Origin of the sequence: Ralstonia sp. A12, assembly GCF_000801955.1 — a bacterium.
Classification (GTDB): Bacteria; Pseudomonadota; Gammaproteobacteria; order Burkholderiales; family Burkholderiaceae; genus Ralstonia.
This window is the reverse complement of record NZ_JSZO01000039.1, coordinates 1-50,105: the sequence shown is the minus strand read 5'-3', so window position 1 is coordinate 50,105 and position 50,105 is coordinate 1. Positions and strand designations below refer to the sequence as shown.

Genomic DNA, 50,105 nt, shown 5'->3' with positions numbered 1-50,105 from the left:
GAAAACGAGGCAGGGTCAAAAGACAAGGGCAAGCTCTAGGCGCTGCATGCGCCAGAAGTCGAGTGCATCAGCAAGGGCAAGGCGCGCACGCCTTATGAGTTCGGCGTGAAGGTATCGATCACCACGACGCACAAGGAGGGGTTCGTGCTGGGTGTGCGCTCGATGCCGGGCAATCCATACGATGGGCACACGCTGGCCGAGGCGCTGGAGCAGGCGGAGATTCTCAGTGACGCGCGGCCTGCGGGCGATGATCCGGCGACGCAGCGCGATCGAACCCGTCATCGGTCATATGAAGGCCGACGGCAAGCTCGATCGGAACTCGCTCAAAGGGGCTGTGGGCGATGCAATCCACGCGGTGCTCTGCGAGGCTGGCCACAACCTGCGCATGATCCTCAGGAAGCTGCGGCTTCTTTATGCCTGGATTCTGGGCACTCTGTTTGCTCACACATGCCCACTCATGTCGGCTGCATGAAACTGGGCGGCAGGGAAAGCGGATTGTTCTGGGCCGACTAACTCGCGCTCCCACAGATTGCAAGGATGCCCTCAAAAGACCGCTTACGGAGTGCCGCATCAACATGCTTGATTCCTGCAATTGCAGCAATGTCCTTCGGGCTGCAAAGCCTTGCCCCGCAAGGCCCGGGAGAATTGTTCAGGACCGACTAAGCAGCGCTTGGTCAATCAAGCGGCAAATGACGCTACTTCATCGAACACAGCATGGGCACGAGCTGCTGCGCTGCGCGGTGCGTGGCAATCCGCAGCCTGCCAACATGTTCTTCGGGGGATGACCAGATCAGTAACAGATGGCCATACGGCAAGCGTGTGAGGTGCCAGATGCCGGAGTCAGTCCAGATCAAACTATCGTTGAACCGCGAGGGCGTGACGAACGACAGGTGGCTGTCTATGTTTGCCGCGAGGCCGGCAGCGCAGGCAGCCGGCACATCGCCGTCAAAGGCGCCGGTCGCGGCCAACATCAGGCCTTCCGGAGTAGCCACGGCAGCGCCCTTCAATTCGGTGCAGTGCTCTGTCAGTTCACTAAAGACGTCGTGGATAGTGAGGGGCGGGATCACGATTGCATATCTCCGTATGCCAGACTGCCATAGAAAACCAATAGACGGCGTCCTAGCTGGAGCAGCGCGGGGTTGCGCCCGTCAATCGGGCGGGATGCCATCAAATGGATACGGTGATTTGCAAAGTGCAACGCATGGTCGTGCATTGCGCCGCCTGCATTGCCCGCTGAAGCGGCTAGCACGGCTTCCTCATAGCGTGTGCAGCCGACGCTGGCAAGGCAGAAGCCTTCACGGCTGGCCAGCAGCAGTTTCTGCCCTGGTTGGGCGAGATCGAGCAAGTCTGCTTGCAAATATGTCAACCCGCCTTTTCGGTAGACGAACGGTGCGGGCGGCTCCACGTGGACCGAGAGACTCTCTGTGCGCACCAATGCGAACAGCGCGCGCACCACGGTGCTGGGATTTTGTCCGGTGGATTGGGCTAATGACTGCGCATCCGTGCGCGTCGCATTGTCCCGCAAGAGCAAGTATTCAAAGAGAGCGCGCTCCTGGCTGAACCCGGCCTGGAGCAACCAGGTTAGTACCCCGACCGGGTGCGCGCTCAGCCAGGATGGCGCGGGGCTCATGACGTATCACCCTTCCAGTTCGGCAAGCTCGCGCGCCGTCGATCGGGCATCGAGAATTAATTTGCCGAGCTGGGCCGTTGGGCGCCCGGCCACGGCGAGAACCCCGCAGCCGCCGGCATGGGTCAGGAGCATCTGACCCTCGCTTCCGTCCAGGATGATCTGACGTAGATCGCCCCGTGCAATTTCTTGGGCGGCACGTGAAGCGAGTGTCAGCAGCGAGGCGCACATGGCGGCAAAGCGGTCGGCATTCACCTCGTCCGACATGACGGAGGCGATCAGCAGACCGTCCAGCGTCACCACCGCGCATGCCTCGATATGTGCGGAACTTGCCTGCAGATTCCTGAGAATGCTACGCACTCGGCCCGCCATTGCAGGCTGTTTCAACGGATTCGTCATGCGATGTTCAGGGCCGAGGATGTCGCGGGATCAAAGCGAAGCTTCGATTTCCGGCATAGCCATGCGCGCCTTGGTCAGTACCATGCCGAGGTTGGCTCCTTTGCGACATACGAATGCCGCAACCTGCTGCTGGCGCTTGCTGCGCAGGAACACGTGGATCAGATTCTCACTGTTCACGATGATTTCCTGGAAGTAGTGGGCATCCTGGTTCTCCGGCAGACCGCGCGCCTTGCGGAACATGCGCTCGATGGCAGAAACATTGGGGCCTTGGAACATGTCGGCAGTGGCGGCAGCCAGCAGTTCGATTACCGCCGACGGGTGCGAATCGACCGTCTTGATGCTCAGCACCATGCCGGAAGACAAGTCGACGTAGCCGGCGGCTACGCAATCAGGGATGCCCGTTACGGCTTTTTGCAGGGAACTATCGAGTGTGCTCATGGCCTTCTTCTCAGTCAGAGGGGTTGGAAAGTGGTTTGTGAGGTAGCGAGTCGCTGGGCGAACTGAAAAAGGAAGCGTTCTTGCGTGTGCGTTTGGACCATGCCCCACCGCAAGCGCCTCACCCGCTGGAGCGCCATTGAGGCGTCGGGCGTGAGTGCTTGTCCACGTTCGCGCCACAAAAGATAGGCAGCGAGTACGGTGCCGGTTCGGCCAAGGCCCGCATGACAGTGCACCGCCACGGCATCTTGGGCTTGCAGCCACGCATCGATGTGCCGGCACAGCCGTTCGGCCTGCGTAATGGTCGGTGGGGTTCTATCAGGGATAGGCTCGAAAGCCACTTTCAGACCGTACGCTGACGCCACTTGCTCGCTGAACGGCGCTTCCGTCAAAGACAGCAATCGTGTTACGCCTGTGTCGCGCAGAGCCTGCAGGTCATGCTCTTGTGGATGGAACGCACCTGGCCAGGGTGTGCCTGCAAGCTGGCCGGGCAGCAACCAGACGAACCCTTCCGGGCCGCGCCCAACCGAGTGGGCAAGCTGCCGGCGCGGTGGTGTGTCTTGACTCTCCGTGGGCCGGAGTCCGCACCCAAAGGCATTTTCAAGTTCGGCGGTATCGCGTGCCAGTTCTGGACAAGAGCCTGTGCGGATGAATTGGCGTGTAGCTTCGCTGCGCGGGTGCTCGAAAAAACTGCTGCACGTGCTGGCTTCTTGTAGGCAACCGCTGGCCAAGAGCAGAACGTGGTCAGCCAACTGCCGGGTCTGCTGTAGATGGTGAGAAACCACCAGTATGGGTCGCTCACGCTTGAGTCGATTGATCAGAGCAAGTACTTCTGCAGCAGCGATATCCGAGAGTTCTGCCGTGGGCTCGTCAACCATCAGCAGTCCTGGCTCGGCCAGCCACTTGCGCAGGATGGCGACCATACGCTGCTCGTGGAGCGCCAGTTCGATCACGCAAGTGTCCAGCTTGTCCGCCAGTGCGTACAACTGCCAAGAGCACAAGGCTTGGACCAGTTGCTTGGTCTGCTGCACGTAGTTCAACGAGTCGCGTCGAGGCCATAGACTCACCAGGCTTTCGCGTACCGACTGAACCAGCAGGTGGGGTTTCTGTTCGACTAGCGCGGGCCGATGGCCGTTCTTGAGCGCTTTGCCGAAATAGCGGGCTTCGCCGTCGAGGCGGACATGGGGATGGCCGTCGAGGCGACCTGCCAGGCAGTACAGCAGGCTGGACTTGCCTGTTCCCGATGGTCCGAGTAATACCGTGCAGCCATGGCTCGGTACGCTCAGGTTGAGCCGATCAAGCACGGCTCCCCGTCCGAAAGACAGGCTGAAGCCGAGCAATTGAATCGCAGAGGCGCTCACCATCGTCTCAGTGACGGCCGGCCGCTTCGCGCGGGTAGCGTTCCACCATTTCCAGCAGGGCTGCCACGGTAACTAGCAATGCCCGCATGTGCTCGGGCTGGCGTGCATCCAGTCGCAAGACGGGTGGAGTCCCCCGGGCGAAGTGGCAGGGATACTGTTCCAGCCAGCGCTGGTACGAATGCAAGGACGTATCGTGGGTCAGATCGGTATGCGTAACTCCGACGATCAGCGGCATGGTTCGCCCCGTCAACCGTGCTTCGAGTGCTTCCAGATAGAAACCCAGATCGGCTAGCGGATCAAGATTGCAGTGGTTCAGCAGCAGCACCACCGCATGCGATTGGTCCAGCAGGATGTCCCACATGAAGTCAAAGCGTGACTGTCCAGGGGCACCGTAGAGGCGCAGTTTGTCCCGATCTCCCAGATGGACGGTGCCGACATCCATGGCGACAGTTGTGTGCGACTTGATTGCTTGGGTTTCGTCGGTGGCGCACACATCGGTGTTGACCACATCAATTTCGGACACACTGGCAATCGCCCGCGTTTTTCCCGAGCCTACCGGACCGATAAATAGTACGCCGCGTTCCACGTTATCTCACCTGCGCGAAGCCGTGTTCAGGCGAGTCCACAGACGGGTGATGAATCCCGGAGCGACCAGCGGCATGTCTTCCGGAACCATCGCAGGTGTGTTAGCTGGTTCAGCGTGCGCCGATGAAAGGCGGTCTGCCACCACCGCTTCATAGGCCGGCATGTGGATGCAGGACAGATCGCGCAGCCGTTCCAATGCGATGAAGACCTCGGTCTTGGGAAGATCCAGGATCAGGGGAATCAACGACGCAACCATCGGCTTGCGGTTAACCAAGGCGCAAATGCGTGCCATTGCGGGCAGTTGATCTGCAGGCATGCCGATCAAATCCGGCCAAGCATGCAGGTAGACACGTCGATAGAGAAATTCAGGCTGCATAGGCAGGCGCCCCGTTCAGTGTTTTTGATCGGAGAGCCAATGTTCCACCAAATCGAAATGCAAAAAGCACTCGTTTAGTGCGAGCAACAACCAAACGCTCGCGAGCAGGGTCGATCCGATTCTAGGCTGTCTCTGCAAAATCCAAGATGCCCGGCCGCTATCGGACCACGCTGTGGTAGTTCCCCGACCCTAGTGTGAGTCTGAATTTATTTACGATAACACGGTATTCCTTTCGGCATTATTTCACGATCAAGTTGTTAGGGATTCGTGAGGACTTGGGTTTGAGTATTTTTGAATATTTGTTGTTTTCCCGCGCAGGCGTTTTATTTTGTGTGGAGATGTGGCCCGTATTGTGAACTATCATGCAACCGGCCCTCCAGCCAAAAGCCGGACACGATTACATAACAGTGCTGCTAATTTAAAGGTCATTCGGGGAAGAATCATGCTGCCTAGCAAGTTGGCACTGCGCAGGACAGTGCTGCTGGGTCTCTTGCTGTTTGCTGCCATGCCGGTTGTCAGCCTGGCATCCTCCACGCCGGTTCTCGATCGCATCCGTGACACCGGCATCGTGCGCTTGGCGCACCGCGAGAGCGCCATCCCTTTCGCCTACAACGACGTCGATATGCAACCCATCGGATATGCTCGACCTCTGTCAACGCGTGGTCGACAAGTTGCGTACGGACCTCAAGCGACCGGACCTGAAGGTGCGCTACCTGATGGTGACGCCGTCGACCCGCATGACTGCCATTGAGCAAGGCCAAGCTGATCTTGAATGCGGGTCAACCACCAATGCTCGGGAGCGCCGTGAGAGGGTGGCGTTCACGATCCCGCATTACATCGCCGGCATCCGGATGATCACAAGAACTTCCTCGGGCATTCGGAAGTGGGACGACCTCTGTGGAAAAAATCTGGTGACAACCCAGGGCACCACCAGTGTCAATGAGTTGCGCAAGTTGAAAGACACGCAGGTGCTGAACATGAAGATCATCGAGGCGAAGAACCACGATCTGTTCAATTTAAGATGAGACCTGGTAACTCGAAATCTAAGGCGGGGGCCTTTACGCTGGTGGAATTGATGATCGTCGTTGTTATCGTCGCCATCCTGGCGATGATTGCGATTCCGTCGTATACGCGCTATATCGTGAAGAGCCACGCAAAAGGCGCTGCTGGTGACTTGACTGCATTGTCGCTGAATCTGGAGAACGCCTATCAACTCAAGTTTCAGTACCCCGACCCGCTTGCGTCCAACACGGTCGTCGACGGCACGTCGTTTTCCGGCTGGAATCCGGCAGAGAAATCCAACTTTAACTACACCCGAACCACCACTGCGACCACCTATCTGCTGACCGCAACCGGGGCATCCGGAATGATGTCTGGCTGTGTCTTGACGCTGGATCAGAACAACAACCGCACGGCGACCAGCGCTTGCGGATTTACTTCCTGGTAGTGGCACCATGCGAACCCGGTACGAACGCGGGGTGACCCTCGCGGAAATCGCTGTTGTGCTGATCATCGTGGCCCTGCTTGCCTTGGCGGTTGTGCCGCTTAGTGGAACGTGGATTACACAGGCCAACGTGAGTCTCGGACAGACCTTGCTCGTGCAGGGAGCAGCGCACGCCAAAGCGCGCGCGCTGCGCAATACCAGCAATGCAACGGGAGGCGTTGGCGCGGCGTATCTCCTGCTGATCAATCGCTCGGTATGTGTGCAAGAGCAAGCACCGTCGTCCATGAATTGCACTGGCGCAGTATGGTCGGCGTCGATGCCGGTGGCGGCAACTCTGGATGGTTCTGATACCCAGTGCATTGCCTACAGCAACGTTGGCCTACCTACCACTGCGGCAGTTGGGGGGGTGTCTTGCTCCACGACGGGGAATTTCGTTTTGAACAGCGGAGGAGCCAATGCTTCTGGCATCCTTAACTAAGTCCCATCAATCGGGCAGTACGTTGGTGGAGTCGTTGATCTCGGTCATCTTGACGGCGATCGTTGGCGTGGGCATGGCATTTACCTTGAGTCGGGCCGCCGTGGGGCAGGCCACACTCGGCGCACAAAACCAAGCCGTGACCCAGTTGCGCTCGCAATTGCAGACGCAGGGTATGAACTCGGTTTGCGCCAATGCGGCAGCGTTGAACTCCAAAAACTCTGGGCAAGGGAATGGCGATAACGCAAGCGACGGTAGTTCCAACAAGGCAGCCGTCGTGATTGGTGGAACTGCTGCGCCAACCACCCTGAAATGCGCTTACCAGCAACTGACCGTCAGTGTCGGTGCGACCTCGAAGTCCGTATTGGTTCCTGTCCTCGCCTATGAGGTTTCGGACAAAAGAATGGGAAGTACCTCCCTGCTGTTCCAGAACGCGGGCCAATAGTCATGGCATTCCATTTTCGTACGCGTCAGCAGGGCATATCGCTCATCAGTTTGATGGTAGGGCAGATCATCTCCCTGCTGGCCATCCTGGCCATGCTTGGCCTGTTTCGCGCGGTGTCGCGCAATGTGTTCGACAAGGATTCTGGCATGCAGCCGCGTGCCATCCAGGATCGGCAGGTAGCGAGCGCCTTGTTGACCGCCCAGAACATGTTGCAGGGTGCCGGCTTTGGCATAGCATCGCCCACCGTCAACACGAATTTCGTTCTCGTCAGCGGTCTTGTGTTGAGTGGAGCGGGTGGCACGAGCACGCTTCAAACCACCGGCACCACGCTGCAAACCATCGGCTCGACCAGCACTACCGGCAACGCGATCTTCTGGGAAAGCAATCCCACGCAGTCCTCTTCCACCGCAGCATGGTCTTGCCAGGGCTTGGTCTCTAATCAGACGACGGGGGCGCTGTATTGGCTGCAGGCGGCCGGCGCATGTGATCCACTTCCCACAAGCTGGGCGACACAACAATGGACCATCACCCGCTTGGTCGCTGACATCGCTTTGCCGGCGCCCGTTACTTTCGGGGCGACCGCTGTGCACAACAGTCCATGCTGGCCCTACGGCTCGGAAATGCCCTCGACAACCCTGTCGGCGCAAATTGGGTCCGAGAAAGGCATCTCCAATGCAAGCCAGAACACCGCAGGTCTGCAAATCCAAATGAATTGGGCCACAAAGACTGGCTCCGGCTCATGGTTGTCCTGCCTTCCGAACTTCACCACCTGATTGACCATGTCTGCTCCATATCGCTCCTCCTGCCTCAAGAGCAGGCAACGTGGCATTGCTGCAATTCAGGTGGTGTTGATCGTTGGCATGGCACTGTCCGTCGCCGCGTTAGGCACCATGCACTACATTCGCAGCACCCAGGATGTTTCCCGAACCACACATGCGCTCACGCAGGCTCAGATGAAGGCATGGAACGGCGTTGATGCCTTCCGTCAATATCTGTATCAGGTGAGCGGAACATCGCAGCTACCGACGGCAGGTAGCGCAATAGCGCTTTCCGGTATGAGCGGTATCTCGGGTACGGTCGTGCAAGCGCAGGCCAACACTTCCGCATGCCAGAAAGGTACTCAGATTACGGCCAACATCACGGGCACGAGTGGCGGCGCCAATGCCACGGTGCAAAGCGTCTACTGTGTCGGCAGCGCATCGTCGGCTACCGCCACGCTGTCGAACATGATCAACATCAACGGCAATCTGCAGTTGACCGGTTCGGTACAGGCTAATGCTGGGACTACGGGCAGTACGAGTTTCATGGTCAATGGTGACATCACTTCGTCCGGCAGCATTGGTGGTTTCAATTTGCTTTATGCAACCGGGACGATCAACCTGAATGGCGGCGCCAGCGCCAACGTAGTTGCCGCGCAGGGCGACGTCAACATCAACGCGACCGGTCAATACATGGAGGTCAAGTCGATGAAAAACGTGATGGTCAGCAACCGTATTACCGTAGGGACCATCACTAGCAATGGGTTGACCACATTGGTGAGCAGCGACAATGTGACCAAAATAAACGCCATCGGGGGCGTGAAGGTGGGACCGGGTTCCCAGGTCGATACCATCAGTACCTATGGTGATGCGAATACTTCGAGTAGCACGATCACGAGATTGAACGCGCAGGGCAATGTGCTGGAGGATGGGGGCACGATCACAACCCTGAATGCCCAGGGCAATTTCACCCAATCGAGCAGCGGGGGGAGTGTCAGCAACGGTACCGTGGGGGGCTCCGTGTCCATTCCCTCGTGGAACGGCAGTAAGGTGCATGTCACGCAAAGCCCCTGGTCGCCCGTATCGCTAACCCCGCTCACACTGGCTTCTATTCAGACCGCGACTATTGACGCTTGGCCGCTCAAGAGCGCAGCCAACTATGTATTTGATGTCGATGCGCAAAACAACATGCAGGTCACGGTTTCCAACGTCAACACGATTCCAGACGGTACGTACTATTTGACGGGCAGCGACGGCAACCAGGATTGGCTATGCACTACCAAGACGTACAACGCCAATCAATGCGTGGCGAAGATCTGCAACGGGTTCTCTGCTTACAACAGCTGTTTTTCGTACGTCAACGGCGCATGGAAAACCGACGGCGCGACTATGGCGCCAGGCGTGGTGTGGTTCCACGGTGACCTGAATCTGGGTGTCGGTACGTACGAAAACACCGTGATAGCGACAGGCAACATCACCACAAGTGGTAGTACGGTCGTTCATGCACTCAACTATGGTGGGGCCAGCGAGCAATGTAGCAATGCGGCATTCCCAGCACTGTATCCGACGAATTTCTGCTCGGCCGGTGCCTACACGCCTAGCGCCATCGGCAACGTTGCGCTGCTGGCCGGTGGTTACCAGAACAACACGTTCTCCGGCGGCAACATCTCGCTGGGTGCATCCAACAGCATCTTCGGCGACATTCTGGCGGGTGGCATCCTCTCCACAGGCGGCAGTACATCGATCCAGGGCTACATCACCGTCGCCAACCAGGGCGGAAATTCCTCTGGGTCGGCTTGGGGGGCGAGCACGACGATCGATGTCAGCCAACTGCCCTCCACGTTCAATCCTGGCCAGATCCCGAATCAAACGACTGGTGGTTCGAACGGCACGCCTTCGGTCAGTGTTGTATGGACGCGCTATCTGTGAGGGCCGAAGGGTTTCACCAAGTAAACGCCGCCATTGAAGAGGGGCTGACGGTTGTGCCTATCGGAACTTCACTTGCCCTTGCGCAGCAACTGAAATCGCTAGTTGGTGTGAGTAACCCTCACACTGTCGCCAGCCATCAATACGATTTCTCAAAGAGCGACGCCACTGTCGTCTAGTTCCCACCGGCCCCCTACAACGTGAGCGGCAGTTGAAAAGGGGGGCCTTCGTTTCACGATCGTGAGAAGCCGGTTGTCGATCAGCACGCTGGTCTTGCACCGAGCATGTGGTAGGCGAGTAGGTGCCCGACGACGAGGCTGGCGCAGGCCTTGCGCGGCAAGTTTGCGACGATACTCTGCCATTTGATACGGCCAGCCTTGATCCGAATGCAGCATCGGCGTTTCGCAAGGACGCAGCTTGCGCAACGCCTTGTCGAGCATTTCCCGGATCAACGTGTAATCAGGCCGTTCACTGGTTTGCCAGGCGACAATCTCTCCGTTGTACCGGTCCAAGACGGGCGACAGGTACAGCTTCTTGCCGTCAACGTTGAACTCCGTCACGTCCGTTACCCACTTCTCGTTCGGCTTGCTCGCCTCAAACTCGCGCTGTAGCAGATTGGGAGCGACCCGCCCGACTAGCCCGAGGTAAGAGCGGTATTTCTTCGGCCGCACGAGTGACTTCAACTGTAGCGCCGACATCAATCGCTGTACGGTCTTGTGATTCACCAACGTCCCTGCCCGACGGAGTGTCGCCGTGATCCGGCGGTAGCCATACCGGCCCTTGTGCTGCGCATAGATGTGCTGCGCATAGATGTGCTGAATGCGCTCCTTGAGCGCGCCGTGGCGATCCTCTGCCTGGCTTGTCGCCATCTGGTAGTAGTACGTGCTGCGTGCGAGATTCGCGGCCTTGAGCAAACTCGACAATGAATGCCGCTCACGCAGCGCACTCACGACTTGCGCTTTTTCTTTGGGGCCTGCTGCTGTTTGGCCCGCAGCAGGGCATCCAACTTTTTTAGGTACGCCACCTCCGCGCGCAGACACTCGTTTTCTTTGAGCAAATCCTCGCGCGAGCGCTCGTCTTGAGCCGGCTGCATAGCGGGTTGGGGATCTTGCTTGGACCGGGACATGATGGGTGCTCCGCCTTTGCGGCGCGGCTTTAGGGCGTCGAAACCGCCCTCATGATACTGGCGGTCCCAGCGGCTGACGCCGCCAGCCTCACGCAAATCGAACACCGCGCTGACTTGCTGATAGGACAACTCGTCGCGCCACATGCGCTGCAGCACCGCCAGCTTGAACTCGGCGCTATACGCTTCATGCTTCTTGCGTAGTCCAGATTTCCCGTGGCGCTGCCACACGTTGATCCAGCGCCGGATCACAGTGCGGCCTACCCCGTACTTCTGGCTCAGCCCTGCAGTCCCAAGTGGCCCCCTCAAATACTCCTGAACTACTTGGCGCTTGAACGCCTCTTCATACTTCGCCATGAAAAACACCCCAAAGGTTGAACAGATGTCCAACTTTTGGGGTGCAGTTCACGGAGCGGCCTTCTTGTTTGTTTCTGACTCTCTGCAAAGCAGGGCGGTGCTTAGCTGAACCGCCTTAGCCTCGAAGGCCTGCTTGTAGCAGCGTGTGGCGATCAGCCCGCTGCCAGGCTCCCATTTTCCACATGCACGCGGTCGCCCACCTGGAAGCCCGGTGCTGCCTTATATGTGAAGGTGCGGGTGGCGCCGTTGTCCATGCGCACGCTGACGTTGTAGGACGTGTCGCGGTGATAGTAGTTTTCCGCTTCATGGCCTGCATAGCCGCCGCCGACCGCGCCCGCGACGGTCGCCAGCGTGCGGCCATTGCCCTTACCGACTTGGTTGCCCAGCAAGCCACCCACCACTGCACCTCCGATCATGCCCAGACCGGTTTCGTTGCCTTGCTGCGTGGTGATCGGTGTGACTGCGGTCACCTGACCGGCATACGGGTTGGCTGCCGGACGTGGCTGTGTTTGTGCGTAGTCAGCGTTCGACGAAGGGGTACGTTCCGCATACGACGGTGCCGGGTGATGCACTGCGTGCCGCACCGCGTTCGGCTGTGCCGGATAGGCCGGGGCCGCTTGATTCGGCACCGCCGTCTGGCCGGGCGCAGCCAGCGCCAGCGGTGCGGAGGCCGATTGTGCGGCAACGTTCGGGTTGGTACTGCCCTGCGTGGCCTTGGAGGTGGGCAGCACGCCAGTGATGGCGGCCACGGCCGTCACGCTTGCGATGATCACCGCGACGGCAGCACCGGCCATCAGCGGATGCATGCGGCGCGACTGCGGCACTTGGCCCAGCGACGCGCCGGCATATTGTTGACCCTGAGTGTTCGGTTGCGTGTTGTTCATCTTCGTTCTCCCGTGACCAGTGCATGTGGTCTGTTGATGGAGAAAGTTTGGTCGATCGTCCGGTTGGATACCGTTTTAAATTGTAAGGATCTGTAGTGCCCTATTCCGCTTACAAATCAACGGGTTGAGCGTTTTCTGCGCAAGGCACTGAAGCCAGGCGGTGTTACAAATGGTGGGGATCGGCGTGTGATTTGCGTCCGCGCTGCGCATAAAAACGGTTCATCGCCGATCCCTGGGAAAGCACCTCAAGGGCCGACCCACAGGCTGAGTTCGGCCATGATGCGTCGTCCTAGGAGGCCGCCACTTGGACATGTGAGCGACCGCTTCCACCCGACAAGCGACCGCTCGATCCCACCTAACTACGCCAATAAAAAGGGGCTTCATACCACCGTCTGTTGGTCAGCGGGTCCCGGCGTCGTGACGACTACTGCGTCCTTACGCTCGATTTCGCAACATCAACGCCGCGCGATGCGCGAATCAACTCTTATGGCCCGTTATTTCCAGAGCACTCCCTAATGACTGGACGTCGATGCCGTCGATGCCGTCTTTCCATCGAACGCGAACAGCGCCCAAACTTGGCCTGTACCTTTGCACCTTGATGCCAACACGATTCAGAATCGTCTGGGCGGTCGAATTGGCGGTCTTTTGCTGGACTTTCTGAACAGACGCTTGTAGTAGATTGCTGCTCAGCCTTTTTACCCGTGACACGTCATCAGACGTCGGTAATCTGACGCTCCCATTGATAAAAGGAGTTAGGACAGATATTGGCTTGTTCTCCAGTGCATGTTTCCAGATCGATTGATCATGCGCTGTAACGCTGCCGTGGTGTGCGACCTTGAATAGAAAAGACTTCCAAGTCGAGATTTGGCTCGTGAAATGCGAAATGGCTCCGCCCCAACCGCATCCTGGAATATTGCTAACCTCCAAATCTGATCCCAAAAGCACACACATGCGCCCAAATCGCGCAACGATGGCGATCGCAGCGTGGTTCGGCAAACCTCGTTTTGGCGGAGGCAATTGCTGGGAACCGCTTTGCGGGAGCATCTGCGCGATAGCCTTTTGCATTCGCAGTCCTTCCGCGCCAGACGGGCTGAGAGCATAGAGCTCGAAATCGTCTGCCTGAGTCCGCCAAATACTTGTCCCCGCAGATACAGACAATAGTCGCCCCGGGAAATCATTGGCCGACAATAATTTTCGCCATTCGGCGAGGCGAGATTGCTTTAGCGAGCCTGAATATGCGATGCCTGTTGACTCAGCCAAGGCAAGGAATTCCTGCGTCGTAAGCGCGGCTGCGCAAGCAAACTTGCTATTGCTGTAGCGCTCATAAAGCTGGGAGACACCTGGCGTGTGGTCATCGTGCCAGTGCGTTGCCACGATGATTTTCACCGCGCTTGCAGGGACGCCGAGTTCATCCAAATATCGCGCCGCTATTGGAGTTTTGTCGCTTACTGGTTCGTCGTAGAACGAATCGATAATGAACCACTCGCCCCGGCGATGTAGGACGACTGCCTCTCCGAAGCCTTTCCCGAAAGTGGTTATTTCGTTTGTGTCGGGCTCGGGAGCGCCGCCAAAAGTCGCGATCACTTATGGATGGTCACTCGGACAGATCTTGGTTTTTCAGGAACAGATAGTTCAGGCCTAGGCCGGTCGTTGGTCAAAACCTTCGATTTGTCTTCCCCATGGATTTTGGCAAACAGTTCGGCAGCTCGCTGACGGTAGAGCTCTACCTGCGACCGGTTCCAAACGGGCACCTTACGAAAGACTATAACTACCGAAGTTCCGCCAAGCAGTGCGCCTTGACGTCTCTCCTTTACGACCGTCATATAAAAGGTGGCCCCTGCTCGCGCATAGCGAATATCTTCGGGCTCGATCTGCGACCTAGGAATCGTTGTCCACTCTTCGAACCCTTCGGACGAAGGTGGCGCAGCATGCCCCACGAGTGAGAGCGCACGAAGATGAGCGACAAGGCTACCGTCAGAAAGAACCTCTTCGACTGAACCTACCCATTGTGCAATCGTTGTGTACACCGCTGCGGGAAGATGTAATGCGGCTATCTTCGGCGCTGTTTTTTTAACGGAGGGGACAAGTACCTCAAGTGCGCTGCCCCCGAAACGATCAATGTCAATCGAGGCTAATTCGTTGTAGGAATATCGATCCAGTGGAAATACGTTCGGCAAGGAAGATGTCGCTACGCTATCAGCTTGGGGAATTGTGGCGTTCAGCATATCAATTTTCCTTCGCTCGTCGTTTTTCGATAATCACCGCAGATAGCCGCGCTTGTTTCACCGCAGCAGACAGAATTGCTTCTGTTTGCTCTCTGGAATCGGATATTGCCGTTTCGTATCGCTCGAAGAGCAACTGCATCGAGAGTTCGGCCTGACTGAGCCCCAGAGAATCCGTAACGTCAGTTGCGTTAGCTTCAGTCTCGCCCACCTGTCTGGATATGCAGGCTCGAGTAATGTCAAAGTGGTTATTAACGAGAATAGCGAGGTTGTACACGGTAGCCAAGTCAGGCTCGAATGCAAATACACGCTTCGATCCGATCAGGTCGGGATCTGGAACGGCCAGCTTGATACCTTCCAGTCCCGGGAAGCCGTCTTTGTCAGGGAGAGCCAAGGCTTCTCGCCAAAGCTCCTTCGGGGCAAGCACGTCCCCAAGGGCATTCCATACGCCAGGATTCGCATCGTCGTCTTCGAGAACCGCAACCATGTGCAGGTTAATCCCCAATGCCCGGATGGCGTTGCCTGCGTCAAGGCCGATGATTCCTTCAACAAGATCGCGAGCGACCATCCAAAGCGCCTCGATCTTGCAAGTGAGCGATACGCGATCGGGGAGCGCAAGGAAATCGCCGAAGCGTGGGTGCGTCCACTGAGTAGCTCCAGGGCCGACCATGGCGATTACCACATCGCCGAGGTCGTCACTAGTCATCAAATGATTCCGTAGGAACCATTCAGGATGAAAACGCGCCGGCGCGAACTCACCGAGCACTACGATCGACACCGCGCGGTCCCGGTAGTGGATCATTCGGAATGTCCAAATGAGAGGGGAACAGGGAATATAGCACTGGTTTGTAAGACCTACGTGTATGTCGCACGCAGTTGCAGCGTAACTCCAGTGCAACCCGCAGGAGCCCACATTCCTGGACGTGGCGTATTGACGCGCTGACGTAGAGCGACATGCGGTCAGAGCTTGTGTGTGCCACAAGAGTTGTGCAGAGCGGGCGGCAATGATACTGATCCACTGGTCCGAGTTGTGCTGATCGACTGGCAAAGCAGTCAGCCCATGAAGGGGAGCGGCTTGCGGACGGCCAAGCCCAGCCGCAGCGGATTGCCGGATTGATGCGTAGTGTTCTGGGCTAGCCTTTATCCGCCGGTGATGTAGAGGCGCCAGCCAGGCGCGTACGTTTCCAGCGAAGCTTTGAGCGCTTGGGCAAGGAGCCCTGGATGAGCGGGTCGATCGCCGTACAGCAGTTTTGCTAGCCCTTTGTGGTGCGTGTCCACTGGCTTTCCCCACGCGTTCCACGCTTCATAGTACGCGCGGGCTAGTTCAGCCGCCTCAACTTCATTCAGTGGTTCCATCGAAGGGCTGGCGACGAGCGTATGCGCCGACACGAAGCAGGCCAGTCGCCTGACGGCGCGCGTCTCGGATACTTCCGGGGTCACAGAACCATCTCCGTCCTATCTCTGGATGTATGACTCAATTGGGCGTGCGGGCATGGTGCCCACGGTCGATCACAATGGAGCGTCAGCAAACAAAGCCGCCATGATTGGGGCAGTAACTATGCTCGATGCAGCGCTGGTGGCGAATTCGTCAGCCCTGCTGCGCGCGACTGTCACCCAGAGGCACTCTCACGCGCTGCGATAGCAAGGAAACCAAGCCTGTATCATCTCGGCCGAGTCGTCCACGTAGGAACAGTAATGGCAAACATTGTGCGTATTGCCGTAGGTGAGCACGTAAGTGAGTTCGAGGACGGTGAATCCCTGGAAGTCGCGTGGGAAATCCTCAAGGCGCAGCTCGCAGACCGAGACAGCAAGGTTGCCGTTGTCTTTGAAAATGAATACGGCTATCGAGTCGGGGAAATCTGGGAGACCAGCATTTATCACGCACTTGCCGAAACGCCTGGAAAGTTGCGTGCCTACTTGGGGCTCTGCGGCTTCTTTGAAGATCCTCCGGAGAGATGAGCAAGTCGGTGAGTGTGGGCCGGCAAGTTGTGCCATCCATGACTGTTTGGCGATGCGCTTCCCACGACGTTTCTGGACCTTGAAGTTGCCGCGCCTCAACTGGCGAGGCCACAACGAGGAATTTTCGCGGGCTGATGGTCACCATAGACAGTAAAGCAGCCGGCTATGCAGATACACAGCCGGCCTACTACGGAAAGACAAAAAGCGACCGAATCAGACTGAGGCGATCTCTCGCGGGCTGAAGCAGAATGCGATCTTCCGCTGTTGAGGCGACGGCGGGGTCGTCGAGTCATTCAGCCAGTCATCCCAGCTCTGTACGAATTTGGCGGCAAGCTTTTCCGCAGCGCTACGGTCCCAGATGTCGCCTTGGAATGTCAGTTCCAGAACCCGAACCGAGATTTCGGTCTTGAACTGATCCTGCGGCGCGCCCTTGCCGGTTCGGTGATCAAGCTCCATCATCATGAAGGTCTGGGCGAGTTGAACAACAATGTTGCGACTGTTGCCCGGCGCGTGCATCGTGTTCTGCACAAACAGCGTCTGCGTATTCTTTTGGTTCACGCGGCTGGTGCATGCCTTGGCCAGGTTGACAATGCTCCGCTTGATTTTTTCCTTATCTTGCTGGGTCACGCCATCGTACAGATCGACCACCTTATCAATGAGCGAATTGTAGTTCGACTCTTGGTAATGGACGGTCTTCGTCTCCGCCTGGGTCGTGTTGAAATACGGCACTTTCAAGATTTGCTCGACGAACCGCTGGAAGCCTTGGGCATTCTCTTTTTCGGTCGGGTCAAGAGGGTTCCACCCCGAACGCGTTTGTGACAAGCCCAAGATGCTCGATACCGCATTGGCGGTCGATTGGGTGAGCAGGTCCACTATCGTCTGTTTGTCTCCCTTGCGGACAGCTTCATCCAGCGCATTGCCCTGTTTCGATGCTTCCGGAGCACCGTTTCCCGAAGGGATGGAATTTTGTCCGGACACGCTAGGGCTGCCTGCAGCGGATGGCGTCGCTAGGAGAGACAGCGTGCGCTGACTCTCCGCCGAGGGGCTGATGTTCTCGTGCCGATCAAGCCAGGTAACGAAATCATTGAGTTGCGAGATATTGTTGCTCATGATAAGTCTCCGATATTGAAATAAGGGCACACGTCATCACGCCACTCCACAAGATTTCGTGAGGCGGCGACAAAATGATCTAATCCATTGGATTTATGAAAAAATCTTCATTAAATTCCCACTCCATTTTTCGTTTGTAAATTTAGTTTTCATCAGCAGACTAATAATGCGACATCCTTATCGCTATTGAAATTTCGTTACTTCAGTAGTTACTTCCGGATCAGCCAGCGTGCCCCGCATGCCTGGGCTAACTGACCGGGCGATCGCCATAGCCGCGCGTTGAATCCGCCCGCGCACGGAGCAGAAGATTTCAGGCAGGAAAGGGCAGGCAGAGAACTTGGAGCCGCAGTCGATGGCCTGCGTCAGCAATCACCATCGTTGGTTGTTAGCGGCGGAAGTGCAGTGCCAGACGCGGCCACGCGCCGACGGCCCTGGGCGTTAGCGCTTTGATGGTTGGGGCTGCCCCCCGGCCAGCGATCAAGCGGCATTCGATATCAATCATTACACCAATGGTGGCCAGCGGACAGTAGCCATCCCGCAGTGCACGTATGCTGGATGATCAACTGCGGCGAGGGTGGTATGGTCTGGCGCAAAATGGCGTATGTGCGCAACATTGGGACATCCATTGACGCACGGACCGTATGCACCTCTCCTTCGTACCAAGCGCTCTGCAACATGCCGAATCGTGCCGATCTATCTGTAATGGAGTCCAGCCCCACCGCGATGTTGCGGCGACGGGCCGAGGCTATCGCTTGGGTCCGTACGCAGATTGCGCGCTACGGCTTGATGTATGCTGATCTGGCGGCGGCAGGATGTTTTCCTGCGCGTCGTCGGGCTTCGTCGAAGGCACGATACCGAAGTGCTGATGGGCAAACGTGGGATGGAGAGGGCGAGATGCCGGATTGGCTACGGCGTGCCGTCAATGCTGGCCAGAGCCCGGAGCACTTCCGAGTTGGAGCATGACGGAGAGATGCTCTGGGAGTTGTTAAGAATCGGGAAGGGAAGCAACGGCGCGTGCGAGTACACGAGAGGAAACGTTGCGACTGCTGAAGACGGATGGCATCGCAGGTGTGGTACCGGCTTGCGAAGCGGAGATAACTCTTATTGTGGGTTCGCGCTCTGTGTTTCGAGCGCCGTCAGCAGGATATTGGTTTGCGCCAGTAGAGCGTCGTGATACTCGCCGGGAAGGGCAATATCGTCAGTGAGGGACATTACATCATCGACACCCGCCCGTAGGCGCCGCGCCACCTCGATTCGCTGAGTGGAATCCAACTGTGGCAGGACTGCAGTTGTGAACTTGTATAGAACGGCAAGGCGCCCACCAAAGCGGGATATCGCTTCGGCGTTGGACGCGATGACTTGCTTGTAAGCCTCTACGTTTTCTGTGCCGGAGTTGTGCTTGTTTGTCGTCATGGGACTTTTTCGGGGAGAAGAATCGGGAAGCAAGAAACTGATGGGGGCGGCCCGCAGTGCAAATGAGTGGTCGCAGTGAAGTTTCCCGTTTCGATTCTTATTGTGCTGATTTCGAACAGCGCATGTGTTGGGGCGCATTGATGCCAGTCTGGGCGGCTGCCCTCTGCGAGGCCGCTCTCAGGCAATCGGCTACCGATTGATAATCTGTAGTAAAAAAATTTCACTTGAGAAAAGATGAACATTTGTCACGGTGATTGCGCCTTGCCGGTGGGACGCTTTGCTGATGCCGCACAAGGCTCGACAGTCGCAAGGGAGCGACCGATTCCGGCTGGCTACAATAGGGCGGGTGCAGTACGCGGTTGGTGCGCGCTCACGAATAAGGGTAGGGGAAGGGATGGCAACAGCGCGTGCTGGTACGCGAGAGGAAGCGTTGCGGCTGCTGAAGGTGGATGGAGTCGCAGTTATCGAATTGGACTACGAAACCGGCTGGCAGGATGCCGTGGAGTTGGGCCGCATGGGCTAGAAGGCTGGGATTCGAGTGGAATTTCGCAGCCAGGAAAATATCGCCGTTCAATCACTGGCCGCGCTGGTGGCCGGACTCACGCGGGCAAAAACCACGTTCCGTCAGCACAACCTTTACTGCTATTTCGACCTGAATGCCTTGCCGACCGGCGAGCTGGAGAAGCTGGAGGCCAAAGCTCAGGCCTTGGGTGACTACATCCTCAGCGGACACCTATTGCACGATGTCGATGTCCGGTGGGACAAATAGCGGCGGCGTTGGATCGGTGGGGTGCGAAGCGGACAAGAACCCATGAGCATCCTGCTCACAAAGCAGATTGCCTTGTGCAGATGCCGTGAGTGCCTGCGCCGAGGCAGTTCGACGCGATGATCCAGAATGATCGCTTCGCTGCAGTGTGCGAACAACTGCGCGTAGTTCCTGCGAGATCGCATGTGCTTCGGCTGGCGTCAGCAGTATGGCTGCGGAATCGAAGGCAGTAGCAAGTTCGGTCAGGCTAGGCAGTGCACTGTCCTGTGGCTCGGCGGCGCCATCTTTTTCGTGATTCAGCATAAAAAAATGGGAGCGATGGCCCCCTTCCTTTGTGGTGGGTTACCCGTTCAGAGCGGCGTCCTTGACTTTCTTCAGCGCTCGAACTTTCACGCGCACGGTTGCCGGTTTCGCCTCGAACCACTGCTCCAACCCGGTGAACGGGTTCTTGCCGAAACGTCGCTTGGTGGCCGGAACTTTCACCGACACCACCTTGAAGAGACCTGGCAGCGTGAATTCGCCGGCGCCTTTCTTGTGTAGCGCACTGACGATGGTGTTCTCCAGATGGAGCAGCACCGCTTTGACCGCTTTGGCGTCGACCTGGGCCTGTTCGGCCAGATGGCTCACGAGGCTGGATTTGGTGAAGGTGTCCTTCAGAGGTTTGACGGACACTGCACCGGCGGCGGGCTTCTTTGCCGGTACGGCTTTCTTCGGGGTCGCCTTCTTTACTGCGATCTTAGCTTTGGTCGCCATAGGAGAAATTGGTGCTAGGTGAGTGGACCACCCAGCATCAGCGTACCGTGTGTACGAACGCGCTGTTCGCCGCAAGGATAGTGTAAATCGCGTGCCAGCCCAAGGGGTTGTGCTTGCGATGCTCAGCCTCAGCGGTTATCCGTGGGCTTTGCAAATCCTCGAGACCTGCGTCTCAATGCGTGCACGTGCCCCTTAATCGGCCAATCTGGTTCGCGGCAATCTTTGGCGGCCCTTCCGCCTTAAGAATTGTTTATTTGATAAATAATGAGATTCATTGGCGGGCAGTTCTGCTAGCTTACGGCCCGCAAGCAAAACAAAAGAAAGTACGGGGAGTGAGAGCCGATGGCGCCTACAAGCGGAAATGTATCGGCCCGGACAGACAAGCGACAGGCCGAGTCCAAGCCGTCCGGTGTCAGACGGGCGTGCAAACCGCAAAGGGCGCGGCGCTGGGCCAATCCATTCAGAAGCTGCCCACCCTCGCCATGCTGTGGGTAGGCGTCTATCTGGTGATGGAGAGCAGCCTGAGGGTCGGGCAACTGATCGATCCAACACGGATTCAGAGGCAGTTTGGAAGCCGGCCGTCGCGTGCGCAAGTCCGCAGGATACGGACTCGCCGTTAGTGTTTAGCGCAATGTGTTCCGCCGGGTGAAGGCCTTCGGCTTCTTCAGTCGGCTTCTGTTGTTGAAAAAGAAAAAAATTACCGGGTGAGTTTCATCATGCTGTCCTCTGTTCGCAGGTTGCTGACAGCAGCCATTGCATTTACCGCGCTCAACGCAATCGCCGCCAGCCCGACCCTGGATCGCATACGCGAGACCGGCACGATTCGTCTCGCACATCGTGCGAGTTCGGTGCCGTTTTCGTATCTGGATGCCAACGGCAAGCCCGTCGGCTATTCAATGGATCTCTGCATGCGACTGGTGGATGCCATTCGTGTGCAACTCAAACGGCCCGACCTGCAGGTCCAGTACGTGCAGGTCACCCCGGCGACGCGGATGAACGCCATCATGAGCGGGAAGACGGACCTTGAGTGCGCGTCGACCAACAATGCGCGCGAGCGCCGCGAGAAAGTCGCCTTTACCATTCCGCACTACCTTGCCAAGGGCCGCATGCTGGTGAAGGCGACGTCCGGCATCCAGGAGTTGGAGGATCTGCGGGGCAAGACCGTTGTATCGACGCAAGGAAGCGTGAATGGTGACCTGGTGCGCCAGCTCAGCGACGCGGGGCGCCTGAACATCACCGTTGTGGAAGCGAGCGACCATAGCGAGGCATTTGCGATGGTGGCGTCCGGTAAGGCGCAGGCGTTCGCGATGGATGATGTGCTGCTTGCAGGTCTGAGGGCCAATGCGAAGAATCCGGCGGACTTCATGATCGTCGGCAAGAGCCAGCAGGTGGTCCCCTACGCCATCATGCTTGGCAAGAATGATCCGACATTCAAGAAGCTGGTTGACGAGGCGATGACGAAGACCATCCTCGATGGTGAAGCGGAGCGGCTGTACAAGAAGTGGTTCCAACAGCCGATTCCGCCGAACAACGTCAATCTCGGTATTCCGATGAGCTTGCTGCTGCGAGACTCGTTCCGCTTTCCGACAGACAACGCAGGTAACTGAGGGGCATCACCGTCTGCGAACCGGTTGACGCAAAGCGGGCTTTTCGTGCGATGCGGAGGAACGATATGGATGCAATGAAGCACGGGCTCGCGGACGCGCGATCAAAATGGTTCCCGGCGGGAATGGGGATCTACTACTATTGCCTGGCCTGCGGTGTGAGGCTGCCGTCGATTACAGCAAAACAAGCCTCGTGCCAATGCGGCAATCTGGCGATCGAATCTGGACGGGTTTACCTGGGCGAGGCGCGCTGGTTCAGGACATACACGGTGCGATAGTTCTGCGCGAGATTCTGAGCGCGAGACGGGGCGATCGTTCGGGCAATGCAATATTTGATGCGATTGCTTGGCTGTGGAGCCCGCGTTGCGGGGCACACGCCAGCTTGAACGCAGCGATGGCCGTGTCGATGCTTACCGACAGCACCGCCGACTTGGTTGCTTTTTCTTGAGAGAGAGCACAACGCAAGCCAAGCCCTAACGACAGCCTGCGATCCCCATTATCGCAAGCGATCCGCCACCAATTATCCCGAAGCAGGCAATGTAAGGTTCCGCAAACGGCATATTCCTTCCGGGGTTATCGGCAAGGGCGCAACCACGGTCCTGCCGTGCGAAAATCGCTTCCCACGAACATCGGCCCATGATCGACCATCTGCGGCGAATGGCCGCGTGATGAAGTCTCCGTTCGCAGTGAGAATAGAAAAACAGGAGCCGAGAGACACTTCAATGAGTGACCTTACCTGCAGGGGCACATACTTGCGCCTCCGTGGCTGGATTACGCCGTTGCTCGCTGCCTGCATGGCAGCCGTGGCTTCGCATGCATTGGCGCAAGACCCCACGCGCCTGACCCTCATGGTCAGCGGCACCGCCAAGATGATCTACCTGCCCGCCACGCTGGCGCAGCGCCTGGGCTATTTTCGCGACGAGGGGCTCGAGGTGGAACTGCTCTCGCAGCCTGCCGGCGTCGATGCCGAAAGCGAACTGCTGACCGGCTTCGCGCAGGGCGTGGTCGGCTTTTACGACCACACTCTGCAGGCTAAGGGCAAGGAAGTGCGCGCCATCGTCGTGTTCAGCCAGGTGCCGGGCGAGGCGGAGGTGGTTTCCACGCGGCTGCCCGCTACGGTAGAAGCCATGCGCGATCTGCGCGGCCACAAACTTGGGGTGACGGGGCTGGGGTCGTCCACCAGCTTTCTCACGCGCTACCTGATGGCACAGCAGGGGCTGTCGGCGGGTGACTACACCATGCTGCCGGTCGGCGCCGAGCGCAGCTTCATCAGCGCACTGCGCAATGGCCGCATCGATGCCGGCATGACCACCGACCCGACCGTCTCGCGCCTGGTGCGCAACGGCGAGGCCCGCGTACTGCTCGACTTGCGCACGCTGGAGAACACGCGTGCGGCACTGGGCGGCTCGTATCCCGCTGCATGCCTGTATCTGCAAACCGAATGGCTCGAAGCCCATCCGGACATTGCCGCCAAACTGGCCCGGGCGTTCGTGCGGACCCTGCGCTACATGCACGCGCGCAACGCGGAGGACATTGCCGCGCGCATGCCGACCGAGTTCCATGGCGAACACCCTGAGCTCTACGTCAAAACGCTTGCCACCGCGCTACCCACGTTCAGCGCCGACGGACGCATGCCGGACGATGGCCCACCCACCGTCCTGCGCGTCCTCGCCGCCAGCAATGCCAACGCACGCGGCAAGCACATCGATCTCTCGCGCACCTATACCAACAAGTTTGTCGAGCAGGTGCGCAAACGCTGAGGTTGTCGCTGTCTGTTGGCCTGCGACATCTGCCGAGGCAGGGGCAATCACTACGAAGACCGTGCAGCCGGCAGATACGAGTTGGTCATCCTGACAAAACACGGCGCCACGCCATCTGCGGCGCCGCGTAGTCAATCAACTACCAACCCCAGCGCACACCCGCTTTTCCATTGAGGCCATGCAGGCGCCGATCCGCACTGATCTGGTAACCCGTGCTGACGTAGAACACGCCATTCTTGGCCACCTGCGCGGTCAGCCCGCCCGTGAGTTCCAGCGTGGTACGTGGCAGCTCCGAGCTGAACGGCACAAAGCCACCGTCCGGTGACGACATCTGCGTGCCCGTCTGGCCACGGAATTCGTGCCATACATTGGCGCGCACCCACGCGGTGTGCTGACGCTCCGGCGATTCACCCCAGCGCTTGCTCACACGCACGCCCAGGCGGCCCAGCATCGAATTCACCGAATTGAAGCGCACATCGGCGGCGCCATCGTTGGCCTCCGCAAACGCGGCACGCTGGACCACGACTTGCGCTTGCGGTTCAACACGCCACTGGTCTGACAGCGCGATCGGATAACCGGCTTCGAGAGATGCGGCGTAGCCCAGCGCGTGCGTCTTCAGGCCGTTCACGCCAATCGGCGAGGCATCGGCGTCATAGCGCGTGCCCTGCACCACGCCATCCAGATACCAGCCCGACGGGCCGAAGTGCGTCCAGTACAGACCGACCGTGTTCGCGTTGACGGCATCCTTGCCGGCGTCGGCGCCATCGGCATGGGTCACATCCGCCGCGATGCGGCCTGTGCCGAAGTAACCGCCGGCGTGGTCGTGGCTGCTGTCTTCGCGCTGGCGTTGATAGACATCCGCCCCGACCTGCACGCTGCCAAAGTCGTAGCTGAACGCCGGGCCTTGGCTGCCGTAGACGCCATTGCCGTCCGACATGCGGCTGCCCTTCTGCGCGATCACGCGCGCCCAGCCCGTGCGCAGCACAGGCGATGTCCCTGCGGGTGCCGCAGCTTGGTTGCTCTCCTCGCCCACGCGTTCATGCAGCGTATCGAGCAACGCACGGCCGTACAGCAACGTCAGTTGCGGAATGGCGGTGTAGAGCGAAACTTCTGGGCGTAGCGCCGGCTGCGTGGTGCCCGTGGTGCCGCCGTTGGTGGCCTGGGTAGAGGTCTGCAGGGTGCGCAGATACCAGCTATCCGCGCTGGCCGAACCACCGCGTTGCAGCGTGTACTCATACGGGCCGGCAACCACACGGCTGGCGAGCGAGAAGGCACTGGCTTGCGTGGTCGCACCGTTGATGGCACTCACGACTTCAATGCCGTCGCCCGTAGTCTTGGCGCCAGCGCCGCCCACGTTGGTGACGCGCACCGATGTATTGCCGCTGGCGGTGCCGCCTGAGATGACAAGCTTGTCGGTGGGCGAGTTGTCAGCGCCCAGCTTGGTGTTGATGGCCAGCACACCGCCATTGCCGACGTAGTTGCCATTGACCACCAGCTTGTTGCCCACGCCCGCACCGCCAATCTGCACCGTGCCGGCGTTGTTGAGTGCCCCGTTGATTGTCAGGCTGCCGCTGCCCGTGTTGGCAAACGCCGCCAGCGCATCGGCAACCGCCACCGTGCCGTTGTTCGTGACGGCGCCGCTCACGCTGCCGTAGCCACCCAGCGAGGCGTTCGCTGCGATCTGCACATTGCCGCCGCCAGACAGCGCGGCCGTGGTGTGGGTGGCGTCGCCAACAGCTAGCGTACCGGCAGCAATGGTGGTGCCGCCCTGATAGGTATTGTCTGCGGTCAGCACCAGCGTGCCGCTGCCCGCTTTGGTGAGTGCGCCGGCACCCGTCATGCCCTGGCTGACGGTCGACGTAAAGCCCTGGGTGTCGATGGTGCCGCCAGCACTCGTGATGCTGATGGCGCGCGTTGCCGCCACGTTCAGGTTGCCCGTGAGTTGCAGCGTGCCGCCGTTGAACGTCACCCCGCCCGCCGTGCCACCCAAGGCGCTGTCCGCGCCAATGGCGAGTGTGCCTTGCGTGATGGTCGTCCCGCCGCTGTACGTATTGCCCGCCCCCAGCGTGAGCGTCCCGGTGCCGGTTTTTTCCACCGCGCCCGCACCCGAAATCTGGCCGGCGTAGCTGTCATTCGTGTCCTGCTGGAAGCGCACCAGGCCGTTGTCCGCCAAGGTCCAGACCGCACTGGAGCGAGATCCGTTCAGTGGCCACGTGTTCGTGTTCCGAGGCAAGCGCGGCGATCTGGTCAAAGTGCTGTGGTGGAGCGGTGACGGCATGTGCTTGCTGATGAAACGCCTGGAACGTGGCCGGTTCGTGTGGCCACGTGCCGATGGTGGCGTGGTGTGCCTGAGCCAGGCGCAACTGTCGATGCTGCTCGAAGGCATCGACTGGCGACAGCCCGTCCGTACGGCGGAGCCGACATCGGCGTTGTAAACCTACCGGTCGCCGCGTAAACTGCCGGCATGACCGCGGCAGACGCCTATCCGGACGACATCGAAGTGCTCAAGGCTTTACTGCTTGAGCGCGATGCACGCATCGGACATCTGGAAGACGTGGTCGAATCGCACAAGGCGGCAAACGCTACCGCCAAGGCCGAGATCGAGCACCTGAAACTGCTGATTGCGAAGCTGCGCCGCATGCAGTTCGGCCGCAGCTCCGAGAAGCTTGACCACCAGATCGAACAACTCGAGTTGCGACTGGAAGAACTTGAAGCTGACGAAGGCGCAGCCTCCATCGAGGTTCCAAAGGCGCCACGCATTGCGCCGGAACAGGCGCCACGCAAACCACTCCCCGAGCATCTGCCCCGCGAGATCCTGACGTACTGGCCGGAATCGGGTGAAACCTGCTCGGCGTGTGGCGGCCCCATGAAGCAGCTCGGTGAAGATGCCTCCGAGCAACTCGAATATGTACCTGCTAGCTTCCGCGTGATTCGCCATGTGCGCCCCAAACTGGCGTGCACGTGCTGCGACCACATCGCGCAAGCGGCGGCACCGAGTCGCCCCATCGAGCGTGGCCTGGCTGGTCCGGGCTTGCTAGCCCATGTGCTGGTCTCGAAGTTCGCGGACCATCTGCCGCTGTACCGCCCGGCGATCTATGCACGTGAGGGCGTCGATCTGGATCGCTCATTACTGGCGAAATGGGTAGGCCACTGCGCGAACCTGCTGCAACCGTTGGTCGATGCGTTACGTCGGCACGTCATGGCGGCAACGAAGCTGCATGCCGACGATACGCCGGTACCGGTGCTGGCGCCTGGCAATGGCGAGACGAAAACCGGTCGGCTGTGGGTCTACGTGCGCGACGACCGGAACTCAGGCGACATGACGCCGCCGGCGGTCTGGTTTGCCTATACACCCGACCGCAAGGGCATCCATCCGCAGCAGCATCTCGCATCGTTCAACGGCACGCTGCAGGCCGATGCCTATGGCGGCTACCAAGCGATCTACGAAACCGGCCGGGTGGCTGAAGCGGCGTGCTGGGCCCATACTCGACGGCAGTTCTACGAGTTGCATGCTGCACGGCCGAATGCCTTGAATACCGAAGCGCTGGAGCGCATCGGCGCGCTGTACAAGATTGAAGAATCGATCCGGTGCAAACCGCCCGATGAACGTCGGGCGTACCGGCAGACGCACGCCAAGCCCTGGCCCGATCAACTCCATGCGTGGCTGAGCGCCACGCTGGAGACGTTCTCGCGCAAATCCGACACGAGCCGGGCGATTCTCTATGCCCTGAATAGATGGGAGGCACTCACGCGCTATTGCGACGATGGGCACCTGGAGATCGACAACCTACCGGTTGAACGCGCGCTGCGCGGCGTGGCCATCGGACGGCGGAACTACCTGTTCGCGGGTGCCGACTCGGGTGGTGAGCGCGCGGCTGCCATCTACACCTTGATTGGTACGGCGAAACTCAACGACGTTGATCCCGAGGCGTATCTGCGACACGTGCTGGCACACATCGCGGATCACCCGATCAACCGCGTCGACGAACTACTTCCCTGGAAAGTAACCCCAGCCGAGAGAGCTGGTCATTCAATACGTTCGAGCCTGAAATGCGTTTCCGCGTAGGCGGAGTTACAGCGCCAGACCTCCTTCCCGTCTCGATCGAAGATCGCGAGCCCCTTTGCTACCGTGCACCGTGCCTGTGGAAACACCGCACCGTGTCCATTCATTGCAGCAGAGAGAGCATTCCTCTCCTTACAGCTCGCCAAGTATTTACCGTCGCGTAGAGTCATCACTACCATCGAGCGTCTGAAAGCAGTCCATCTTACCCTCTTAACACGGCAGTCAAGCAGCGCGTACTTCGTTACTATAAGCAGCACAAGCAGAAGACAGCGATGACAGGACCAAAATCACGAGGTCACTGGACCGAACATCTGCTAGATGGCGTCCTGACTAACACACATCATCTTGGCGGCTAATCGATGGCAGACCGGGGCCTTGTTGTTCTAATCGCTGTGTTTACACCTCTTGCCTTGCTCGGGATCATTTCATCCCCCAACGAATACCAGGCGATGGGATCAGGGGGTATCGATTGCGATGGTCCGATTGAGGTGCTGTTGTTTGCCGTTCCTGCGCTGGTCGTTTATTTGTTGGGTCTGGCCCGCGTCATGGCCAAGGCATGGAGGAATCGACAGACGAAAAATGTCGTGGCAGCTACCGCCTGCCTCGTCGTCTGCGCTGGCCTTATGGTCAACATTGCGCTCGCATGCGGGTATTACCTGGACACCGAACATCGAATGGTTTGCGGCCCCGGTCTCTGATTGCTGCCCGTGTAGGCCGGCCAGGCGTGGGGGCCTTCTGACATCAATCTAGACGGTACTCGTGCACCGCTTACCGAGCGTGCGTGGCGAGTGTTGCTGATGCTGGGGTGGCAAGCGTCCGGCGGGGCGGCCGCGCGTGACTTGGGGATGTCGACGGCCGTGCTGCACACCTGGGTGAAAGATTGGCGACGATGGCTGCTGCTACTCGATCCGAGCGGTGCCATGGAGGCGAGGGTAGGGCTCGGCCAGCATGCTGAGGATGTTGAGCCGAATCAGCAGGTACGTGAGACTGCCGAGAGAGGGGACCTCTTACCTAGCGCGGTCAGTGCATCGAAAACGTCCTCAATTCGCTTGGCCGACTTGAGGGGGGGGCTGAGATTTAGCTGGCTGCCTCGTACCGCGAGATGAGGAGTGCGCCGTCTCCAAATGGTTGGGGCGTGTGGGAGCGCATGCGTGCCGCGAAGCGTGACCAGTGGATGTCTCGCGCATGGATAAAGAACTCCGCAGGAGATTCGATGCTGTCTGCGGATGGCTACAGGACCAAGGTCACTAAGACCGGTGACGTCGCCTGGCGCTTTGAACTTCGAGCGGCCAATGCGGAAGAGGTCAGCTTGGCGGGGGATGGGTACCACTCCCGCGAGGCGGCGCGCTTGGCTGCCTTTGACGCAATCACCGATTTGTTGTTGCGGCAGGATGAGAGGACAACGCCTACCAATGTCTGACAGGGGGCACCCGCCCGGAAATCGGATGAATCTCACACGAGCCAGCAGTCGGAGCTTCGCCTAACGTCGCAGTCTCCGGGATAGATGTCGCTTACCTGACGAGCCATGGTTCCGATGACCTAATGCACATTGGGTAGTAGTTAGTCTGTTTTTCCGAGGCCTTGGCCAGGCAGGTCAGCTTATGATGCAAGAGAGCGTCGGTCGTTGCTCTCTCGTAACGAAGTCTGATTTCGGGCGTATTCCGAAATGGAGGGACGATACACATGAAGCGCGCCACGAACGCTGGCTACTTTGATCTTCACTGATGAGCAGGTTATGACCAAAAACCTATTTGCGGCTGTAGATGCCGCCCGCGAGGCCTACGATGCCGCCAAGCGTGAACTGAACAAGCTCTATGCCCTTCGCCAAATGCGGCATCCCGATCCGAACCGCGCCGACAATCAGCTCGCACAGGTGCGCATCGATCGAGCCTATGCCGAGATGCAGCGCTGCCTTGATCAGCTCTTGGAGGCTCAACGAAACGTGCTGCTGCCACCGCTCGCTGAGCTGGAGATGGCGGCGGTAGCGCTGCGCAAGGTAGGTCAAGAGTACCGTGATGCAGTGGCGGCTGGCAGTACCGACGCTGCTGTGTTTCAGTCCAAGTTCAACGACGCAGAAGCGCACTTCCGGTCGCAATTGGAGCGTTTCACAGGATGATGACCGAGCGCCGGACATTGGCTGGCGTCCAATTTACAAGTAAAACGCCTGGCTATGTCGGCATCGAATTGATGCAAGGAAATGTCATGTACTTCGGTTTGGCAACCATTCTGTGCCCTCATTGTGGTCGGCACAGCGCTGTGCAACCCGAGCAAGGGGACGTGGCGCAGTCACTGCAAGAACGGTGCTGTTCGATGGGAAAACACATGGAGACGTATCCGATCACAGTAGCGCGCAGCAGCTATTGCGCAGCTGATCTCAGGAAGCGAGCGAAGGTGGCGTCCACCATCAGCATAGGAATGCGCATGATGACTACCTACCGGGGCATCCAGATCTTCGTGAGGAGCCGTCACGGTGTAGTAGCGCAAAGCTGCTGGATCGCTCATGTAAAGGAGCTAAATGTGCAGCGGTTCGCGGTGCGCCAGGACTAAGGTTCAATAACAAAGGCAAACAAAATTCTCAAAATGGGGAAGCTGTGCGGAGCAAGATCAATGCAACACGCGCCCTGCATGACCGCTGATGCTGATGTCCACGTAGTGCGAGCCCTCGTACTGAACTGGCCCATAGACATCTGACTACATGTCGGCACTAACGAGCCCCGCTCATTTGCAGTTTATTCGTTCAAATTTGCAGTTATTTCGTGACACCTGCGAGAGCTTTCTAAAACCGAGCCGTTTCTCGTGACGACTGATGGGAATGCCGCTACCCGGATCATGAGCCCAAACCGAGTGGATATCACGGTCCGAGGCCGCGTACTCCGGTTTAATAGAGATGCCTGGTACAAAGAGGCAGGGCAACTCAGGCGGGTTGATATCGGCCTGCATGTCGAGCCGTGAATATTGTGTATGGCGGGCCTCATGATCTGCCGTTGGCGACATGGCGCGACGATGTCACGCCTTCCACACACTAGCGCACCATCGCCTCGAAGCAGGTGTCGCGGACAAAGCCCATCGCATCGGCGCAGGCGGTATCGCAGTACGCTCAAAGAGCACCTCACGTTGGTCGTACCGCCAACGCCCCAAAAGGTAGACAACCGCCGACCAGCAACAAGGTGTGCAAGGGGCACTGGCGCCCGTCGTTTCGCTGCAGGCGCCGCCGATTCGTCTCTATGCTGATGCGTTCCCGCCGTTCGCGGACACTCGTCCGACGTACGTAGCGCGCCAAGATTGGCGCATGCACGTCGGCACGCCGCTCAGGATGGGCCGTGGCCGGCGGCTTCTTGGAGAAACACAGATGACAAACACCATTGCTCGAGGTATGCCATTGCCGCCCGCGCGTTCGCCCGGTCAGGCTGAAGGAGCGAATGCAAATCCGCTAGTCGATGGCGGACGAAAAACGCGCCGTGCCGAGGGTGTACTGTCGACGTTTCCGCAGCGTGGCGACAGGTCGGGGAAGAGGCCGAAGATCGAGACGTCGCAGCCGAAGGCACAGCCCGCCATGGAGGGTTACTTCTACCAGCCATTCGTTGGCAATGGTTCGGTGTATTCGGTGGCGGGTGACGCGATGCGGCGCATTGCCAACGGCAAAGCGCCGTATCCTGTCATTGTTGCCAATGAGGCTGATGCCAGAGCGTTTCAGGTGCAAGTAGAGGAAGTCAAGCGTGAAATTACGGGGATGCGGGCATCCGCCTCCAAGCCATCGAAGCGAACACGCAAGCCGGCAGAGCAAGCCAGCAAGAACGCCAAGCAAGCCCTGATGCTGAATGCGCTCGAGAGCCTCCAAGTGCTGGATGCCCAGACAACCGGGGTGCTTACCAAGCTGCAATCGGATCGCTCGAAACTGTATATCGGTGGACACGGCGCACCTGGCGCGGAAAGCGTCGCCAATCTCCTCGCCGACGGTTCCCAGGTACTCCTCAGCGCGCAAGCGCTATCCATGCAATTGAAGGGGGCGGGCCTGCCGGAAGACTTCAAAGACATTCGGTCTCGGGCGTGCTGGAGTGCCAACCGCACACGTCCGCACAACTTCTCGCGGTTTGAGCGCGAATTCGCCGGCAAGCCTGACCTAGAGGCGCGGCGGGGGCGCCAGGCGCCGCTGGCGGTGCACTTGCTCAACGCATTGCATGCCGATGGTTTCACGCAAGCCAGTGTCACCGGCTACCACGGCATGAGCGTGCACCTGCCGAGCACCTTCGGCCAAGAACTCCATGCCGCCCAAAGGCTGGGCGAGGGGCCGGTCAAGCGCCGCAGCACACTCAAGGAGCGTTTCACTACACCGGTGGCGCTGCCTGCTCGCGAGCCGGACGGCGGCTGACCCCGCAGCGGCCTTAGCGTGCCGGCACGCTTTCGGCGTACTCGCGCACCATCGCCTTGAACGAGGTGTCGCGAGCAAAGCCCATCGCATCGGCGCGCGCAGTATCGAAGCGCGCCGGCCAGCTTTGCACGATGGCCTTGATGCGCGCGTCCGGCTCCCTGCGAATACGCGCGTCCTGCGCGTCGCCCGCCACCTTGCGCAACGCTTTCATCATCTCGCCCACGCGTACTGTCGAAGAACGAAATAACCGCTTGTTTGAACGAATAAACGTAAGCGCCCGGCGAACCCATCTTGAAGGAAGGCAGCGGAGCAAGGAGCATCGTGTCCATCTAAATTCTTGGTGGACACGTGAACACTATCGAAGAGAGAGCGCCAGCACAGCGTCGACGTCGGCACAGCGCCGAGTTCAAGGCCAAAGCAGTGCAAGACTGCATGCAGCCGGGTGTTTCGATCGCAGCTGTCGCTCTACACCATCGGTTGAACGCGAATCTGCTGCGGCGCTGGGTCGCCGAGCAAGAAGGGCTGGACACCGCGACCGAAGCCCGGGCATTGATGACGGCGCCGCAAGCGGAGTTCATCCCGCTGCAGATCGGCGATCCTGAGCCGACGCCATTGATACCGGATATACAGATCGAAGTGCGACGCGGTGCCGCGACGGTCAGCATTCGATGGCCGGGCTCGGCCGCGGCAGACTGCGCCGTGTGGTTGCAGGGGTGGTTGCGTTGATCCGCATCGAAGCGATTTGGCTGGCCACCGGGCCGTCCTGGCGTGCGTCGAGACAAGCGGCGACACGACGGTCGGGTAGCCGTGGACCGGAGCAATGCTCGTTGGTGCTCGGATGGCTTCGAATTCCGTTGCGACGATGGCACGCCGCTGCGCGTAACGTTCGCGTTGGACTGCTGCGACCGAGAAGCGATTAGCTGGGCGGCAACCACAGGCGGACATAGCGGTGACGTAGTGCGTGACGTGATGCTGGCTGCGGTGGAACAGCGTTTCGGCACCACGCAGGCTACTCAGCCCATCGAATGGCTGACGGACAATGGCTCGGCCTACATCGACCACCGCACGCGCCGCTTTGCGCGCGAGCTGGGCCTGGAGCCACTGACCACGCCCGTGCGTTCGCCGCAGAGCAATGGCATGGCCGAATCATTCGTGAAGACCATGAAGCACAATTACGTCGCCTATATGGACAAGCCCGATGCGCCAACGGCGCTCTCGCGTCTGGCTATTGCGTTTGAGCATTACAACGAGCGTCACCCGCACAAAGCCCTGAAATACCGCTCTCCTCGCGAGTTCAGACGTGCTGCCGCGTCATCAACCTAACGGTGTTCGCGTGTCCTGAGTTACAGGGGCAACTCCAGATCAAATCCGCCAATCCTCTGCCTCCGGAGGTGTTGCCGTACACCAGTTCACACGGCTCGTTGAATGCCGACGAAATGCTTAATGTTCAGTGGGTCAACGAAGCGATCGCCAGAATCCAGAACGGCACCATCACTAGGCGAGACCCGGACAGAGTTTCCTGGCCGTTGATTCGTGATCTGATTGGCAAAGCTCCCCCGGGAAACCCCGAGATGTACGAGGTCGAGGCTGTGCAGACCGTTTTCCGTTCGACCGATACGGATTTTGTGGAGTTGGCCTATCGGGATTGGCAGAAAAAACCTGCCGATGGTTTGGCTTCGAGGCTGTCAGAAGTGGAGATGTCAAAGGTCAAACAGTTCCTGCTCGAGCACGACATCTCAAACGCGCTTCGCAACATGCTGAATTGAGGGCTTGGTGCCGGCAGAATGTCTGAGGTGAGCCTGAGATGATCACGTCGATACAAATCCCGTCTAACAAGATGTGGGTTCCTGCCATGAACAATCCGGATCAGAAGAATCGCTCCTGCTCTCCCGCGCGGAAAACCGCCCATATTGCTTGACTATCCCCATAGAGGCTCATCGCTTTCGCAAAGAAGTCTTCCTTTTCGCGCTAGCGTTCGAGTGTATGGTGCATCTTCGATAAGAATCCAGTTCAATTGAAATTAGGGGAGTACCATGCGCGTCAAGACAGGGGCCGCTCAAATCGATCCTCACAAGTCATCCGTGTCGGGGACAACCGGACCTGCAATTTCGGTAGGATCTGCACAGGCGGTCACCCCACGTCGGGCTACTGGAGAATTGCTTGGATTGCCGCCGCGTGGCCCATCCTCAAAAAAAGTCACCGTAGGGCTACCGCTTCTTCTCGCGCCTCGGTCAACGAGCCCACTGGCTCGGAGAACTTCGCTGGACATCAAGGCGGTCTCGGACAACGGCTGCGCCAGTTCCTCATTAAGCCAAACCCGTTCGGGCAGCTACCAGTCGTCCGCAATGTCTCCGCGTCACTCTACCACTTCGGTGCTTGACTCCTTTAGCGATAATGACCATGAGCTTTCGGACTATCAAGTAGCATCAGCTGATCTCAATAGAGCCAACATCTGTGCAGGCTTGGCCACGGAATGGCTGCGCTTAAAAGACGCGGGTACCGCCAGCAGTCGGCTAGACAGACTAGCGCTGGGGAGCGAAGCATACGACACCGCTGCTGCGAGACATGGTCGATACCATGACGCTATCGCGCACGCCCACCGAAGCGGCGCAGAGGAACCAATTACCGAGGGCGCAAAGGCGATTTTGCGGGATGCAGGTTTGCGAAAGATTGGCGCATCGACGACGATTTATTGCTCTCCTTACCGAGGGTTAGGCGGCGTCGCCGAACATTTGGCGAAAAGCAACACCAGATACCTCGTCAGCCTGCGGTTCCTCTGTGGTCAGGGCCATGCAATTGCTGTTGCGACCAGAGGAAATCGTACAAAGTTGTTCGATCCAAACTCCGGAGAGTACGAAGCCACACCCGATCAAGTACATGGACTTCTCCGATTACTAGCCGCCCACTATGATGCGCAGGATTTGACGCTCGCCGGAGTCAATCTGCATCGGGTCCAATGACGATTCAATGCTGGGACGCGTTTTCAGCTCGGTCTGTAGTCTCCTCCAGTACTCGTACCCAAGATTGGTGTTCCATGCGGTGCTCGGATGTTGACCCTACACCGGAATTAGTACCGCGCAGAAGTAGAGATTTCCGGCGTCGTTGAATCGTCCGTCGAGGCGTTTTTCCTTGCCTGACGGGCGAATTCGGCGGGGGTCGCCCACTGCAGTGCCGAGTGGGGACGGCTCTCGTTATAGTACCGCCGCCAGTCGGCGATTTTGCTCCGAGCATCCTCCAGGGACAAGAACCAGTGCTCGTTCAGGCACTCCTGCCGGAACCGCCCGTTGAAGCTCTCCACCTTGGCATTGTCGGTAGGCGTGCCTGGCCAACTGAAGTCGAGTTCTACGCCGTGCTCGTATGCCCATCGGTCCATTGCCTTCGAGATGAATTCGCTGCCGTTGTCGACCTTGATGGTTTGAGGCGTGCCGCGCGGGGCAACAACGGCATCGAGCACTCGCACAACGTCTTCCCCTTTCAGGCTTTGGCCGACTTCGATGGCCAGACTTTCCCTGGTGTAGTTGTCCACGACCGTCAACGCACGCAAGCGCCGGCCGTCGAACAGAGCATCGGATACGAAGTCCATGCTCCAGATTTCATTGATGGCGGTCACGATACTCTTGGGCTGACGCAGCCGCGCCGACTTGTTGCGCTTCGGGCGCTTATGCCGTAACGACAGGCCCTCCGCTCGATACAGGCGATAGACGCGTTTGTGATTGTCTTTCCAGCCTTCCCGCTGCAGCATCACGTGCACACGGCGATAGCCGTAATGCACGCGCGCGGCCGCAATCTCTTTGATGCGTGCAAGCAATGCCGACGAGTCGCGAGCAACCGACCGATATCCGTACAACGAGCGCGACATGCGAAACAACGCCCAAGCTTTGGTCAGGCTCACTCGATAGCGGTCACGCAACTCGTCAACCAGCGTGCGCTTGCGGGAAGGCTTCAGAGCTTTTTTGGCGGCACGTCCTGCAGCATGGCCTTGTCCAGGCTCAGGTCCGCCACCAACCGCTTGAGCTTCGCGTTCTCTTCCTCGAGTTGCCGCATCCGGCGCAACTCCGAAGGGCCGACACCCCCGTACTTCTTCTTCCAGTTGTAGAACGTCGCTTCGCTGATACCCAGCTTGCGACACACCTCTTCGACCTTCGTACCCAGCTCCGCCTGCTTGAGCGCGAACGCTATCTGCGCCTCGGTGAACTTGCTCGTCTTCATGGCATGTCTTCCATTTCAAATCGTGAAAATCATGCCGGATTCTCTACTTCTCAGTGATACTGTTTCTTGGTGTAGGGTCACAAAACGGTGACGGCGCAAACTGATACAGCTTGAATTTGGTCGCCGCAGCCGCGCGCAAGCGTGATTGGTTTGCTGGGCCATCTGCCTAGTATACGTGTACATCCGCGCAGTTGCGAATTTAAAGCACGTCGCCGATGAGAATTGTTGAGAATACTTCAATCGGAATTGGATTAAATATTCCGGACAATACACGCTATGATCTTTGGACGCTAACTATAAATGGCGTGAACAAGAGCCAAAGTACAATTCATTTCTGCATTTTCATCGTCTTATTTTCAATCGCATGAAAATTACTAGACCGATACGGATCGTCCAAGCATGCATTGCAACTAGCGTTATCGCCTACCCTCTCTCGCAGGCTATACCTGCGAACAAGGTCACAACGACTGCGGCTAGAATCGGTCAGGTTTCGCAATTGATCGTGAAAGAGAAAAATGTAGCTTTCGCGCAGACGGAGCTTGCTGCGATATCCTCAAAGGCGAGTGCGGCACATCGTGTTGATGTTGTCACGATTCAGCGCTGGTCGGCTGCTGCGCAAATGCCCATGGCATACAAGCGGCCGATGTCCGACGGCGCCCATGTTGTGCGGTTGCCGCACCTTATGTCAGTCGGCGACGCGCAAACGATTGCCAGTCGTATGGAAGCGAGTGGTCAATTCGAATACGTGTCGGTGGACCATATATGGCATACCCATGCCTTGGCTTCCGATCCGCTGTTCGAGTCTCGCCAATGGAATTTGATGTCGCCCGCTACTGTGCCTAGCGGGGCAAACGTGACGACGGCGTGGGACAAAACAACGGGCAATCCTTCCGTAGTGGTCGGCGTCGTTGATACTGGCCTCCTTCCTGGGCATGCTGATCTGGCAGGTGCCATGATTACACCCGGTTTCGATTTCATCAGCAACACAGCTATGACCGGACAAGCGGATCCGCAGACCGGCCAGGCCATTCCCAACGGTTTTACTGAGAATGATGGTGATAACGGGCGGGATGCCGATCCGAGCGACCCTGGAGACTGGATTTCCGACGCAGAGGCCACCAGCTACCCAGTGCTGTGTGGAGGTGCAAGTGCTAGCACTTGGCACGGCACTTTCGTCGCAGGTCAAATCGTAGCCCAGCGTAACAACGGCATTGGCATCGCCGGAATCGCGCCCGGCGTACGCCTACAGATGGCCCGTGCGATGGGCAAATGCGGTGGGGAAACTTCCGATATCATCGATGCGATTAATTGGCTTACCGGCGGCAGCGTCCCAGGTGTCCCTGACAACTCCACGCCAGTTAAGGTGGTGAACGCTAGTATTGGCGGTGGCGGTCCCTGCAGCAGTGCAGTGCAGAGCACTATCGATGCTGTGCGCGCGCGTGGCGCCAGTATTGTTGCCTCCGCGGGCAACGACGCGGATGTCGTCAACATGCCGGCCAATTGCCGCGGTGTCATCGCCGTGACAGCCCACACTTTTGACGGTGATAAGGCTGACTACGCCAATATGGGGCCTGAAGTTGCCATCAGCGCACCGGGCGGTGGAAACGGCGCTGTGATCGTTGGGGCGGGCGCGCGCATTGTATCGCTGTCGAACTTCGGGGCGAGCGCGCCGATAGCCTCACCCGCGGGCGATGCCTACATATTGAGACGGGGCACCTCGATGTCGGCGCCGCAGGTGACGGCTGCAATTGCGCTTATGCTATCGGTTACCCCCACACTGGCGCCTGACGAGATCACGGCGCTGCTGGCGCAATCGGCGCGACCGTATCTACCCGGCACCTATTGTGCTTTGCATCTCAACGACTGCGGTGCGGGTATGCTGGATGTGGGGGCTGCTGTCGCTTTGGCCGGAGGTCAGTCGACGCTCCATGTTGCGCCGTCGGCAACTACAGGAACGGTTGGCAACACGATCACACTAACGGCCGTCGGTGTCGCGGGCCCCGGCAAGTCCATCACTGGCATCTCCTGGGCGCAAACTGCTGGACCGGCTGCTATGCTGACGACATCAACGCCTGATGCCAATGGCACGGCGATGGCCACGTTCACGCCGGCGGCCGCTGGCACCTATGCCTTTACTGTTACCTTGACCTCAAGTGACGGCAGTTTGGCGACGGACATGGCCACGATAACTATCACGGCTGCCGCCATCCCTGGTGAAACGGGCGGGGTGAGTAAGCCAGGCAGTGGTGGCACACCAACCGAAAGTAGGAACGGTGGAGGCGGCCATGTGCGGGTGTTGCTAGCGGTTTCTCTGTTGGTTGCCGGTTTGGCAAGCTATCGCGGCCGGCGGACCGATAACTACTAAACGCCCCGTATATGATCCGACAAACACCCATCCCGGTTCGAGGGGGATGCGGCAGAAATCTTGGATTGGTTAAGCGAAGATTCCAAGGCTCCTGCGGTACTCGACAAGGCTCAGAGAGCCCAGCGAGATCTTGGCCCGCTTTTCGTTATACCAACGGATATAGGAGTCCAGAGCCACGATGAACTACTCGATGGTTGTGGAATGCCAGTTCCGAGGATAGAACAGTTCGGTTTTAATCCGACCGAAGAAGCCTTCGCATGCCGCGTTGTCAGGCGAATACCCCTTGCGCGACATCGAGCGCACCAGCTTCGCATCGGCAATGCGCGTCAACCAGTCTGGCCAGCGATAGTGCACGACAGGCCGCGCGTTGCTGGATGCAACCGTCTCGATCGCAGCATCCAACATGGAGTTGACCAGATCAGCGTCTGGGCGCGAGGCGGCGTAGCGTCCTACCTGCACGGCGTCGATGGGAGCGGCTATGAGTTCAACGGACGCAATGTCGTCTTCGAGATTTACGAGACTGGGCAATTGCTTGTGCTCAGAACTTTTGAAGAGCAGTAGCTGGATAGAGACCAACTTATCAACCGGGCAGACCTGCCCGTCGCGCGTCTGGCTAGCGCGAGCCCTGATATGCGGGAAACAGAATAGAAGTCCATACCCCGGTGCTGGACCCTATTGATGATGGCGTCTCTGAGGCACTACGCAGCGAGATTCGAGCACTTGTCGATGCGAAGTACTTGGTCGACAGCTGGCGCGTAGCGCGACCGGACGCTGGCTGACGACTGCTTTCCACGATGGTGACGGTCCTCGCCTCGGCACGGATCTGTTTCGAACCGTGTTACCTTTCAGCGATCTGAGCCGCACGGGAAAAATCTTATTTGCTTGGGTGCCGACTGCGCAGACTATGGGGGCCAGTTGGAAGTGGACAACGTTATCCGTACCAGAATACGAGCGCGAAACGCTCCGTGCCAAGCTGCTGGCCCCGGCTCGTGTGAGCGTCGGTCGGGATCGTGCAGAAATTATCTGGATTCAACCGCTCGGACTCTTCCTTGCACATGAGTGACCTGCCCCCGGTTTTAGTACGAAACGCAGGTGGAGTCCGAGGTTAAAAACTCTTTCTGCTTGTGCCCCTGCGCGAACTGCGCCGGGGTCAGGTAGCCAAGCGAGCTGTGAGGCCGCTCGGTGTTGTACTCGATACGCCATTCCTCAATCAGCCGCCTGGCGTGGCGCATTGAGACGAACCAGTGCTCGTTCAGGCATTCATCGCGGAACCGCCCGTTGAAGCTCTCGATGTAGGCATTCTCCACTGGCCTGCCGGGCTGGATGAACGACAGCGTGACACCCGCTTCGTAGGCCCATGCATCGAGCACCTTACCAGCGAACTCCGGACCGTTGTCCACCGTGATGGAGGCGGGCAAGCCTCGCATCTCCTTCAGCCGTTCAAGCACTTGCTTCACCCGCAGGCCCGGCAACGAGGTGTCAACCTCGATGGCCAGGCACTCGCGCGTGTAATCGTCGACCACGTTCAGGCATCGAAACCGCCGACCATAGGCCAGCCCGTCGGAAACAAAGTCCATCGACCAGTTCTGGTTCGGGCCCGTTGGTAACGGCAGTGGCGTGCGTTCGACAGCCGCAATGCGCTTGCGTCGCCGCTTGCGCACGCTCAGCCCCGCCTTGCTGTACAGCCGCCAGATGCGCTTGTGGTTGGCCAGCCAGCCCTCCCGTTGCAGCAGCACGTGAATTCGGCGATAGCCGTAGCGGCGCTTCTGCGCGGCGATGGCCATCATCCGACCCGTCAGCGCTTCGTCGTCAATTCGGCGGCGTGATTCGTAGCGAAACAGCGAGCGCGAAATCCCTACCAGCCCACAGGCCCGGGTGACACCCATGGCGCGTTCGGTCATCAATATCTGGACCGCTTCGCGCTTGGCCTGCGGGCTTGCTACTTTCGAGCCAGCAGGTCCTTCAGCGCAGCGTTGTCGAGCATAGGTTCGGCCAGCAGGCGCTTGAGCTTGTTGCTCTCCTGCTCCAGCTCCTTCAGGCGCTGTGCTTCGGAGACCGTCATCCCACCGAATTTCGCCTTCCAGTTGTAGTAGGTCGCTTCCGAGATGCCGTGCTTGCGGCACAACTCTGCCGGCCTCAGGCCTGCCTCGGCTTCCTTCAGCACGCCAATAATCTGCTCTTCGGTGAATCGCTTCTTCATGACCGCTCCTCTTGGGAACGGACTCTACATCGTCAACGTACCAATCGCGGGGAGCAGGTCACGCGCCCTAAGCGGCGCGGCACTCGGTCGCCGCAACTACATGTTTGTGGGCTCGGATTCTAGAGGCGAACTCGCTGCCGCGATGTACAGCTTGATCGGAACGGCGCGAATGAACGGGCTTGATCACGAGGCCTACTTGCACTACGTCATCGAGCGCATCGCTGACCACCCCGCCAACCGCGTCGGCGAATTGCTGCCATGGAACGTGGCTGAGCGTTGCCGGCGTCCGCCAAGACCGCGCCCCTCCAATAACGCTTCCGTTAGCCGCCGTCAACACCATCAGCTACGGTGCTGATCGGGTGTCCTGATCACCAGCTGTGGGGGCTTCCTTGGCCGCAAGGGCGATGGAGAATCCGGTGCCAAGGCAATCTAGCTTGGACTCAAGGCAGTTCATGTCGCGGCTCAAGCCTTGCAGGCGCTACGTGCGGTGGGCGACTCTGCGAGTTGTGTATAAGACAATGCCTTCAAGGACCTGACATCGCCGGGCAAGCACTGAACAGAAGCTGGCTTGCCGGCGACACCCGGGTACAGGGTTCATGCCTTCATCAACGCCACTGGATCTGGGCCTTAGTGTTGATATCGGCGCTGCCGGTCGTGGAATTGGCGTCCACGAACCCTGACAGGTTGCCCGCGCTCAGATTCAGGCCGGGGCCGCGGTATTCCACGTCGCCCAGCAGGTTCACATTGCCCGAGGCGGCCTGTCCGTCTTCAAAGAAACCTAGCGGGTAGAAGCTTGTGCGAACCTGCGCGGAGCCGGAAACGGAGAAGGCATTATTGGGGCCATCGTTACCGGTTTCGCCGATCACGGTCAGGCCACCCACCGTGCCGCCGGTGACGGTGCCGTTGGCGATGATCGCCTCGTCTTCAATGCGCACGTTGCCGCTCACCTGTGCGCCCGGCATCACCGTGGCGTAAGGACCGACGAATACCGACATCAATGTGCCGGCCGGTGCGCAGCCGCCTCCGTTGGGATGGCGCTGGGTGCCGCTCGGGCAGGCGGCGCGCTGCCCGTTCTGGAAGCCCTGCGGCCAGGCATTGTCCAGCTCGATCATGTACGGGTAGCGCCAGATGGTTCCATAGGCTTGTTCCGCCACGATGGACTGATAGACCGACGGCGTGGCCGTGACCACCAGGAACAGCGGTTCGCCCAGGTTGACCTTGAAGGTCAACTGACCGTCCAGGCCCCTGCGCAGTGCGCTATAGCGGGCTGTGGTGAACTGCTGGTCGGTGGCCACCAGCCCCCAGCGGAAGTCTGCGTCGGAACCCGGCTGATTGACGCCGCGGAACTTGATGGTCACCGTGCTGGCTCCAGCGGTCGGGTACAGGCGGACGACGTTGTAGCCGAAGCGCTGCGGGGCACCGTAGAACGGCGACACGAAGCGGTGGTTGCTGGTCCAGTTGTCGTCCAGCGCTTCCAGTGGCAGCAGGCGGTGCATGCGCTCGGACTTGTTTGCCAGCGCGATGTTGCCGTAGGTGCTGCGAAAGGCGTTGCCCGAAACCTTGTAGTCCCAGGTCACGTTGTGCATGGCCCAATCGCCGAAGAAGTCGTTCAGTTGCGACAGGTTCCACCCGCGCGAATTCATGATGTTCAGGAAGGCGTCCGAGCCGGCAGTCGTAAAGATTGCTGAGGTCGCCGACGGGCCGTACTTGTCCTTGAGGAACTCCATGAACTGCCAGTCACAATACATGTCTCGGGACGACCCAAGATACAGATGCGGCACGTTGGCCAGCATCTCGGTGCAGTGGGCGTTGTCGCGATTCTCCGGCAACTGGTGCGCGGTATAGTTTGCGTGGCTCTCCGAGACCCAACGGCAGTTGTTCGGGTCCGAGCACGAAAGACCGCCGTTGGAAGCCCACCAGTACTGCCAGGTGTGAGTGAACTCGTGCGTCAGCCCCCAGTGATCGAGCAAGCCGTCGGGCCCCATCTCCATGCTGAGGTGGTCCTGTGCCCAGCCCCCGCCGCTCAACCCGAATGACGAGCTGATGTGAATGGACGGCTTGATCTTGGTGGCTGTGTTGTAGAACGGCTCCGGCATGTACAGATTGGAGTCGAACAGGTTGTGCCAGACCGTGTTCTCCAACGTGTTGGCAGCTTCGGTCAGCTTAGCCGCAGAAATGTTCTCGTCGGAATAGAAGGCAAAGTGCGCCGACTCCTTCACCAGCTTGAAACCTGGGTGATCGGGAGACGGGCCACCTGCAACCCAGGTGCCGCTCACGGTCTGCGGCTTGCTGGTGACAGAAGTGTTCCACTGCGTGCCAACCGTACCGTTGTCAACCGTGCTAGTCGTGGCAATTTGAGCCAGCGCCTGGCAACGCTTGACCTGGCCGGGATACGGATCGGAACCGAAATACGCCGTAGTGCACTCAGCTTGGCCGCTAACCGAGCGCATCACCCACTTTGTGCCGAAGCCGTAACGCACGCTATGGGCGCCGTTCTTGATGGTGAACGACTGGCCTTCCGTGGCCACCGTGACCCATTGCGTGGATTCCACTTCGATCTTGGCAGAAGCGGTCGAAGCCGCCGTGGCAGTCGCGTCGTCACCGCTATCGCCGCCACCGCAGGCCGCCAGTATCGACGCACTGCTTGCCACCGCCAGAATGAGCAGACGCCGCCGGAGTGGCGCCGCATATGCGGCGAGGCCGGCCGACAGTGAAGCTTCCTTAGCGCACATCGTTGATACACCCTTTATAAGGTTAATTTTCTTGAATGCAAGCCGGACTGATCTTGCGGGCGCAAGCCGCACTCCCCAGGACTTGAGCGCCATTGGCCGCACGACAATACGCCCGGCTATTGCCGGGCACCGAAACACCCGACGCCCGAGCGCTTTTTCATTCGATGCCTTCGGGTGATGGCTCGCACAGGGACGATGTCTCCGCAAACCGTGTGGAATCCGGTGGCTCTATCAAAGCGCAGGCCCTTGGGGTCGCACTAGTGGAATTCCAAGGGCTCCGCCTTCTTGCTTTCTTATCGACCTGATTCGTTGCTAAGACCGCGCTCAGATATGCCCAGGCCCGGCGTGCGCCTTCACCGCCTCCGGCACGGCACTCGCCTTGTACGGCACGACGATCTTAGATTTGTCGACCGACTTGAACGCATGCATGACGATCGAATCCTGGGTGAAACCGCTTGTCACGGAGGCCGGCTGGACTACGTTGCCCAAGCAGTTGCGTCCGAACGTCGCCTTGCATTGCGCCTGCGTTGCCGCATTCGGCCCGCCCTGCGCACCGAAGACATAGCCGTTATCCGGGAGGATCGGCACACTCACGTTATCGAAGTAGTTGCCTTCGACCAGAACGGTAGACTGTTCCCTTGCGTCCAGCGCATGCCAAGCCCCATCCTGGAAGTAGTTATTGACCAAGTGAACCACCGCTTGATTGCCGAGAATCTTTGGCTCACGGCCAGAGAATTCGTGGAACCAGTTGTTGGAGAACGTGACCGTCTGTTCGGAGGCGTCCATCAGGACATTCCAATAATGTTTGCCATTGCAGGCGGGCGAATAGACGTCGTTGCCGTCGAAATCGTTCCACGAGATGGTGACGTTCGAGGTCGGCCCGAAGTGGTCCACGACCATCTGTCGGCCGATGTTATGGAAGCGGTTGTGATCGACCCACACGTGATCCACATGCTCCAGCGAGATGCCATCACCCACGAAAATGACGCCATGGTTGATGTCGCTAATCGTCAGGTTCCGGATGACGACGTTGCTTACCTCATTGAGCCGCAAGCCCTTGCCTTTGAGAATGCCAGTCGTACCCACACCGATCACTGTCTTGTTCGAACCGACCATCAGCGGGTTGTTGCCGGCGGTGTCATAGGTGATCTGAGTGACCGACTTGCCGGTGCAGTGCGTATCGCTCGAATTCAGCAGAACCAGCGCCTCGGTCTTGTACGGTGCGGCGCAGACGTTGCCCGGATAGCAGCCGGCCCGGTGGCTTTTGCCCTCGGTACCGGTGTAGTCGATCGTCGTAGCGATTTGGATGACGCGCGGCGTGGTGTCATTGCACGCCCCAGTACCGTCATAACTGCCGCACAGCGCGTTTTTCAGTTGCTCGCGGCCCTTGATCGGGTCGTTGACCACGACCACCTCGCCGCCGGCTCCGCCGGTCGTGCCAGCGCCAAAACCCTCCGGCATGCTCGCCATCGGATTATCCGATGCTTGGCTGACTTGCGCCGCACTAAATAGAGCCAAGCAACCCAGCGCCAAGGTAGCCGCTTTCAGGCTTTTCTTATTCACAAACATCTCGATTTCCTCGTTTTTAAATACTTACAAAAATAAATCTAATTTATTTTTATTACTGCTTCGCCATCACAGCAGACAACCTACCGTCAACTATTCGTCAGCGAGGCAACCTGCGCGGCGGTCAACGCGCCACGATGGATACGGAATTCGTCGATCCGCCCGTTGAAGGTCGGATCGGCGGCAAACTGCGAGCGGCCGAGCCAGTTCTGGTTGGTACTGCCAAGGCGGAATGGCGCGAGGAACATTTCCGTGTTTGCGTTGACCGCGCGGCCATTCACATACAGCGTGGCGGTGGTGCCGGACAGCGTGACGGCCACATGCGTCCACTGGCCGACCGGCAAGGCGCTGGCGCCCGTGACACCCTGCGTGCCATGAGGGCCGTTGACCGTCGTCGCAAACTCCATTACGCCGGCGCCGTTGCACGGCATCAGCGTCAGGTAGCGGCCCGTGCCGGCGCCGAAGTCGAAGATGCGCGCCCAGGTTTGCGAGGCGTTCCAAAGCACCCAGGCCGAGATGGTGAAATCGGACAGATTCACCATCAGGTTGGACGGCAATGCGACGTATGCACCGGCGCCGTTGAGCGACACGGCGTTGCCTGCATGGCCTGCCGCCCGGGCGGCGCCTCCCTTCAACGTACCGGTATGACCATTGGCGGAACTATCGGCAGCGGTGGTACCACTGGTTTCGTCGAAGGCTAGGTAGGTCTGCACGTGAAGCGCCGTAACGACCTTGCGCTCGTTCGACGGCTTGGTTTCTCCCGAGGGCGTCACGGCCGTGACGACGTAGTAGTACGTGCCGACCGAGGGCGGCGTGTCGGTGAAGGTTAGCGGGTCGGTAATGCCAATGCGGATCGTGGTGTAAGGACCGCCGGAGATCATGGCACGCTTGACGTTGTAGCTCCTGGCATTGGACGTGCCCCACCACGACAGTACCACCCTGCCTGCGCTCGCGTAGCCGATCAGGTTGATGGGCGTGGCGACGGGAGTGCCCGGATCGCGCGTGCAAGTGAGTGTGCCATAGCCGAGCTGGTCGAAGCCGCCACTGTTGGGGCCGTAATTACCGCCGCCGCCCTCGGGCTCGATCAGATCGGCAAACTTCTTGCTGTACGGCGCGGCCAAGCCCTTGCGGTTGATGTAGTGGTTGGCCACCAGCGCCCAGCAGGGGCGTTCTATGCCCTGTGCCACCGTCGATAGCCCGGTCTGCGTCACGTCCACGTTCTGGTACGTGACATAGGGCACGGTGTAGTAGGTGCTGCCCGACTGGATCAGGTTGGTCTTGGCCACATACTCGGCACCAGCCAGAAAACGGTTGTTGTCGTAGCCGTACAGGTCGACGTTCTGGTTCCACGCCATCTCGCAGATGGCGCCACCCAGCGCGATGCCCATCGTGTTGTGCCCCTGATCGCGGCCGCTCTCCTGCCACTGGCCCAGGTTGCCCGGGTGCACGTAGTACACCGCCTGCTCGATGCAGCCGTTGCCCGCACCGTTCTTGAAGTAGAAGATGGCCTCGTTAAACAGCGCGGCATCGTCGCACAGCACACCGATGGCGAGAATCGACGCAATGCTGCACAAGTCCCAGTTGGCCCAGTAATGCGTGATGTCGGTGCCGTTGTGCCCGTTCAGGAAAGCGTAGTTGATGGGGTAGAAGATGGTACGCATCATCTTCTGGAACCTCGTCAGCCCGGCAGCGCTCCAGCCGGGGTAGCTGCGCACGATCTCGCCCACGTTGGCGAGTTCGTAGCCGTAGATACCCGCGGCCAGGACGACGTTGCTGTTGCCCTCCAACGCGGTGAGTGTGGACGACCATTCATCCAGGTACTTGACGGCATGCTCGGCATAAGCTGTGTCATCCGAGACCTTCCAGCGCAGGGCACAGGCATACGCTGCCGCCACGTCATTGAAGAGGGTGGGGTAGTTATCGTGATCCGTGCCGCGCGAAATGACGGCACACGGACTCGGGTTGCGAGATAGGCTCGCGTGGTAGTTGTCGACCAGCATGTTCCAGCCGTCGATCCAAGGCGACGCCTTTGCGGCAACCTTGTTACGCATGCGCGTGAAGTCGACGTCGGTATGCAGCAGCCCTGGGTGCACAAATGCCACCGTGACAGCCGCCTCGATGGCGACAGTCGAATTCGTCGAATCGGAGGAGACGGCAGCCGTGTCGGAAGACGATGCCTCGGTGCCGTCGTCTTCGCGGCCCCCGCAGCCGGTCAGCAGCAGGGCGCTAAGCCTGTAGAAAAAATGCCGCCTGGAAATGTTTTCGATCGCCGCATCCGGCAATGCGAGCGCACCAGACTGCGCCGTTTCTAATGGTTCGTTCATCACACCCGCCCTTCGTTTGTTTTGGTTTTCACAGCGGGCGAGAATACGCAGGAAGCGTGTCAGATACCCAGCTACAGTAGGGTTGTACCCGCCACGAAAAAGGTAGCACAACCCATCAACTTCGCTCAATAGAGCGACCATTTGTGTGAAGTTTGTTGAGGATGAAGTGTCAATTATTGACGACTCATCATCTTTGTTTGGCCGTGCGCATGGCGTGCCGGCGCCCCGGAAACAGGAATGCGGCACACCCATCGGCGTTCACCGGGGCAGATTGCTACAACTTTGCGAACACCATTCTTTTTGGTAATCCCCCCAAACCGGACCAGAGTTACCCTGGTCCGACGATGAAACGATGCCCCGAGTGTTCCGCTAGCAGGCCGTACAAGCTGTCAGATGGATGGTTCAAGTGTCGCGTCTGTGGCAAGCGTTTTAGCTGGACCTCCATATGGGATTCGGTGCGGCTAAGCAGTCGCGAGAAGACGCACTTGCTGGAGTTGTTTGTGCTTGGTGTGCCGGTCTACCGGCAGCGCTTCGACACTTCGGTCAGCGCTAAGTCGCGGGAGCGTTTCTACCGACTCATCCGTGCCTGCATGGCGCAGCAAGAGCAGTTGCGTGAGCCGTTTGCAGGCACTCTGGAATGCGACGAAACCACGTTTGGCGGGGGCTCGACACGGCAAACGCGGTTGGGGTGCAGCAGGCAAGGTGGTGGTCTTCGGCATCGTCAAGCGCAATGGCTAAGTGAAGGCTGCCCCCATCGCTCAGCACGACCGGGCGGCCATCATGGACCAGATTCAGGCTCACCCTCGAGAGGGGTCGCTGTACTACACCGATGCCAGGCAGGCATACGCCACTTTGAGGCTACGAGGTGACCACGTGGTGGTGCTCAAGGAGAAGGGTAAGCCGGTCGGCCGGGATCACATCAACGGCATCGAGGGTTTCTGACGCTATGCCAAGAACTGGCTTTATCCGTACCGTGGCGTACCCAGCAAATTCTTCCATCTTTATCCGGCTGAAACCTGCGATCGCTACAACCACCGCGATGAAGACCTGAGACCCTTGCTACGCAAGCTTCTACAGGCAACCCCTACCCTTGAAATCAGGCCCATTTTGATCCGATTTAGGTAGGAATTACCTTTTAAAATGGTCTTCTCGCGCTCAAGGCGCTCAATGCGCGCCTCAAGCTCCTGGATATGCTGCTGATCCGGGGTCATGGCCTTGCCGTGCGGCGTGATGCCCTGGCGCTCCATCTGAAGCTGCTGCACCCACCGCCGCAGCACCGACTCGGCGATGCCGCCCGAGCGACTTGCTTTGATATGGCTATAGCCTTGGTCGAGAACCAGGCAGGCAGCCTGCTGCTTGAATTCAGGGGAAAACGAACGACGTTGCTTGGCCATCAGACACCTCTTCACAGCGAGCATTCTCGCCTAAGTGAGTGTCCGGATTCATTAGACCACTACACTCCCACCCCCCGCCCGCCCCAGGGCGGGAGCGAGGGAAGCCGAGCGAGAGGATCGCTCGTATGCGCCTCTCAGAAAGAAAAAGCCCCAAGCAGCTTGTAACCGCCCAGGGCTTCCCGACCACTTTCTTCATGGAGGCTCATGAACTATGGCTAAGCGCCAGTCTACCTACTTGGACCTCCACCAGCAGGCGTTGGTGAGATTAATTGAGCAATGCGCACGCCGTCATCGGCGGCATGATGTGTTCCGCGACTTCTGCGAACTTGCAGCGCTGTCCATCAGCAACCGTGTCGACCTGCTGCAGTACGACGCACGCGAAGCGCGTTACCTGGAGATCATCCAGCGCTACGAGCGAGAGGAAGTCGAATACTTCCCGCGCATGCTGGCCCACCTGTTGGAGTCGTTGGAGGGCGGTCACAAGGATGCGCTGGGTCCGATCTTCGAGGCGCTGCAGTTGGCCGACCACTATCGCGGTCAGTTCTTCACACCATGGGAGGTGTCGCGCCTGATGGCCAAGATGCTGTTCTCCGGCGCGGCGGCCGAGATCGAGCGCAAGGGCTTTATCACGTTGATGGAGCCCGCCGCCGGCGCCGGCGGCATGGTGATCGCGGCGGCTTCTGCACTGCTCGATGAGGGCGTCAACTATCAACAGACCATGCATGCCACGCTCATCGATATCGACGCGATGGCCTGCCACATGTGCTAAGTGCAAATGGCGCTGCTGCGTGTTCCCGCGATTGTGATTCACGGCAACGCATTGGCGCCGGACACGGTGTGGGGCCATTGGGTGACGCCCGCCCACGTGATGGGCCTGTGGGACGTGCGTTTGCGCCGCCGTGATCGTGAAGAGGCAGAGCGGGAATAGGTTGGCCAGGAAGAGGGTGCCAATGAGATCGCAAGCGAAACGGCGCACACCCTTCGGACTGGGCCGGAACCGCTCGCACAACACCGCGCGGCAATCGTGACGCGCCGCATTGCGCAGAGCGAGCAGCTCGACTTGTTCTCATCCTGCCCCTAGGGGCTCGAAGCTGCCCGCAA

At 59.1% G+C, this 50,105-nt stretch carries 47 protein-coding genes and 7 pseudogenes; 29 read left to right on the top strand and 25 right to left on the bottom strand.

All coding sequences use genetic code 11. From position 1 onward, the window contains the following. Positions 1–39: 39 nt before the first annotated feature. Positions 40–403: pseudogene (locus PI87_RS28895) on the top strand (transposase); the annotation flags it as partial. A 292-nt stretch (positions 404–695) separates the two neighbouring features. Here the strand turns inward: PI87_RS28895 and PI87_RS27120 are convergent. The 7 genes from PI87_RS27120 to PI87_RS27085 are packed head-to-tail and all read right to left on the bottom strand — an operon-like array spanning position 696 to position 4,783. Further along, entirely contained in the window at positions 696–1,067 is a 372-nt protein-coding gene (locus PI87_RS27120; protein ID WP_039600840.1) for a hypothetical protein, read from the bottom strand. Beyond that, positions 1,064–1,630, bottom strand: coding sequence for a hypothetical protein (locus PI87_RS27115; protein ID WP_039600839.1), 567 nt, complete (start codon positions 1,628–1,630; stop codon positions 1,064–1,066). Before PI87_RS27115 ends, PI87_RS27120 begins: the two co-directional genes overlap by 4 nt. Positions 1,631–1,636: 6 nt before the next feature. Continuing rightward, a complete protein-coding gene (locus tag PI87_RS27110; protein ID WP_052321798.1) occupies positions 1,637–2,026 on the bottom strand; it encodes a roadblock/LC7 domain-containing protein in 390 nt (129 codons plus the stop codon). Positions 2,027–2,056: 30 nt separating this feature from the next. Beyond that, positions 2,057–2,464, bottom strand: a complete 408-nt coding sequence (locus PI87_RS27105; protein WP_039600837.1) for a hypothetical protein — start codon at positions 2,462–2,464, stop codon at positions 2,057–2,059. 14 nt (positions 2,465–2,478) lie between these two features. Beyond that, a complete protein-coding gene (locus PI87_RS28290) occupies positions 2,479–3,822 on the bottom strand; it encodes a phosphatase domain-containing putative toxin (RefSeq protein ID WP_198139638.1) in 1,344 nt (447 codons plus the stop codon). Positions 3,823–3,829: 7 nt separating this feature from the next. Next, a complete protein-coding gene (locus tag PI87_RS27090) occupies positions 3,830–4,408 on the bottom strand; it encodes a GTP-binding protein (RefSeq protein WP_039600836.1) in 579 nt (192 codons plus the stop codon). A 6-nt stretch (positions 4,409–4,414) separates the two neighbouring features. Next, positions 4,415–4,783 carry a hypothetical protein gene (locus PI87_RS27085; protein ID WP_039600835.1) on the bottom strand — a complete coding sequence of 123 codons (369 nt, stop codon included), beginning with the start codon at positions 4,781–4,783 and terminating at the stop codon, positions 4,415–4,417. A 442-nt stretch (positions 4,784–5,225) separates the two neighbouring features. On the opposite strand from PI87_RS27085, the pseudogene PI87_RS27080 reads away from it, so the two are divergent. From PI87_RS27080 to PI87_RS27060, 6 genes and pseudogenes are all read left to right on the top strand, one after another. Further along, a pseudogene (locus PI87_RS27080) lies at positions 5,226–5,787 on the top strand (transporter substrate-binding domain-containing protein); the annotation flags it as partial. Between the two features lie 17 nt (positions 5,788–5,804). Beyond that, positions 5,805–6,230, top strand: coding sequence for a type IV pilin protein (locus tag PI87_RS27075; RefSeq protein WP_039600834.1), 426 nt, complete (start codon positions 5,805–5,807; stop codon positions 6,228–6,230). Between the two features lie 31 nt (positions 6,231–6,261). Beyond that, positions 6,262–6,705 carry a pilus assembly FimT family protein gene (locus PI87_RS29330; protein ID WP_157003268.1) on the top strand — a complete coding sequence of 148 codons (444 nt, stop codon included), beginning with the start codon at positions 6,262–6,264 and terminating at the stop codon, positions 6,703–6,705. Then, positions 6,683–7,147: a PulJ/GspJ family protein gene (locus PI87_RS27070; protein WP_039600833.1), complete on the top strand. Its 465-nt coding sequence runs from the start codon at positions 6,683–6,685 to the stop codon at positions 7,145–7,147. The genes PI87_RS29330 and PI87_RS27070 overlap by 23 nt, the downstream gene beginning before the upstream one ends. 2 nt (positions 7,148–7,149) lie before the next feature. Further along, positions 7,150–7,920, top strand: a complete 771-nt coding sequence (locus PI87_RS28285) for a hypothetical protein (protein WP_052321794.1) — start codon at positions 7,150–7,152, stop codon at positions 7,918–7,920. 6 nt (positions 7,921–7,926) lie between these two features. Further along, positions 7,927–9,834, top strand: coding sequence for a hypothetical protein (locus PI87_RS27060; RefSeq protein ID WP_157003267.1), 1,908 nt, complete (start codon positions 7,927–7,929; stop codon positions 9,832–9,834). Between the two features lie 149 nt (positions 9,835–9,983). On the opposite strand, the gene PI87_RS30000 is transcribed toward PI87_RS27060, so the two are convergent. The 6 genes from PI87_RS30000 to PI87_RS27035 all read right to left on the bottom strand — a co-directional run bounded on the left by PI87_RS30000 (position 9,984) and on the right by PI87_RS27035 (position 15,219). After that, positions 9,984–10,781: an IS3 family transposase gene (locus tag PI87_RS30000; RefSeq protein WP_198139637.1), complete on the bottom strand. Its 798-nt coding sequence runs from the start codon at positions 10,779–10,781 to the stop codon at positions 9,984–9,986. Further along, positions 10,778–11,311: an IS3 family transposase gene (locus tag PI87_RS29995; protein ID WP_039600853.1), complete on the bottom strand. Its 534-nt coding sequence runs from the start codon at positions 11,309–11,311 to the stop codon at positions 10,778–10,780. Before PI87_RS29995 ends, PI87_RS30000 begins: the two co-directional genes overlap by 4 nt. Positions 11,312–11,463: 152 nt before the next feature. Continuing rightward, positions 11,464–12,195 (bottom strand): glycine zipper 2TM domain-containing protein, encoded by a 732-nt coding sequence (locus tag PI87_RS27045; RefSeq protein ID WP_039600831.1) that lies wholly within the window; start codon positions 12,193–12,195, stop codon positions 11,464–11,466. Between the two features lie 477 nt (positions 12,196–12,672). Then, positions 12,673–13,779, bottom strand: coding sequence for an MBL fold metallo-hydrolase (locus PI87_RS27040; protein ID WP_039600830.1), 1,107 nt, complete (start codon positions 13,777–13,779; stop codon positions 12,673–12,675). After that, positions 13,776–14,420 (bottom strand): hypothetical protein, encoded by a 645-nt coding sequence (locus PI87_RS29325; protein ID WP_157003265.1) that lies wholly within the window; start codon positions 14,418–14,420, stop codon positions 13,776–13,778. The genes PI87_RS27040 and PI87_RS29325 overlap by 4 nt, the downstream gene beginning before the upstream one ends. Position 14,421: 1 nt before the next feature. Further along, positions 14,422–15,219, bottom strand: coding sequence for a hypothetical protein (locus tag PI87_RS27035; protein WP_039600829.1), 798 nt, complete (start codon positions 15,217–15,219; stop codon positions 14,422–14,424). An 893-nt stretch (positions 15,220–16,112) separates the two neighbouring features. On the opposite strand from PI87_RS27035, the gene PI87_RS27030 reads away from it, so the two are divergent. Further along, entirely contained in the window at positions 16,113–16,376 is a 264-nt protein-coding gene (locus PI87_RS27030) for a hypothetical protein (RefSeq protein WP_039600828.1), read from the top strand. A 213-nt stretch (positions 16,377–16,589) separates the two neighbouring features. On the opposite strand, the gene PI87_RS27025 is transcribed toward PI87_RS27030, so the two are convergent. Beyond that, on the bottom strand, positions 16,590–17,486 hold the full coding sequence (locus PI87_RS27025; protein WP_157003264.1) for a hypothetical protein: 897 nt from the start codon (positions 17,484–17,486) through the stop codon (positions 16,590–16,592). A gap of 675 nt (positions 17,487–18,161) precedes the next feature. On the opposite strand from PI87_RS27025, the gene PI87_RS28885 reads away from it, so the two are divergent. After that, the gene (locus tag PI87_RS28885) at positions 18,162–18,449 is read left to right on the top strand and encodes an H-NS family nucleoid-associated regulatory protein (RefSeq protein WP_084210127.1); all 288 of its coding nucleotides are present in this window, start codon (positions 18,162–18,164) and stop codon (positions 18,447–18,449) included. A gap of 138 nt (positions 18,450–18,587) precedes the next feature. On the opposite strand, the gene PI87_RS27020 is transcribed toward PI87_RS28885, so the two are convergent. After that, positions 18,588–18,899: a hypothetical protein gene (locus PI87_RS27020; RefSeq protein ID WP_039600826.1), complete on the bottom strand. Its 312-nt coding sequence runs from the start codon at positions 18,897–18,899 to the stop codon at positions 18,588–18,590. Positions 18,900–19,293: 394 nt separating this feature from the next. On the opposite strand from PI87_RS27020, the pseudogene PI87_RS27015 reads away from it, so the two are divergent. After that, positions 19,294–19,668, top strand: a pseudogene (locus PI87_RS27015) (PHA-granule associated protein 4). 339 nt (positions 19,669–20,007) lie between these two features. Here PI87_RS27015 and PI87_RS27010 read toward each other — a convergent pair. Further along, positions 20,008–20,418 (bottom strand): HU family DNA-binding protein, encoded by a 411-nt coding sequence (locus PI87_RS27010; protein WP_039600825.1) that lies wholly within the window; start codon positions 20,416–20,418, stop codon positions 20,008–20,010. Positions 20,419–21,134: 716 nt separating this feature from the next. Between PI87_RS27010 and PI87_RS27005 the strand changes: the two genes are divergently transcribed. Both PI87_RS27005 and PI87_RS27000 read left to right on the top strand, forming a co-directional pair. Continuing rightward, positions 21,135–22,025, top strand: a complete 891-nt coding sequence (locus PI87_RS27005) for an amino acid ABC transporter substrate-binding protein (protein ID WP_039600824.1) — start codon at positions 21,135–21,137, stop codon at positions 22,023–22,025. A gap of 719 nt (positions 22,026–22,744) precedes the next feature. Then, entirely contained in the window at positions 22,745–23,782 is a 1,038-nt protein-coding gene (locus PI87_RS27000) for an ABC transporter substrate-binding protein (protein WP_039600823.1), read from the top strand. Positions 23,783–23,921: 139 nt separating this feature from the next. Here PI87_RS27000 and PI87_RS26995 read toward each other — a convergent pair whose 3' ends face one another. Next, a complete protein-coding gene (locus PI87_RS26995) occupies positions 23,922–25,955 on the bottom strand; it encodes an autotransporter outer membrane beta-barrel domain-containing protein (protein ID WP_198139636.1) in 2,034 nt (677 codons plus the stop codon). Here PI87_RS26995 and tnpB point away from each other — a divergent pair. From tnpB to PI87_RS26955, 8 genes are all read left to right on the top strand, one after another. Further along, positions 25,945–26,217, top strand: coding sequence for an IS66 family insertion sequence element accessory protein TnpB (gene tnpB / locus PI87_RS26990; protein ID WP_198139635.1), 273 nt, complete (start codon positions 25,945–25,947; stop codon positions 26,215–26,217). The genes PI87_RS26995 and tnpB overlap by 11 nt on opposite strands. 29 nt (positions 26,218–26,246) lie before the next feature. Next, entirely contained in the window at positions 26,247–27,848 is a 1,602-nt protein-coding gene (tnpC, locus tag PI87_RS26985; protein WP_052321791.1) for an IS66 family transposase, read from the top strand. Between the two features lie 356 nt (positions 27,849–28,204). Next, positions 28,205–28,543: a hypothetical protein gene (locus PI87_RS26980; protein ID WP_052321790.1), complete on the top strand. Its 339-nt coding sequence runs from the start codon at positions 28,205–28,207 to the stop codon at positions 28,541–28,543. 99 nt (positions 28,544–28,642) lie between these two features. Next, positions 28,643–28,951, top strand: coding sequence for a DUF746 domain-containing protein (locus tag PI87_RS29990; RefSeq protein WP_039600822.1), 309 nt, complete (start codon positions 28,643–28,645; stop codon positions 28,949–28,951). A gap of 107 nt (positions 28,952–29,058) precedes the next feature. Then, positions 29,059–29,265, top strand: a complete 207-nt coding sequence (locus PI87_RS26970; protein ID WP_232314103.1) for a hypothetical protein — start codon at positions 29,059–29,061, stop codon at positions 29,263–29,265. A 315-nt stretch (positions 29,266–29,580) separates the two neighbouring features. Then, entirely contained in the window at positions 29,581–29,961 is a 381-nt protein-coding gene (locus PI87_RS26965) for a hypothetical protein (RefSeq protein ID WP_039600821.1), read from the top strand. Beyond that, complete coding sequence (locus PI87_RS26960) at positions 29,958–30,392, top strand: hypothetical protein (protein WP_039600820.1); 435 nt, start codon at positions 29,958–29,960, stop codon at positions 30,390–30,392. The genes PI87_RS26965 and PI87_RS26960 overlap by 4 nt, the downstream gene beginning before the upstream one ends. An 802-nt stretch (positions 30,393–31,194) precedes the next feature. Continuing rightward, positions 31,195–32,214, top strand: coding sequence for a hypothetical protein (locus tag PI87_RS26955; protein WP_157003261.1), 1,020 nt, complete (start codon positions 31,195–31,197; stop codon positions 32,212–32,214). Positions 32,215–32,227: 13 nt separating this feature from the next. Here PI87_RS26955 and PI87_RS26950 read toward each other — a convergent pair whose 3' ends face one another. After that, the gene (locus PI87_RS26950; RefSeq protein ID WP_039600818.1) at positions 32,228–32,437 is read right to left on the bottom strand and encodes a hypothetical protein; all 210 of its coding nucleotides are present in this window, start codon (positions 32,435–32,437) and stop codon (positions 32,228–32,230) included. Positions 32,438–32,562: 125 nt separating this feature from the next. Between PI87_RS26950 and tnpA the strand changes: the two genes are divergently transcribed. From tnpA to PI87_RS29985, 4 genes and pseudogenes are all read left to right on the top strand, one after another. Beyond that, positions 32,563–32,940 carry an IS66-like element accessory protein TnpA gene (tnpA, locus tag PI87_RS26945; RefSeq protein WP_039600817.1) on the top strand — a complete coding sequence of 126 codons (378 nt, stop codon included), beginning with the start codon at positions 32,563–32,565 and terminating at the stop codon, positions 32,938–32,940. 33 nt (positions 32,941–32,973) lie between these two features. After that, positions 32,974–33,537: pseudogene (locus PI87_RS26940) on the top strand (DDE-type integrase/transposase/recombinase); the annotation flags it as partial. 98 nt (positions 33,538–33,635) lie between these two features. After that, positions 33,636–33,980, top strand: a complete 345-nt coding sequence (locus tag PI87_RS26935; protein WP_157003260.1) for a hypothetical protein — start codon at positions 33,636–33,638, stop codon at positions 33,978–33,980. 267 nt (positions 33,981–34,247) lie between these two features. Beyond that, positions 34,248–35,174: a YopT-type cysteine protease domain-containing protein gene (locus PI87_RS29985; protein ID WP_084210118.1), complete on the top strand. Its 927-nt coding sequence runs from the start codon at positions 34,248–34,250 to the stop codon at positions 35,172–35,174. A 107-nt stretch (positions 35,175–35,281) separates the two neighbouring features. Here PI87_RS29985 and PI87_RS26930 read toward each other — a convergent pair. Continuing rightward, a protein-coding gene (locus PI87_RS26930) for an IS3 family transposase (protein WP_198139633.1) occupies positions 35,282–36,423 on the bottom strand; the annotation gives its coding sequence in 2 pieces (ribosomal slippage) (positions 35,282–36,174 and positions 36,174–36,423; 1,143 coding nt in all). A gap of 364 nt (positions 36,424–36,787) precedes the next feature. Between PI87_RS26930 and PI87_RS26920 the strand changes: the two genes are divergently transcribed. Continuing rightward, positions 36,788–38,788 (top strand): S8 family peptidase, encoded by a 2,001-nt coding sequence (locus tag PI87_RS26920; RefSeq protein ID WP_039600814.1) that lies wholly within the window; start codon positions 36,788–36,790, stop codon positions 38,786–38,788. A 69-nt stretch (positions 38,789–38,857) separates the two neighbouring features. Here PI87_RS26920 and PI87_RS26915 read toward each other — a convergent pair. Together PI87_RS26915 and PI87_RS26910 are read right to left on the bottom strand one after the other, a co-directional pair. After that, positions 38,858–39,223, bottom strand: a pseudogene (locus tag PI87_RS26915) (IS3 family transposase); the annotation flags it as partial. A 641-nt stretch (positions 39,224–39,864) separates the two neighbouring features. Further along, a protein-coding gene (locus PI87_RS26910; RefSeq protein WP_157003259.1) for an IS3 family transposase occupies positions 39,865–40,988 on the bottom strand; the annotation gives its coding sequence in 2 pieces (ribosomal slippage) (positions 39,865–40,748 and positions 40,748–40,988; 1,125 coding nt in all). 61 nt (positions 40,989–41,049) lie between these two features. On the opposite strand from PI87_RS26910, the pseudogene PI87_RS29320 reads away from it, so the two are divergent. Continuing rightward, positions 41,050–41,300: pseudogene (locus PI87_RS29320) on the top strand (transposase domain-containing protein); the annotation flags it as partial. Between the two features lie 293 nt (positions 41,301–41,593). On the opposite strand, the gene PI87_RS26900 reads toward PI87_RS29320, so the two are convergent. The 3 genes from PI87_RS26900 to PI87_RS26890 form a co-directional block, all read right to left on the bottom strand. Continuing rightward, entirely contained in the window at positions 41,594–43,720 is a 2,127-nt protein-coding gene (locus PI87_RS26900; RefSeq protein WP_052321788.1) for a DUF6055 domain-containing protein, read from the bottom strand. A 324-nt stretch (positions 43,721–44,044) separates the two neighbouring features. Then, positions 44,045–45,289 carry a polysaccharide lyase family 1 protein gene (locus PI87_RS26895; protein ID WP_232314102.1) on the bottom strand — a complete coding sequence of 415 codons (1,245 nt, stop codon included), beginning with the start codon at positions 45,287–45,289 and terminating at the stop codon, positions 44,045–44,047. An 86-nt stretch (positions 45,290–45,375) separates the two neighbouring features. Further along, positions 45,376–47,610 carry a LamG-like jellyroll fold domain-containing protein gene (locus PI87_RS26890; RefSeq protein ID WP_084210116.1) on the bottom strand — a complete coding sequence of 745 codons (2,235 nt, stop codon included), beginning with the start codon at positions 47,608–47,610 and terminating at the stop codon, positions 45,376–45,378. A 780-nt stretch (positions 47,611–48,390) separates the two neighbouring features. On the opposite strand from PI87_RS26890, the gene PI87_RS29775 reads away from it, so the two are divergent. Further along, positions 48,391–48,552: a hypothetical protein gene (locus tag PI87_RS29775; protein WP_232314101.1), complete on the top strand. Its 162-nt coding sequence runs from the start codon at positions 48,391–48,393 to the stop codon at positions 48,550–48,552. Positions 48,553–48,743: 191 nt separating this feature from the next. Here PI87_RS29775 and PI87_RS26880 read toward each other — a convergent pair. After that, a pseudogene (locus PI87_RS26880) lies at positions 48,744–49,004 on the bottom strand (transposase); the annotation flags it as partial. Positions 49,005–49,308: 304 nt separating this feature from the next. On the opposite strand from PI87_RS26880, the gene PI87_RS26875 reads away from it, so the two are divergent. Together PI87_RS26875 and PI87_RS29315 are read left to right on the top strand one after the other, a co-directional pair. Beyond that, positions 49,309–49,773, top strand: a complete 465-nt coding sequence (locus PI87_RS26875; RefSeq protein WP_052321786.1) for an N-6 DNA methylase — start codon at positions 49,309–49,311, stop codon at positions 49,771–49,773. A 6-nt stretch (positions 49,774–49,779) separates the two neighbouring features. After that, on the top strand, positions 49,780–49,932 hold the full coding sequence (locus PI87_RS29315; protein ID WP_157003257.1) for a hypothetical protein: 153 nt from the start codon (positions 49,780–49,782) through the stop codon (positions 49,930–49,932). Positions 49,933–50,105 lie beyond the last annotated feature (173 nt).

Bases quoted from the DNA above. Each gene is read 5' to 3' on its own strand.
- PI87_RS27115 (WP_039600839.1), bottom strand. From the start codon at position 1,630: ATGAGCCCCGCGCCATCCTGGCTGAGCGCGCACCCGGTCGGGGTACTA.
- PI87_RS27110 (WP_052321798.1), bottom strand. From the start codon at position 2,026: ATGACGAATCCGTTGAAACAGCCTGCAATGGCGGGCCGAGTGCGTAGC.
- PI87_RS27105 (WP_039600837.1), bottom strand. From the start codon at position 2,464: ATGAGCACACTCGATAGTTCCCTGCAAAAAGCCGTAACGGGCATCCCT.
- PI87_RS27085 (WP_039600835.1), bottom strand. From the start codon at position 4,783: ATGCAGCCTGAATTTCTCTATCGACGTGTCTACCTGCATGCTTGGCCG.
- PI87_RS27075 (WP_039600834.1), top strand. From the start codon at position 5,805: ATGAGACCTGGTAACTCGAAATCTAAGGCGGGGGCCTTTACGCTGGTG.
- PI87_RS27070 (WP_039600833.1), top strand. From the start codon at position 6,683: ATGCTTCTGGCATCCTTAACTAAGTCCCATCAATCGGGCAGTACGTTG.
- PI87_RS28285 (WP_052321794.1), top strand. From the start codon at position 7,150: ATGGCATTCCATTTTCGTACGCGTCAGCAGGGCATATCGCTCATCAGT.
- PI87_RS27060 (WP_157003267.1), top strand. From the start codon at position 7,927: ATGTCTGCTCCATATCGCTCCTCCTGCCTCAAGAGCAGGCAACGTGGC.
- PI87_RS29995 (WP_039600853.1), bottom strand. From the start codon at position 11,311: ATGGCGAAGTATGAAGAGGCGTTCAAGCGCCAAGTAGTTCAGGAGTAT.
- PI87_RS27045 (WP_039600831.1), bottom strand. From the start codon at position 12,195: ATGAACAACACGCAACCGAACACTCAGGGTCAACAATATGCCGGCGCG.
- PI87_RS29325 (WP_157003265.1), bottom strand. From the start codon at position 14,420: ATGCTGAACGCCACAATTCCCCAAGCTGATAGCGTAGCGACATCTTCC.
- PI87_RS27035 (WP_039600829.1), bottom strand. From the start codon at position 15,219: ATGATCCACTACCGGGACCGCGCGGTGTCGATCGTAGTGCTCGGTGAG.
- PI87_RS27030 (WP_039600828.1), top strand. From the start codon at position 16,113: ATGGCAAACATTGTGCGTATTGCCGTAGGTGAGCACGTAAGTGAGTTC.
- PI87_RS27025 (WP_157003264.1), bottom strand. From the start codon at position 17,486: ATGAGCAACAATATCTCGCAACTCAATGATTTCGTTACCTGGCTTGAT.
- PI87_RS28885 (WP_084210127.1), top strand. From the start codon at position 18,162: ATGCCGAATCGTGCCGATCTATCTGTAATGGAGTCCAGCCCCACCGCG.
- PI87_RS27020 (WP_039600826.1), bottom strand. From the start codon at position 18,899: ATGACGACAAACAAGCACAACTCCGGCACAGAAAACGTAGAGGCTTAC.
- PI87_RS27010 (WP_039600825.1), bottom strand. From the start codon at position 20,418: ATGGCGACCAAAGCTAAGATCGCAGTAAAGAAGGCGACCCCGAAGAAA.
- PI87_RS27005 (WP_039600824.1), top strand. From the start codon at position 21,135: ATGCTGTCCTCTGTTCGCAGGTTGCTGACAGCAGCCATTGCATTTACC.
- PI87_RS27000 (WP_039600823.1), top strand. From the start codon at position 22,745: ATGAGTGACCTTACCTGCAGGGGCACATACTTGCGCCTCCGTGGCTGG.
- tnpC (WP_052321791.1), top strand. From the start codon at position 26,247: ATGACCGCGGCAGACGCCTATCCGGACGACATCGAAGTGCTCAAGGCT.
- PI87_RS26980 (WP_052321790.1), top strand. From the start codon at position 28,205: ATGGCAGACCGGGGCCTTGTTGTTCTAATCGCTGTGTTTACACCTCTT.
- PI87_RS29990 (WP_039600822.1), top strand. From the start codon at position 28,643: ATGCTGGGGTGGCAAGCGTCCGGCGGGGCGGCCGCGCGTGACTTGGGG.
- PI87_RS26970 (WP_232314103.1), top strand. From the start codon at position 29,059: ATGCTGTCTGCGGATGGCTACAGGACCAAGGTCACTAAGACCGGTGAC.
- PI87_RS26965 (WP_039600821.1), top strand. From the start codon at position 29,581: ATGACCAAAAACCTATTTGCGGCTGTAGATGCCGCCCGCGAGGCCTAC.
- PI87_RS26960 (WP_039600820.1), top strand. From the start codon at position 29,958: ATGATGACCGAGCGCCGGACATTGGCTGGCGTCCAATTTACAAGTAAA.
- PI87_RS26955 (WP_157003261.1), top strand. From the start codon at position 31,195: ATGACAAACACCATTGCTCGAGGTATGCCATTGCCGCCCGCGCGTTCG.
- PI87_RS29985 (WP_084210118.1), top strand. From the start codon at position 34,248: ATGCGCGTCAAGACAGGGGCCGCTCAAATCGATCCTCACAAGTCATCC.
- PI87_RS26920 (WP_039600814.1), top strand. From the start codon at position 36,788: ATGAAAATTACTAGACCGATACGGATCGTCCAAGCATGCATTGCAACT.
- PI87_RS26900 (WP_052321788.1), bottom strand. From the start codon at position 43,720: ATGTGCGCTAAGGAAGCTTCACTGTCGGCCGGCCTCGCCGCATATGCG.
- PI87_RS26895 (WP_232314102.1), bottom strand. From the start codon at position 45,289: ATGTTTGTGAATAAGAAAAGCCTGAAAGCGGCTACCTTGGCGCTGGGT.
- PI87_RS26890 (WP_084210116.1), bottom strand. From the start codon at position 47,610: ATGAACGAACCATTAGAAACGGCGCAGTCTGGTGCGCTCGCATTGCCG.
- PI87_RS29775 (WP_232314101.1), top strand. From the start codon at position 48,391: ATGGACCAGATTCAGGCTCACCCTCGAGAGGGGTCGCTGTACTACACC.
- PI87_RS29315 (WP_157003257.1), top strand. From the start codon at position 49,780: ATGGCGCTGCTGCGTGTTCCCGCGATTGTGATTCACGGCAACGCATTG.